The sequence below is a fragment of the Claveliimonas bilis genome (genome assembly GCF_030296775.1).
Classification (GTDB): domain Bacteria; phylum Bacillota; class Clostridia; order Lachnospirales; family Lachnospiraceae; genus Claveliimonas; species Claveliimonas bilis.
Map to the genome: position 1 here is coordinate 2132059 of NZ_AP027742.1, position 57671 is coordinate 2189729.

A 57671-nucleotide genomic window follows, 5' to 3' on the forward strand; every position below is an offset into this window, starting at 1 on the left:
AACCGGGGAAATCGTATTAAGCCGCGTGGTTGTACCGGAATATATCGTGGTGCATGACGGAAGCCCCCGGGACAGTACAGCTCAGAATTATTATGTCAAATATAAGGATTATATCAAAAATGTAGCGTCAAGTGAAATATATGCCACCTGGCCTGCCAATACAATCCGTGCCAATGTTCTTGCCATCATGTCTTTTACTTTAAACAGGGTTTACACGGAGTGGTACCGGAATCAGGGTTTTGACTTCACTATTACTTCCTCCACTGCTTTTGACCACAAATGGATTCCGGAACGGAATATCTACGATACCATTTCCGTTATTGTAGATGAATTGTTTGCCAGCTATCTTTCCCGCCCCAACGTCCGGCAGCCGATCCTGACACAGTACTGTGACGGGCGGCGCGTGCAGTGTCCCAACTGGATGACACAGTGGGGGTCGAAATCGTTGGGAGATCAGGGCTACTCTCCTATTGAAATCCTCCGCTACTATTACGGCGCAGATATGTATATTAACACCGCAGAGGCAATCTCCGGTATCCCATCCTCCTGGCCGGGTTACAATCTGGAGATTGGGTCTTCCGGCAATAAGGTCCGACAGCTTCAGGAACAGCTTAATGTAATTTCAGATGCGTATCCGGCCCTTCCAAAGCTGACTGCCGACGGAATTTACGGACCTGCCACTGCTGAAGCAGTCCGAAAATTCCAGGAAGTGTTTGGGCTTCCCGAAACCGGAATCACTGATTATTCGACCTGGTATAAAATTTCAGAAATTTATGTCGGAGTATCAAGAATCGCTGAACTGACCTAGATGAAATCTCCCACAGCTTCTCACTGTGACTCCGGCAGCCGTCAAAAGAAAAAAGAGTTCCGCAAGCGGAACTCTCGCGCCGAGCGCGGTCGTTTAAGCAGCAGCCTCCACTTCGCGCGAGTGCGCATCCCGCGGAGCGTTTTATTTAATAGGAAAGAAATTTCCTATTAAATAAAATAGCGGCAGAAACTATATCAGTTCCTGCCGTTCAAAATACTTCATTAAAATATCTGCACAATTTTCCAGCCCCAGATCCGATGTATTCAAGATCATATGGTAATTGTTAACATCTCCCCACGCCTTTCCTGTATGTTCATGGTAGTAATCTGCCCTCTCCTGGTCTGTCATCTCTATCTTGTTACTTGCTTCCTCATAGGTCAGATTTTCTTTCCCCATAATTCGCCGGATACGATCCTCCTTATCTGCGCACACATAAATATTAAACGCATTTCTCTGATCTTTCAGGATTTCAGAAGCGCAGCGTCCCAGGATAATGCAGGGCTTTTCTGCCAGTTTCTTTATCACTTCCACTTCGGATTCATAAGTATGCCTGCCAAGCTCTTCCTCTACATTCACCTTGTCATATACCGGAATGCCAAGCCTTTCTGAAAGCTCCTGTGCAATCCTGCTTGCTCCTGTACCGTATCGTCGGCTCATTGTTATTACTAATTTCATACCAATTCCTCCTTTGTAGTCCAGTTTACGCTATGCCTGCTGCCGGGCCCTTCACGCTCTCGCTTCCGGGCTTTCGCATGTATGCTGTCCGCCGTGCCAGCTCGCGCCCTTCCAGGCTCTCGCTCACGGGCTTTCGCCCTATAAAAATGCGAAAACCTCAAATCGCCTGCAAGCAGGCGTTTGCGTTTTCCACATTTTTGCACGGCTCATTGCTTACGTGGACATTATACCACAGCTTCTCCGGGATGTACAATCTGCTTTACCCATTCTTTGCGGATCTCCCAGATATTTCCGCAGACATTGAAAATAGTCCAGTTGTCAATTTCAAACACTCTAAGCCAGCTCTCTTTTATGCGGGCCTCCTCCTGTGGATATTTTCCCGCATACCTGCCCTGGAAGAACTCAAATCCGTTTACAACGCCAATATCTTTCAAGTGCTGTTTATACTCCTGTCTGTCCGTTTCATCTTTGGGAAGGTAGATCCGGTTTAGCACATAATCCCACTTTCCTTCATCGAAATAGATGATCTTCTCCGCCGGCACTTCCAGAACATATACCACTGTTCCTTCAATGGGCTTCAGGCAGTTTTCCCTGCTGATGGAGCACCAGATAGGCGCATGTACGTCTGCCGGTTTTTCCACTCTCCTGGCCGCCTCCTCTGTAAACCAGTCGTAGCTTTCCATAAAAAGAGGCGCAATGTCTCCGAAATGAAGCTCCACGTATACTCTCTGGTTGATGATCCTTCCATCTCTTTCCAGCTGGTACAAAGTTTTGTCATTCTGCCTTGTATAAAGCCTGACCATCTCCCCGCCGGATCCTTTTTTCGCATCTTGATCCACCATTTTCTGCCATTCTCCTTTCTATTTTCTCAAATTTGTTTCACGTGTTCTTATCTGGCTCCGCTTCCGGTATACCAGGCCGCAATTTCTTTTCCCCAAAGAAGACCTGCAGCCATCCCGGCACTTAAAAACGGTCCAAAGGGAATGGACTCTTTCCCGGTAATCCTTCTCGTCAACACAAGGGGCGTCAGCACAATTCCGCACAGCAAAACGGCAATTCCGCCAGCCGCTATCATTCTTATCGCTCCCAAAAAGGCTCCGCCGGCTGCTGCCAGCTTAATATCTCCTCCTCCAAAGGCTCCCGGCCGCACCATCGTTATGGCTGTCATAGGCAGGCTGATACACAAAAGCCCTGCCAGCCTCTCTGGCAGAGCCATCCCACCGCTCCACATATCTGCAGCCGCAAGTAAGATCATTGCTGCCGGTATGCCATCCGGTATTTCCCTTTTTAGCACATCTCCAAAGGGAACCCACAAAAGAAGGCTAAGAAAAACTCCTTCCAGCAATTTCTCTGTCATAAAATTTCAGCAATGCTTTCACAGATCTCACTACTTATCGCCTCTTACGCTTCCACCGTCATTTCATATTCTTCGAATAATTCCTTCACTGCCGCTTCATATGCTTCCAGCTTCTCTGCTTTACGGATACGCTTGAGAGGCTTTTTGGCATCTGCAAAAATCTGTCCCATATAAGCCCACAATTCTTTCATCTTGAAAAGCACCGGCTTAGGCCCCGGCATCTCTTCTTTATAGCCTTCATAAACCTTATCGTGAAATTTCAAAAGCAGCTCTTTTCCCGGCGCTTCTTTATTTTGAAGCCGTAAGATCAGCCCCGGATCCCGAAGGAATCCTCTGCCGATCATAACCTTATCTATCTGCGGATAAGCGCTGGTAAACCGATTTAAGTCTCCAACCGTAAGGATATCCCCGTTGTAGCACACAGGACTTTTCCCCTTTTCGGCAGCATAGCCAAAGGCCTTCATATCCGGACGCCCCTGGTAGAAATCCTGCTGGGTTCTCGGATGAACGATCAGCTCTTCCAGCGGATAACGATTGTATATCTCCAGAAGACGTTCAAACTCGCCAGCATCATCCTTCCCGATCCTTGTCTTTATGGAAATACGCATATCCGGCATCTTTTTATCTCTGTCTGTAAAGACGTCGTCCAAAAATCGCTCCAGCTTGTCCGGTATTGCCAGAAATCCGGAGCCTCTGTACTTTGAGACAACTGTTCTGGACGGACATCCCAGATTGAGATTGACCTCCTTATATCCAAGACTCTCAAGCTGAAGGGCTGTCACCGTAAAATCCCCGGCGTCGTTGGTCATAATCTGGGGAATCAGGAAAATTCCCCGATTATTCTCCGGATCAATATCCTTCTTCTCCCTGGCGCTGAACTTCCCCTTCTGATTGGGTGCAATAAAAGCGGTAAAGTATTTGTCCACACCAGGAAAACAGGCATCAAAAGCCTTCCGGTGAATGGGTCCTGTAATCCCTTCCATAGGCGCAAAGTAGTATTTCATGTTCTCCCTCTCTTACGTCACTTTGTCTTACTACTTTAGCATGATTCCAAATAAAAGTCCAGCGACGCCAAAACAGGGAAAGCTCCTAAGCTTTCCCTGCCTGTTATTCTCTGACACGCGGGAATACGATTTCCACCCGGAACAGATCTGCTTCTGTGGAGATTTTCAGTGTGCCGTGCATCAGCTCTGTAAAAGATTTGGCTATGGGCAGTCCCAGCCCGGAGCCTTCTGTATTTCTTGACACATCTCCTCTGACGAAGCGGTCTGTGATCTCATCTGCGTTGAAATTCAGCTCTGCGGCCGAGACGTTTTTCATCCGTACAGACACATTGTCCTGCTCTTCTTTCACCTCAATAAATACGCGGGTATTAGGGAGGGCATACTTGGAAATGTTGACGATCAGATTTTCAAAGATCCGGTACGCCTTTTCACTGTCCAGCTCCACAATAACCTTCTCTTCGGGCACATCCCATTTCACTTCCAGTCCCGCTGCCTTTAAATTCCTGTCGTACTCCAGCTCTATCTGCTTCAGAAGTCCTGTGATGTCCAGTTTCATAAAGTGCAATGTCACATTATGGCTGGTTGCCTTGCTGATCTCAAACAAATCCTCAATGAGCACTTTCAGTCGCTGCGATTTCTTCTCCAGTATCCCGATATATTCCTTTCTCTTCTCTTCATCTTTTTCATTTTTCAGAAGATCCACATAAGTGATGATGGCTGTGAGCGGCGTCTTTAAGTCATGGGATACATTTGTAACCAGGTCGGTTTTCATCCTCTCACTTTTCATCTCTTCTTCTACTGCCCTGCGGAATCCTGCCTGGATCTTCCTAAGCTCATCCTGCACCGGATTAAATATTCCTGCATCTTCGCTGATCTCGGTATCCAGATCCCCTGCCGCCAGACGGGAAGTTGTTCTCAATACACTTTTATACTGCTCCTGCACCTGGTCCAGATATTTTCTGAGGAAAAGGAACAAAATGATAGAATAGGCGATCAGTACGCCGATACCAAATACCCAGAAGAAGGTAATGATAAAAAGCACGACAAAATTCATGATCACCACTTTCAGAATCATCTTGTTTGTCTTATCTGTAAAATCAAAGTGAAGCAGAAGGTCATACTGACGGCGGAGAAACTCTTTAAACCTCTGCCATACTCCTCCCGCTGTATTCTTTGCTCCCCGGACACTGCGGGTACCTCCCCGTTTCACCCACAGGATAAAACGTATGGTCCACACCCTCTGACGCCAGTATTCTTTTCCCATGGCGAACATAGGACGAAGGCAGGTTACAAGCCAGAATACAATGCCAAAGCTAAACGCCCACACAAAGAAATTCAAAAGATAGGAAACTGCCGTATTGACAGGGGCCTCTGCCGGAGATACGATCAGGATCAGTTCATGATTCATAGTTTTCCAGATCATGCGCGCCTGATAAAACAGCGTAGAAAAGAATATGACCGCCACCAGCAAAACGATCTCCAGGGGAGCCCGGAAAAGGGCCGGCCCGTCTGTCCTTTTCCAGAACGGCAGCAAAATCGCCGCTGCTGCTGTTATCCCAACAAAAAGCAGAAAAATCCAGAAAAAACCATCACTTTCCAAAACCCAGTATACATCCGCCGACTCTTCATCACCCATCCGACCGGTATACAAATATTCCGTCAGATTTTCTTCCGTCATTCCGTACCGCACCGTCACATTCTCCGGATTGGAAATCTTCCGGAATCCATTATAGTCAAAATCATACTCCAGGTCTTCCTGCGCACTGATCAAAGCCTGCTCCATCCCATAGGCCGTTTCCCTATCCAGCCTGCTGCCGGATACCCCGATAGAACTTACCTGCCCGTGGCTGTCAAACACAAATTCCACTTTAAGCGCATAACGTCCGTCCTGCCCGCTCTCCAGCGCTTCCTGTACATCCTGTTGGCTTTCCAGAAGGATGTTCCCCTCCTCGTCCGTAATGCTGTAATCCGTATACCGCTCCAGAAGGCGAAATTCATTATACGCATTTTCCTCCAGGACATCCGCTTGGGAAGTTTCCTTTGAGAGCTGATTATAAAGGACATAGTTCCCTTCTGCCAGGGAAGTAAATTCATCTACGTACAGCCCAAGTTCATTGCTGCTCTCATTCCTGTCTTCCTGTGCACTGTTCCGGATAGACGGATAGAGAAGGATCATTCCTGCCGAACAAATGCAGAGAACAAGGATCACTGCCAGCCATACAATTTTAGGATTGTTTTTCAATTTTGTATCCAACACCCCACACCACCTTTAAATATTTCGGATTTTTCGGATCCAGCTCTATTTTTTCGCGGATATTTCTGACATGGACCATAACCGTATCCGTTCCCACTGCCTTTTCCTGCCAGACTCTTTCATAAATTTCTTCCGCCGAAAATACTCTTCCGGGATTTTTCGCAAGGAGAAGCAGGATCTTATATTCAATAGGCGTCAGCTTCACCGGTTTTCCATCCACTGTCACTTCCACTGTCTCCTCATTGATCTCCAGTCCGCCGATCACGTGGACGTTTTCCTTCACTTCCAGCTTCTCCATAAATTTCCGGTACCGCCGAAGCTGTGAGTTTACTCTCGCCATAAGCTCCATAGGCGTAAAAGGCTTTGTCACATAATCATCTGCCCCGAGATTCAGTCCGGTGATCTTATCGACTTCCTCTGATTTGGCTGAAAGCATAATGACGGGGAAATCATACTTTTCCCGAAGTTTCATTGTCATCTGGATGCCGTCCATCCGGGGCATCATAATATCCACGATCGCCAGATGGATCTCTTCTTGTTCCAGTACCTTTAAGCCTTCCACTCCGTCTGCAGCCCGAAACACCTCATAACCCTGGCTCCTCAAATATATTTCTACGCCTTCCCGTATTTCTTTGTCATCTTCCACAATTAAGATATGATTTGCTTCCATGGTTCCCTCCTGCTAAATATTCTCCTGTATTCCTTCCTGAGTATAGCACTTTTGCCTCACTCATAAAACCACATTTCCTTGCCCTTCCCGATGCCGGAAGCGGCGGGATATTCTTTCTTCTCACAACGCCGTAATTGTGCGCAAATACAGACACTCTCGAGAAAGGCAGCGGAATCGCATATTCATCCCAGCGCCACCAAAGGCGGATACAGGCAGAATATTCCAGGGTAAATCCTGTAAATTCTTTTTGCATCTGTTCTGAAAAATAGAAAGCTAGTTTCTTCGGTTCGTGCCTGGGTCCCAAAGGACCGTCCAATGCCGCCGCGATGGACTCTTCCTCTTTTGCAAGATCTTTCTGTATCGATTTCAACGTATGATAGGAAGCCTTTCCGTCGGGCACTCTGACTGCTTTTCCGCCGCAGCTTTCCACCATATTCTGAATATAATCCCCCCGGCGGTCCGCAGTGACGATCACATTGACCGGTCCTGCACTTAAGGCCAGTTCTTCCAGTATAAGATTCATACAGAAACTGTCCTCATGCCAGAAGCCGAAAATCTGTCCTTCGCGTCCCACTTCGTTTTCTTCCCACTGAATACGCATGGTTCGTTTAAGTAATTTTAAATAACCTTGAAAAAGATACTGCAGCATGTTCCCTTTCACCCGCTGTCTCCTCCTTCCATTTTGCCTCTATACAATTAGTATAGATCTGCTCCTCTCTTGCAGCCAGAGCCAGATTCCGGTAACCGGATACGCTCTTTTTGGCCTCCTCCCTCATCTTTCCCCTGCCGGGACCTTCCAGAGCCTTCCAGATCTTCATACACCACTCCTGTACATCCTCTTTCGCCAGATATCCGTTGCATCCGTCTTCTATCGTGTCTTCCACTCCATTTGCCCGGATGGCTATCACCGGACATCCGCTTGCCAGCGCTTCCTGGATCACAATACCCTGAGTCTCTGACTTTGAAGAAAATAAGAAGAGATCGCTTGCCTGCAGATAAGCTGGAAGTTCTTCATTGGGAATATTTCCGGTAAATGTTACACAATCCTCCAGTCCCCATTTGGCTGCTGTCTTCTCCAGTCCCCCTTTCAGACTTCCCTCTCCGATAAGAAGGAGCCGGAAAGACTCCATGCCTTCTTCTTTCAGTTTTTTCATCCCTTTTAATAAGAAGAACAGATTCTTCTCTTCCTCCAGCCTGGAAACTGTACAGAAGAGATACTTCTTATCCTTTCCATACTGTTTCCTGACTGCAATCGCCGCCTCTTTGTGTTCCTCAAAGAACCCCTCGTCCAGGCCTGTGGGAAATACTTCCACCAAAGAAGAGGTTCCATTCAGCAGGATGTCTCTTTTCATTCCTTTTGTCGGTGCAAGTACGGTATCACACCGGTTGGTAAACCATCTCATATACCAGGGGATCACCCTCTCTCTGGCCGCGCGGATCAGGAGTCTTCGGATTGCTCCTGCCTTTTCTTCTTCCCGGAATACCGGAAGATAATGAAGATAATCCTCATAACGTGTATGGTACGTATAGATAATGGGAATATGGTATTTTCTTCCGAGATACAAAGCCATATTTCCCATATAAACCGGCTGATGCACATGGATGCAGTCAAACTTCTCCCTTCGGAAGGCACTCTCTGTCTCAGGGTTGAATAATCTGGGATATACCATCCCATTGGCCATCCGTCTTTTCCGGATCCGGCAGCGGATCACTCCCTCTTCTTCCTCTGTATCTCCATAATCCGGTGCAAAGATCATCACCTCATGCCCCAGTTCTCTTAAAGCCTTAGCCTGCCGTTCAATGGAAATCGGCACGCCTCCCACAAAAGGTTTGTAATTGTTTGTCAGCATAGCAATTCTCATTGTCTTTCCCTCCTCCAGCTATCAGATACGAATTGCGGCTTCTCCGAAGAAATATCCGGCTCCTACAAATACCAGATTCCACAAAAAGATTCCAAGCGTAGAGCTTATAGTATATTTTATGAAATCCATTTTCACCATACCGGCCGGTATAGAGATCAGTGTGCGCACCATCGGCAGAAGTTTGCTCACAAACACGCCGATACACCCTTTTTCCCGCAGCATCTCTATCTTTCCTTCAATGACCGGCTTTTGTTTTGGAAATTTCCTGAAATAAAAACCCAGCACCTTCTCTCCCCCGGCCCTTCCAAGAAAATAAAGCGCCCAGCTTCCTGTAAGACCTGCCGCCACTGTCAGTATCATAACCATGAAAAAACTGATCTCTCCCTGAGATGCCCATATTCCGGCCAGCGGCATAATGACTCCCGCCGGAAATCCCGGCAGATTCAGGTATTCCAAAAGCACGATGAGATAAATAAAAAAAGCTCCGTATTCGAGAAAATATTGTGTTAATGTCTGGATATTCATAGAAGCGCCCTCCTTGTTATTTTTAGGATACCCCAAAAATCTAAAGGAGGACGCTATAAGAATCGAAAGATTTTCTAAAGAAAATTTAATGTTTTATGATGTTTTATTGTAAGGTCCTGATCATCATGACCGTCTCATAAGGCCGCAGCTCATTTGCTTTCATACTGCTGTCGTAATTGCTAAGAAGCACTTCGGCTTCCTTCCACTCTTCCGGCCAAGTACACTGCGCCGGACGGTCCGTAAAGTTGGCCCATACCAAAAGCTCTGACTCTTCGTCGGTTCTTGTGTAGGCAAAAATCTGCTCATCTTCCTCAAGAAGCAACGAGAATACGCCGTCTGCAAAGACAGGATATTCTTTTCGCAGTCTGATAAGCTTCTGATAATAGCGAAAAACAGAATCCGGATCCGCCATTTCCCTGGCAGCGTTGATCTCCCGATAATTGGGATTGACTGCAATCCAGGGAGTTCCTTTTGTGAAACCTGCATGTCTGCTCTCATCCCACTGCATCGGTGTACGGGCGTTATCCCGGCCTTTTGCATAGATAGAGGCCATCACTTCCTCTTCGGAATATCCCTCTTCCATCCGCTCCTCATACATGTGAAGCGTTTCAATATCTTTATACTGGCTGATATCATCAAAATGCACGTTGGTCATTCCAAGTTCTTCTCCCTGATAAATATAGGGAGTTCCCTGCATTCCATGCAGCACAGATGCCAGCATCTTGGCGGATTCCACCCGGTATTTTCCGTCATTTCCCCATCTGGAGACAATGCGGGGAAGATCATGGTTGTTCCAGAACAGGCTGTTCCATCCTTGTCCTGCCAATTCTGTCTGCCATTTTGCAAGAGTCTTTTTCAGCTTCACAAAGGGAAGAGGGCTAAGATCCCACTTCGTCTTTCCCTCCTGCTGGTCAAGACCGATGTGTTCAAACTGAAATACCATAGAAAATTCACTGCCGTCAGGATTGCTGTAAAGCTTCGCCCTCTCGGTATCTGCACCCCATGCCTCTCCTACTGTGATCAGATCGCCCTTCTGGAACGTCTCCTTGCTTAACTCCCGGATAAATTCATGAAGCCTCGGGCCGTTATTTGTAATTTTCAGATCCGGCTCCTTGGCGATCTGGTCGATCACATCCAGCCGGAAGCCCCCGACGCCCTTATCCATCCACCACAGGATCATATCGTAAATCTCGCGGCGCACCTTGGGATTTTCCCAGTTAAGGTCCGGCTGTTTTACGGAAAATTGATGAAAATAATACTGTCCAAGCTCCGGCACCCATTCCCATGCCGGTCCTCCAAACACAGATTCCATATCATTGGGAAGTTTGCTCTCTTTTCCATCTCTCCACACATAGTAATCGTGGTAAGGATTGTCTTTACTTTTCCTTGCTTCCCTAAACCAGCGGTGCTCATCTGAGGTATGATTCAGGACAAGATCCATAATAATGCGTATTCCGCATTCTTTTGCCTTCTGAATCAGTTCTTCCATGTCATCCAGCGTCCCGAACATGGGATCGATATCCTGGTAATCCGAGATATCATAGCCATTGTCGTCCTGGGGAGAGCGGCATACAGGGGAGAGCCACAGGGCGCCAACTCCCAGCTCTTCCAGGTAAGGCAGCCTTTGTATGATCCCCCTGATGTCGCCAATTCCGTCGCCGTTACTGTCCTGGAAGCTACGGGGATAGATCTGGTAAACTACTGTATCCTTCCACCATTTTTTCTCTGTCTTAACCATTTGCAGCTCCTCCTTCTATCGTTTCTTCTTTCTTCGGATCAGAGTTCCGTTTTTTTCTAAAATACCGTCTTTGTATTTTCTGGAAAAAAGGATTTCTCCTTCCGGTCTTACTTTCATCTCATTTTCCGAACAGTTCAAGAGAACCTCCAGCTCATTCTGGTTTTCGTCCAACTTAATGTACTCCACACATCTCTCATTTTCATATTCCCCCGGAAAGTGGAAATAGAGGCTCCTGCAGGCGTCCTCTTCTTTCCTCATCCGGATCAAAGATTTTACAGACCGGATCTTTTCCTGATTTTTGGGAGTCTCAAGCTCATCCCATGGCATACATCTTCTGCAGTCCGGATCGTGTCCGCCCTCCATGGCGATCTCTGTACCATAATAGATACAGGGACTTCCCGGCATGGTAAAGAGCACGGCAAGCTGCTGGTAAAACATATCCAGATCGTGAAAACGGTTCATCAGCCGCTCCGTATCATGCGAATCCAGAAGGTTGAACATGACATTGTTATTCTGCTGCATATACATGGTATAGCAGCGGTTTATCATATACTCAAACTCCTCTTTTTTCATCCCTTTGTCCAGGAAAAAGTCATGGATCCCGCTCATCAGCGGATAATTCATCACAGAGTCATACTCGTCCCCCATCAGCCATTGGCTTGCATCATGCCAGATCTCTCCCAGAAGATAAATATCCTCTTTGCATCTCTTTAAATGTTCCCGAATCTTTTTCAGAAAACGGTGGGACACTTCATTTCCCACGTCAAACCGGATCCCGTCAATATCATAATCTGTGATCCACCCTTCACACACGCCGCAGAAGTAATCGATCACTTCTTCATTGTTGGTATTGATCTTCGGCATCTGATCGGCGAAAGCAAAGGAATAAAATCTGCCGTCCCTTGTATCCGCACGCTTTTTGAGAAGCGGCCAGGTCTGCACCATAAACCAGTCGGCGTAAGGAGATTTCTGTCCTTTCTCCAGCACATCCTGCCATGGAGCAAACTTAGGACCACAGTGGTTAAACACTGCGTCCACCATGATCCGAATACCAAGACTATGAGCCTCCTTTACTAATTTCGCAAATGTTTCTTTATCTCCGAAATGAGGATCGATCTTTGTGTAGTCTGTAGTGTCGTATTTGTGATTGGACTCGGCCTCCATGATAGGATTCAAATAGATACCAGTAATTCCCAAATCCGCAAGATAGGGAAGCTTTTGCCTGATTCCCTCCAGGTTGCCGCCAAACCTCTCCTCATTGGTGACCTTGCCTTTTCTCCAGGGAACGAAATCCTCTTTTCTTTCCCCTTCTATTTCCCCGCGGCAGAACCGATCCGGAAAGATCTGATACCATATCGTATCGTTAACCCACCCCGGGGTGCAGTTTACATCCGCCGGATTCATCCATGGAACGGTAAAGCACTGGATCATCCGCCCCTCCATGTCTATCTGGTCTTTTGTCAGAAAACCGTCTTCACAGTAATACCAGATCTCCGTTTCCGTATGGAGTTCAAAATAATACTTGCATCTTTTGTAAGGCGGCTGAAGGGTTGTGGTCCACCAGATCTGATGGCGGAGCCGTTTCTTAAATACGATCTCCTCCCTTGTTCCCGTCCACTTCTCATTTCCTCCCAGGATTCCTGCTTCAAAGGGATCCCCGTGATGAATGAACACCCGTCTGACGTCATAGCCGGTCTTAAGGTTTACCACCAGCTCATTTTCATTGAGCGCATAGCTCATCTGTTCCGATGTTTTATGATAAACTCCTGTAAATTCCATTGCTGTCCCTTTCTATTTCCGATCTGTCATTTCCTTTCTCAGAGATCTTAAGTCTTCCACGGCCTCATGGAAATCCGGAAGGCGCCATTCCCAGTTTGGAGAGCCGACTGTTCCCGGTGTATTCATATGGCCTTCTTCTCCAAGTCCCAGAATATCCTGCATTGGAACAATGGCGTACTCCGCCTTATTTTTTAAAGTATAATGGAGCAGTCTCTCCTTTACGGATCCCTGGCTGCATCCCTGCCTTTTTAAGAATTTTCTTACTTTGCGTTTTTGGGCAGTGTTTAAATTACCGTACCATTCCATGAGGGTATCATTGTCGTGAGTTCCCGTGTAAATGATCATATTTTCCGTATCATGGAAGCTGTCGTATGCATATTTTCCTTTCGTCTCAATGGAGAACATGAGGATCTTCATACCCTTTAAATGATAGTGTTCCTTCAGCGTCAGAACTTCCGGGCGCAGATCTCCCAAATCCTCAGCCACCAGCTCCACATCCGGCAGCTTTTCGGTCAGGATATCAAGCACCTCATATCCCGGTGCCTCGATCCATTCTCCCTCGACAGCTGTGGGGCAGGTAGACGGGATCTTCCAATATGTGTCAAAAGCCCGGAAATGGTCAATACGCACAATATCAAAAAGCTTTCCGCTGTAACCGATCCGGTCCTGCCAGAACCGATACTCATGCTCCTTCATATAGTCCCAGTCATAGATAGGATTTCCCCATCTTTGTCCTGTCGCGCTGAAATAATCCGGCGGCACTCCCGCAATGAAAATGGGCCGTCCGTCGGTATCAAGAAGGAAATTATCTTTCCCGCCCCATACGTCCACAGAGTCTACCCCCACATAGAAAGGCACATCTCCCATGATCCGGACGCCGCTGTCATTGGCTGCCTTCTTTACCTTCATCCACTGTCTGAAGAACTGATACTGAAGAAAAACGTGGAAAGCAGCTTCCTCTCTTTCTTCCTCCGTAAGCTGCCGCCGGGTTTCCGGCCAGTTTTTGTCCTCTTCTTTCCACTCGTTCCAGCATGTTCCGCCGTTTGCCGCTTTCAGTGCGCGGAATACACTGTATTCCTTCACCCATTCCTGATCTGCAAACTGGCGGTAGTCTGCTTCCTGATCCAGTTTCTGTTCCCGGAACCTTTCAAAAGCTTCTTTCAGGTAAGGAATCTTAAAGGAACGGACTGCATCATAGTCCACCCTTTTCTCTTTCTCCCGGAAGCTCTCCGGAAGGCTTGTCAAAAGCCCTTCCTCCTTCAGAATATCCAGGCTGATATACAGCTCATCCCCCGCATAGGAGGAATAAGGCTGGTACGGAGAATTTCCGTACCCAACCGGATTCAGAGGAAGGATCTGCCATATCTTTATGCCGTTTTCTTTCATCATATCGATCCACTGATATGCACTGCTTCCCAGCTCCCCAATCCCTGTCCGGGAGGGAAGGGAAGATACCGGCATCAATATTCCTGTCTGTCTCATTGCTTTCTATCCCCCTGCTGCCTATGATAAATGCCAGATGTCTCTGTCATACTCCGCGATGGTCCTGTCAGAAGAGAAGAATCCCGCCTTGGCAATATTTACCAGCATCTTCTTTGCCCAGCTCTTTTCATCTTCATAGTCTTCCAGCATCTGTTCCTTTGTGCGGATATAATCCTTCACATCCAGAAGTGTCATGAACCAGTCTTTTCCTACGATTTCCTTATACAGACGTCCCAGGTTCACCGGATCTCCGATACGGATCAGATCCTTGCTGATAATGAAGTCTACCAGCTCTTCCACCATAGGATCATTTTCGTAAATGTCTTTGGAACAGTAAGATGCATTTGCATACAGATCAATGACTTTCTCGGACTTCTCACCGAAAATGTAAATATTGTCATCGCCTACCAGCTCATGGATCTCTACATTGGCGCCGTCTTCTGTTCCAAGTGTCACTGCTCCGTTCAGCATGAATTTCATATTTCCTGTTCCGGATGCTTCTTTGGAGGCAAGAGAGATCTGCTCGGAAATATCACATGCAGGGATCAGCTTCTCTGCTTTCGTTACATTATAATTTTCCACCATCACAATGCGCAGATATTTCCTTACCTCGGGATCTTTCTCAATCAGTTCCTGAAGGCAGAGGATCAGATGGATGATATCCTTTGCGATCGTATAGGCAGGAGCCGCTTTTGCGCCGAAAATCATTGTGACCGGGCGTTTCGGAAGATTGCCTTTCTTGATCTCTTTGTATTTATAAATAGCATAAAGAGCGTTCATCTGCTGTCTCTTGTACTCATGGAGACGTTTGATCTGGATATCAAAGACAGAGTTCTCGTCAATCTCAATGCCCTGTGTCATCTTCAGGTAATTTTTCAGCTCAATTTTAGCCTCTTTTTTGATCTCCTTCAACTGTGCCAGCACTTTCTCATCATTCTGATATTCCAGAAGCTTTTCCAGCTGGGAAGCGTCTTTTACAAATCCTTCTCCGATCAGCTCTTTCAAATAGTCTGCCAGTCTGTGATTGCAGTGGAGCAGCCATCTGCGGAAAGTAATACCGTTGGTCTTATTGTTGAACTTCTCCGGATAAATGTCATAAAACGGCTTCAGCTCAGATTCCTTGAGGATCTCTGTGTGAAGAGCGGCAACTCCATTTACAGCATAGCCGTAATGGATATCAATGTGAGCCATGTGTACACGGTTCTGCTCATCAATAATGTAGACTCTCTCATCGTGGAAGTCTCTTCTGACTCTTGCATCCAGGTCACGGATGATCGGCATAAGCTGGGGCACTACCTGCTCCAGGTAGGCAACCGGCCATTTCTCCAGAGCCTCTGCCAGGATCGTATGATTCGTATAGGCACATGTCTTTCTCACCACATCTACGGCTGTGTCCATATTAAAGCCTTTCTCACTTGTGAGAATACGGATCAGTTCCGGGATCACCATAGTCGGATGAGTGTCATTGATCTGGATGCACACATGTTCATGCAGATGATAAAGGTTTACGCCTCTTTCTTCCGCTTCACGGATAATGAGCTGTGCAGCATTGCTCACCATAAAATACTGCTGGTAGATCCTAAGAAGGTGCCCCGCCTCATCACTGTCGTCCGGATAGAGGAACAGGGTCAGATTCTTCCGGATATCTGTCTTGTCAAACTGGATTCCATCATGAATCAGCCCTTCATCTACGGTATCCAGGTCAAAGAGATGCAGTTTATTGCATCCGCTTTCATAGCCCGGCACATCAATGTCATACATAGTAGACGTCAATGTGAAATCTTTAAAAGGAACCTGGAAATGGCGGTCTGTCTTGGTCAGCCAGCTGTTTTCCGTAATCCATGGGTTTTTATCCTCCCACTGCTTATGATCTGCAAATTTCTGCAGGAAGAGACCTTCGTGGTAGTTAAGGCCCACTCCGTCCCCTGCAAGTCCCAGTGTTGCAATGGAATCAAGGAAGCAGGCCGCAAGCCGGCCAAGTCCTCCATTTCCAAGAGAAGGCTCCGGTTCCATCTCCTCGATCTCTGTGATATCATGCCCGTACTTTTTCAGTACCTCCCTTGTCTCCTCGAAAAGTCCCAGATTGATCAGATTATTGGACAAAAGCTTTCCGATGAGAAATTCCGCTGAAATATAGTACAGCTTTCTGTCTCCGGTATTAGCCTTCATGCCTTTCATTTTATCTTTTGTCACACAAAGAAGCGCTGTGTAAATCTCTTCCTTTGATGCTTCTTTGATTCCTTTATGAAATTTTTCCTGCAACATCATTTCCAATGCCTGTTCCATGTTTGTATCTCCTTTCTATCTATCACATTTCTGTGATCCACTTTCATCATATTCTTTATCATATACTATTTTTCCAGATTTTCATATACCCGAAGTATTTCTCCCACACTCCAGGCCTTCCATCAGGCGGACTTTTTCCGTCTCTCCTGCTCCGCCTTCAGATTGTCCGGCACAGCCGCTAAGTCCGGTCGCCAGAAGTCCGGCAGTAAGCAGCAGCGCCAACCCTCTCTTCTTCATTACTTCATCTCCATTTCCTTAAAAGTTTCGTATTGTTTCGTTATGTGTTAATCATACCTTCTCTTTCTATTTTAGTCAATAATTCATCTGTACAAATTTTAAGATTTATCTATTTTTCATAGTTTTTTTCTCATTTTTTTGTATAGTTTTTCTACTTACTCATATTTCCTTTTCGAAAATATACGAAACTTTCTTTTGTTTTACCTAAAATCCGTTGATTTTCTATCTTTACTTAGCTATAATATGAACAGATATTTTCCAAAAGAAAGGGCGGTCCTTATATGGCTACAATACAGGATATTGCTGATAAACTGGGGATTTCCAAGGGTACTGTCTCCAAAGCGCTCAATGGGGCAACTGACATCAGCGAAACTTTACAAAAAAATGTACTTGAAACAGCTGTAGAATTGGGATATACAAAAATACGGCGTCCCGGAGGGGTACGCCGACTTTGTATTCTGATTGAAAATATGGATTATGAGAACCCTCACGATTTTGGGTATGAGATTATCTTAGGATTCCGGCAGATGGCGGAACCGGCCGGCTATTCAGTAGACATTATTCCGGTAACGGAAAAACTGCAGAAATCTTATTCTTATGATACGTTTATGCTGAAGCATGACTATCTTGGCTCCTTCATCCTGGGCTTTTCTTTAAGCGACCCCTGGATGAAAGACTTCCACACAAGCCACACTGCCACCGTCCTTTACGACAACTATATTATGGCAAATCCCCATATCGGATATGTAGGGATCGACAATGGCGAGGGGATGGAGCTGGCTGTCTCTCACTTAAAACAAAAGGGGCATAAAAAAATCGGCTATCTAAGCCACGCCCTTGGCTCGCACATTATGCAGGTCCGCCACAAAGCTTTCTTTTCGGCACTTCGCCAAAATGGCCTGAAAAGCGATCCTACCTATGCCGGGAGCTCCTACTATATTACCCAGTGCATGGAGAAACATCTTCCCCGGCTTTTAAATCTCGGGGTTACCGCCATCATATGCAGCCACGATCTTATTGCCAATGCTGCTATGATCCAGTGCCAGCAGATGGGATACCGCATTCCGGACGATATTAGTATCATCGGATTTGACGATCTTCCCATCTGCGCCTACACCGCCCCTCCTCTCACAACCGTGCGCCAGGAACGGATCCAGCTTGGCAAAAGCGGATACTATGCACTGGAAAGCCTGATGAATGGAATTGCTATCGGAACTCTTCTCCTCCATGCAAGTCTGATTGTCAGAAATTCCACCGGCCCTGCCAAAGTGCCGCTTGATGCTAACACACCTGATCTTAACAGTACAGTTCATTCCTCTTTCTGACAGAGCAGGCCTTTTCGATCTTCTGTGCAACGGCAGCTGCTGCCGCTGCATTTATTTTTCTTGCCCCGGCAGGGCATACAACCACACAGCGCATACAGGAAATGCACTTTTTCTCATCTGCTTCCTGTACATGATTGAGAGAAATTGCCTCTGCAGGACATTTCTTCGCACAGATTCCGCATTGGTTGCATCCATCCTCTGCTTTCGGCACCATAGGCACAGGGGCAGATTCTTTGTAAGGACGGTTCCCCGGCACTTTAAAGTCTGATATTTTTCTCTTTTCTTGCTCCCATATTTGCCCTTTACTCTGCTCTTCTTGAAACTTCTTCCAGATTTTTTCTGCAAATTCCTTCAATTCCTGTTCATCTTCTCTGTCCGGTCTGCCTGTCGCATATTGATGCATAATAGAATGCTCTGCAATGGCAGCTACTGCCGCTATAACCTCAAATCCGCATTCTTCCGCCAGATCCTCAAGCTCTGTCAAAGTATCTTCATAGGCTCTGTTGCCGTACACACAGACAATCACACACCTTGCCCCATTTCCTTTGATCTGACGGAACCGTTTTGCTGCAAGCGCTGGAACACGTCCGCCATAGGACGGCACCGCAATAAGCGTCAGCTCTTCTTTTTCCACGGAAATACTTCCAAAATCCACAGAAGGATCTGTCAGATCGACCGCCTCTCTTTTCAGATTCCATTCTCCTGCAAGAAGATCCGCTACTTTTTTCGTTCCTCCTGTAGGGCTGAAAATTATTTGTCTTCCCTTCATTTTTACTCTTCCTTTCCTTCTTCGCAATTTGTTTCATTCAAAATAAAATCAGAAATTTTTATCTCGCACATTTCTTCTGTTCTGCATGCAGAAAAGTACTTTTCCTCCAAAGGAATCCATTTTTCCCGAAAATCTCTGACCTTTTCTCTATTCCGTTTTTCAATCCTCTGTATCTGCAAAGCCGGATCAATTGTCATAAAAACATGGAGGTCATAATAGTTCCACAAAGCAGGATGACAGCTATAAGATCCTTCCACGACCGTCAGCCGTCCCGGTTCTATGCATTTTGCCTTTCCAAACGTCTGCAGATGACAGTCGTAAGGTCTGTAAAAACATTTTTCACCTTTTATCAGCGGTTCCATAACCTCTTCCCGAAAACGTTCATAGTCCACATTTCCGCCCGGACACTCTAATCGTTCTCGCGTCCTTTGTTCCGGACGCAGAAAAAAGTCATCCATATGAATCACACTGCAGCCTTCTTTTCGCTGCAGCCCGGCCGCAAATGTAGTCTTTCCGGCCGCACACCTGCCATCTATCCCCACCAGGACATGATCCTTGCATTTCAGCAGATCTTTTGTTCCCGAGAGCACTTTGCTCATCCAGTCCATCCGCATTTTCCTCCCACACAGTTTCATTATAGCGTTCCTTTATCTGGGAGGAAGAAAGACTTCATATCCGCCTTCTCCAATGTCAGCAGTTTCACTTTTTTCTCAATCCCGCCTGCATATCCCGTCAGGCTTCCGTCGCTTCCCACAACCCGGTGGCAGGGAACAAGAATGGAAATTCTGTTATGTCCCACAGCGCCGCCTACCGCCTGGGCTGACATGCTCTTTTTTCCTCTTTTTTCAGCAAGCTTTCCTGCAATCTCCCCATAAGTCATGGTCTGTCCATATGGAATAGAACAGAGGATCTTCCACACTTCCTTCTGGAAATCCGTCCCAATAAAACGAAGAGGCACTGTGAAGTCAGGCTCCTTCCCGGAAAAGTAAATATCAAGCCACTCCTTCGTTTTCTCAAAGACCGGAATTTCTTTTTCTTCCCTTTCTTTATCCAGATGAAGGGCAAAATATTTCTGTCCCTCAAACCACAATCCTGTCAGGCAGTTTTGATCTGCCGCCAGAAGAATATCACCCAGCGGCGATCTGTAATGACTGATGTACTGCATATGCTCCCTCCATTTCCTGTCATTTCCTTTTTGGCGCATAGTCCTTCATACCAGGTATAGCGCCTCCTGCTACAGCCCAGAGGTAAAGGCTTGCAACGCTGCAGCAGGGACTGAATCGTCTGCGGTATTTTTCAAATAGCTTCCTATCTATTTTTCTGTGATGATAGACCATTCGCAGCCCCCTTAGGATCGCCAGATCATCATAGCTGAAAATATCAGGACGCTGGAGACAGAATAGGAGGATCATTTCTGCTGTCCACACACCGATCCCTTTCAGAGATGCCAGCCGCCTGACTGCCTCCTCATCGGACATGTGAGAAATACTGTCCAGATCAAATTCCCCGCTCTCTACCTTTTTGGCAAAATCTTTGATATATTCCGCTTTACGGAATGTGATCCCAAAAGACTGCAGAGCGGAAACATCCGCCGCCGCAATGCTTTCTGCATTAACACTGCCAAGTCCATCCTGCATTCGTTTCCAGATCGTCTCCTGGGCTTTTGTGGAAATCTGCTGTCCGATAATATGATGAACGACAGATGAAAATAAATCCGTATCCACTTTACGCTCAACGGGGCCGATCTTATCTATGATCTCACCTAGAATTTTGTCTCTGCTTTTCAGGTATTCCACTTCGGTTTTACCATACGAGAAATACACCGGTGTTCCTCCTTTTCTCCTGCATTTTCTTATTATTAATAATACTATCATTTTTCTTTCTTCTCAACACTTTATAAGTTTTGCCCGGTCATCCGAATCTTCATTTATTTGACTAATGCACCGGAACATACTATAATATTTTTATTACAGATGTAAGATTCAAGGGAGGAATGATTATGTCTGCTTTACCACAGATCTCTGAAGCTGAGTTTGAAGTTATGAAGGTTATATGGAAATTTGCTCCCATCAGCACAAATGAAATAACAGATCGCCTATTGAAGACTACTTCGTGGAGTGCGAAAACAATCCAGACTCTTATAAAACGTCTTGTGACAAAAGGCGCTTTGACTTATGAAAAACAGGGGCGTGTATTTGTTTATACTCCTCTCGTAGAAGAAAACGAATATATCAATCAGCAGAGCAATTCGTTCCTGAACCGTTTCTATGATGGAAACATCAGCGCAATGCTTTCATCATATTTGGAAAACAATCAACTGTCAGAAACAGAACTCCGCAATTTACGTTCCATCCTTTCCAAAGACTCTGATTAAGGAGAAGGATTTATATGACTGACTTCATCATACATTTTTTCATCTGCAATTTATTGATCAGCGGTATGATCGGGATCTTATTCTTATGTAAAAAAGAACAACCATTCCGATTGCTCTTTTTCTTTCTAAACTCTATCCTTACTGTATCTGATTCCCCATACAATATAGGAAAACCAGCTGTGTCTATTTCAGTGCATTTCCGTCTTTAAAGGCATTTCCGACTCTCTCTCCCAGCCTGTAATATCCGTAATGCACTGTATCGTAAGTAATGGGACTGAACTTTTCCAGACTCAATTCCCCATCCTCCCCAAGAACCTTTTCATCAATGCTCACATTGACAATCTTTCCAAAAATTTTGGACCCGCCGATCACATCCGTCAGCTCACATTCCAATGTAAGAGGAAGTTCATTGATCACCGGCGCATTGACAAACTCACTTTTTGTGGTTGTAAATCCTGCTTTCTCCATCTTATTCTCTTCCTTATTTGCAGAAACCATCCCCACGTAGTCACAGGCAGCCATATGTTCCACATCTCCCACGCTGACAGTGAACGCCTTATTCCGGAGAAGATTATCCGTTGTTATGATACCTCCTGAAACTTGGAAACGCACTCTGCGCTTCGTTTTTTGATTTACTGCATTGCATCCTGATGATTCGCCTTTACGATCTCTGTAAGGCGGACATGTTCGTTGTGATATCGGGCCGCCGGGTTCTTTTCCGGGATTGTCAAACGGATGGCGTTTTCCGGACAGTGGTGGATGCATGCCATACACATCTGACAATTTTTCATTATGTGGACTGCCCTCTGTTTTTTCAGTTCAATACATCCCGCCGGACAGACCCGTGTACAGATTCCGCAGCCGATGCATTCCTCTGTCACCTGATAAATGTGTTTCCACTGCTCTGTCGGGACGGACTTTTGATATTCCAGATATTTCTGATGCCACAGCCGGTCTTCTTCTGTGGCCGGCTGTATCCAATGTATACGCTTCTTAATGTCTGAACATATCCGGCTTAGATGTTTCTCAATCTGTTTTCCATGCTCAGATGCGATCTGCTCTTCCATATCAAAAGATGGCAGAAAATTATCTATCATCTTCAGAGTGTTTATATAGTCTGCCCTTTTCCCGCATCGTTTCAGTTCCTGCTGTGCCAGCTCTGCAGCGCCGCCATGTATATTTCCATAAGTCAGGATCAGAAAAAAGTACTCTGTCTGAAATTCTGCCTTTTTTAAAAATCCTTTTACCATAGCAGGCATTTCATGTCCATACACAGGACAGACAATCCCAATCTCCTCTGCCCTCCAGCTCTGCTCTTTCCTGTGAATTGCCTGGGGAATGCTTATCAACTCTCCTCCAATCTGTTTCGCTGCATAGAGACTGTTTCCTGTTCCGGTAAAATAGAAGATCATCTTCCAGGAACCTCCCGTTGCTTTAATCGTGAACTTTCAGACTATGAAGCATTTTAGTAAATGCAGGATCATCGTGGTTGACAATCTCACTGTGACCCAAATCCAGTTCGGCGATCTTTGCCATGTCCTCGTCACTTAATTTAAAATCCCATATAGCTATATTCTGCTCCATACGGTCCTTATGCACAGACTTCGGAATTACCACTACGCCTCTTTGCACATTCCAGCGAAGAGCTACCTGAGCAGCGCTCTTTCCATACTTTTCGCCAATCTTAGAGAGCACCGGATGGGTAAAAATCCCATGATTTCCTTCTGCAAAAGGTCCCCATGCCTCCGGAATCACGCCATACTCATTCATCAGGGCAAGTGCATTTTCCTGTTGGAAGAAAGGATGCAGTTCCACCTGATTTACTGCCGGGATCACGTCCACAGTCTCACACAGATCCGCAAGGCGTGCCGGATAGAAGTTGCAAACGCCGATAGCCTTTAATGTGCCTTCTTTATACGCCTCTTCCATTGCCCGGTATGCTCCTACATAATCACCCATGGGCTGATGGATCAGATACAGATCAAGATAGTCAAGTCCCAATTTGTCAAGAGATGTCCGGATAGCTTTCTTTGCCTCTTCATAACCTGCATCCTGTACCCAGAGCTTTGTGGTAATGAACAGCTCTTCTCTCGGCACGCCGCACTTTGCAATGGCTTCCCCGACTGCCTCCTCATTCATGTATGCAGCTGCTGTATCGATCAGACGGTAGCCGCTTGCGATGGCATCAAGAACCGCCTGCTCACACTGCGCCGGATCCGGCACCTGAAATACTCCAAATCCTTCCTTAGGCATCTTTACTCCATTATTTAATGTTACATATTCCATGATCATATCCTCCTTTTTCTTTCCGAATGTGGTATACCCATAACCTGTTTACAATGTAAATTATAAAAAGTATTTCAGAAAAAGTACAATATCAATCCCGCATTGTGCTATACTATATATGAATACTGAAAATGAGGTGACACCGATATGATCGAACACGAACATCTAAGACATCTTGAGGCTTTTGCCCGATACGGCACACTTTCGAAAGCTGCTGAAGAACTGCATATTTCCCAGCCCACTCTGACTCGTTCCATGCAGAAACTGGAAGATGAAATTGGCGTACCGCTGTTTTTACGCACAAAGAACCATCTGGAATTCAATGCCAACGGAGAGTTGGCTGCAGATTATGCAAGGCGAATACTAGAGCAAACTGACAGTATGGTAGAAAGGGTTCGGGCACTGGATCGTGCCGGGCGTACGATCTCCATTGGCTCCTGCGCTCCTATGCCTATGCTCACAGCGGTCCGGAATGCAACACATCTGTATCCTGAGATGACCATTTCTTCTGAATGCCGGGATTGTGAACCTTTAATCGAGGGACTCCGTTCTGAACTCTATCAGATTATTATCCTGCCCTATCGTCCGGAAGATAAAGATCTGTATATACAGAAAACAGAAACGGAAACTCTTTTTTTCGCCGTCCCTTCCGGGCATCGATTTGCTGGCAGCAATGGAATCTATATGAAAGAAATGGATGGAGAAAATATGCTTCTGTATTCAGATATAGGATTCTGGCATAGTCTGCCGCGGGAAAAAATGCCGCATTCCCGCTTTCTGGTGCAGACCGACCGATTCGCCTTTGAAGAGCTGATGTCTTCCTCCATCCTTCCATGTTTTGTATCCGATATAGCTCTTGCGGATAACTGGAACTCTGCAGACCGTGTTCTTGTCCCGATACTTGATCCGGAGGCAAAGGTTACTTATCATATGGTATGCCTGAAAAAAACTCTTTCGAAAGTTCGGAAATTATTTTTATCTGTAATCTGACCTGCGGCTTACATCCATCCAGTCCATAATTTCCTGCAGCCTGTCTTTTAATACACTTTGCGCTGCCCGTGCCGCATCACTGCCAAGGAGTAAACGGAAAAGCATCTTTCCTCTTAAATATGTTTACATACATTCCATCAGAATATCGTATATTTCATCACGGCTAAGTTCTCTCGGCCCGCACTTGATTACGTTGCATGTATCTGCTACATTGCGTAAGATTTCCGGAGTAATCTCTACTTTAGACTTCAGTTCGCTCATCTTTGTTGGAAGACCGCATGCTTTAATAAAGTCTGCCAGAGCCGCCACACCTGCCCGGGCTGTATCTGCACCAAATACTTCTTTAGCAAACTTTTCAAACTTCTCTTCAGCATCTTCTACAACATGACGGTAGTAAGCGGGATGAATCACTGCAAGACCCTGTCCGTGATTGCAGTCGGTATATGCGCCAAGTTGATGCTCCAGCTGATGTGCCTGGAAATCCGTCACTCTTCCCACTTTCAAAATCCCGTTCTCTGCCATAGCAGAGTCCCACATCAGATTCCCTCTCGCCTGTATATCGTCTACATTTCCCATCAGTCGTTTCATATTCACAACTGTATTTTTCATGATTGCAAGCGCCACATCATCAGAAACATTGTCCTGATCGGAATTTCCGAAATAAGTTTCCATCGCATGACTCAATGTATCAAACGCCCCGGAAATCACCTGCATTCTCGGAACGGACGCAGTGTATAAAGGATCGAGGATTGCAAATCTGGGAGCTGCCGCTGCCATCCCCGCTTTGATCACCTTCTCTTCGTTGGTAATGACCGCACCTCCGTTCATTTCTGCTCCTGTTCCGGATGCTGTAACAATTGCCCCCATTGGCAGGACATCTGTCGGAAACTGATGGTCTGTCATCTCCATCTCCCATAAATCTTTTTCCGTCTTTGCCTGCGCTGCTACAATCTTACAGCAGTCGATCACGGAACCGCCTCCCACTGCAAGAATGAAATCAATCTTGTTTTCTTTTGCAAGTTTCGCACCTTCCGTAAAACGGGAAATATCATTAACTTAAAGATATTTCACTATGAATTTACAGCAATTCCTCTTCGGGTTTCAATTCGCTCCGGAACGCAAAAAAGCCCTTGAAAATACCCGTTTTACGGGATTTTCAAGGGCTTCACGCACCTTTTATTTTAGAAAATTACATTCCCATGCGACTGTTGCTAACCTCACCTTCGCCTTTCATGCTCGGTTCGCTAAGCAACGCTGCATAGCTTCCAACTACAGTTCATCTGCGTCCTTCGGACTTGATTCACTTAGTTTCCAGCCATCTGTTTTGCAACTTCTGCTGCGAAATCCTCTTCCTTCTTCTCGATTCCTTCTCCGGTCTCGAAACGAACGAATTTCTTAACAGTCATGTTAGCGCCGTTCTCTTTTGCAACCTTCTCTACATATTTTGCAACTGTAAGGTCGCCGTCCTGAACATATACCTGGTCTAACAGACAGATCTCTTTCATCTCTTTGTTGAGACGTCCGATAATCATTTTCTCAATGATGTTCTCCGGTTTGTTCGGATTCTCCAGTTTAGCCTGTGCAAGCAGGATCTCTTTCTCATGATCAATGTATTCCTGTGAAACTTCCTCACGGGATACATACTTCGGAGACATAGCTGCAACCTGCATAGCTACATTCTTCAGGCATGTCTTGATCTCATCGTTTACGACATCTGTTTCCGCCTCTACGAGAACACCGATACGTCCGCCGCCATGGATATATGCTACGACACATCCGTCAGATACGATCTTTTCAAATCTTCTGATGCTTAAGTTCTCTCCGATAACAGAAATTTTCTCTGTCAGAACATCTTTTACTGTCTTGGAAGCGTCTTCGTTCCATGCCTCTGCCATGAATGCATCCATATCTTTGGACTCTGATGCAATTGCCTGATCAACAACAGCTTTTACAAATGCCTGGAAATCAGCATTCTTTGCAACGAAGTCTGTCTCTGAATTCACTTCAACAATTGCTGCTGTTTTGTCATCTTTTACTTCTGCCATTACAATACCTTCAGCGGCAATTCTTCCGGCTTTCTTCACTGCCTTTGCCTCACCGTTCTTTCTCAGGTATTCGATCGCCTCATCCATATTTCCATTTGTTTCATTAAGAGCTTTCTTGCAGTCCATCATTCCGGCGCCTGTCAGTTCTCTTAATTCTTTTACCATACTAGCTGTAACTGCCATTTTTCATTCCTCCGTCGAAATCTTATTTATACAAGGGGTTTTAATTAAGCTTCCACTGTTTCTGCAGCTTCTTCAGCCTGCTCTTCGTAAGCTTCTTCACCTTCTGCATATTCTTCTTCGTAACCTGTTTCTCCCTGATTTGCCTCGATAACAGCATCTGCCATCTTGGAAACGATCAGTTTTACTGCACGAATTGCATCGTCATTTCCCGGAATTACATAATCCAGCTCTTCCGGATCACAGTTTGTATCTGCAATACCGATAAGCGGAATGCCAAGTGTATGTGCTTCCTGAACGCAGATTCTTTCTTTCTTCGGGTCAACGATGAAAATTGCATCCGGCAGTCTCTTCATTTCTTTGATTCCGCCAAGGTTTTTCTCCAGTTTCTCCCACTCTTTCTTCAGCTGGATAACTTCCTTCTTCGGCAGTACGTCAAATGTTCCGTCTTCCGCCATTGCTTCGATTTCTTTCAGACGGTTTACTCTGCTCTTGATTGTCTTGAAGTTTGTGAGCATTCCGCCCAGCCATCTCTCATTTACATAGAACATACCGCAGCGCTCTGCTTCTGTTTTGATAGCGTCCTGTGCCTGTTTCTTTGTTCCTACAAACAGGATTGTTCCGCCTTCTGCTGCGATATCGGAAATTGCCTGATATGCTTCATCTACTTTTCCTACAGATTTCTGAAGGTCAATGATATAGATACCATTTCTCTCTGTGTAGATGTACGGAGCCATCTTAGGGTTCCATCTTCTTGTCTGATGTCCGAAATGAACACCTGCCTCTAAAAGTTGCTTCATTGAAATAACACTCATGTTTCTTTCCTCCATTTGGTTTTGTTACTTCCGCACATTGCATTTCCCGTAAGACCGGCCTTTCATCCTGTAATCCATCAAAAAGGCTTAGGCACCTTTACAGGCAGACATATGCGTGTTTTTTTGCGACTTGAATATAATACCATAAAAAAGTGCCGGATGCAAGCATTTTTCTGGCTTTCCGGCACTTTCATGATCATTTTTCTCTCTTCATTGATATTTTACTACAGAACTCTTCTGACACTGCGGATCTGCCTGTAAGTGCAGTCACTCCACTCTACGATACCTACTCCGGGAGCTGATGCATGGATGATCCCCCCGGTTCCATTGTAGATGCCTACATGTCCGTAATACACCAGAAGGTCTCCCGCCTGTGCCTGTGAAAGCGGTACTTCCACTCCCGCATAAGCCTGTGAACTGTCCGTCCTTCCAAGACTGACTCCGAACTTTGCATAAATCTGCTGGGTAAACCCGGAACAGTCAATTCCATTTGTCAGGCTGTTGCCTCCCAGTACATAAGGATTTCCGAGAAATTGTCTTGCATACGCCACAACTGCCGCTCCGTCTGTCCCCTGCGGCGGCACAATCGATGCATTTCCTCCGCCTGATGAACTTCCGGATCCTCCTCCGTTTGATCCGCTGTTGCTGTTTTCGTTTCCGGCGGAATTATTTCCCTGCTGGGACTGGTTGCTATTTTCTTCAGCCTCCTGGGCCGCTGCTGCCTGTGCTGCTTCCTGCTGACGTTTTTCCTCTTCTGCTTTCTGGGCTGCCACCGCCTCCTGGATGCTGGCATCCAGCTGGGCAATCTCTGACTGTTTCCCATCTATCATCGTATTAAGGGAAGTCTTGTCCTCTTCCAACTGTACCTGCATTTTTTCCAGAGACTCTGCCTCTTCCTGCAGTGTGGCGGACAGCTCTTCTATCTTCTTTGTTGTAGCTTCACATTCCGCCTGCTTTTCTTTATCATACTCATGTACATTTTGTATGTATTCTGCTTTATTGATCAAATCCGAAAAATTTTCCGCGGAGAGAAGGATCTCCAATTCATTTCCATTTCCCGCTTCATACATATACTGGATTCGTTTTTTCATATCTGCAAATTGCTTTTGCTGCTGCACAATAGCTTCTTCCAGATCGACATTGGCCTTTTCAATCTCTTCCTGCTTTTTTGAAAGATCACTTTCCAGTGTGTTGATCTTGTCAAGAATGCTTGTCAACTGACTCTGCAGAGATGTCACTTCCCCTTCCACAGCTGCTTTATTATCTTTCAGATCATCTATGGATGGTTCTGCAAAAACAGGACATACTACCATGGAGCTGACCAGCATCGCCGTGACAGTTGCCTGTACTATTTTTTTCTTCATACTCTCCCACCTTATCTCTATCTGTATGCTGTTAACTTCTGTCTGTTTCGCGCTCTTTTGCGGAAGCGCCATTACCTTGATTTATATTTATACACAATAAGAATACAACAATTTTTCTGCAATTTCAACAAATTTTCCAAGAAATAAAAACAAGAAGGCAATTCTTTTTACTGCCTTCCTGCTTTCAGCTTTATGTTCACCGGATTACCAGCATCTCCTGTACCACGGAGATCCGTAAACACTGGCAATTTTTACAACATCTCCCGGTTTCGGAGCATGTATCATTTTCCCTCCGCCAATGTAAATTCCTACATGGCTTCCATAACACACAATGTCTCCCGGCTGCGGATCCGTTACTGCCACTCCGCATCCACCCTGTGCATAAGAAGTTCTCGGAAGAGAAATTCCCGCAACAGAATGGCAGTACTGCACAAGCCCGGAACAATCCAGGGCAGATCCCGGAGTGGAACCGCCATATACATAAGAAACTCCCAACTGGCTGTAAGCCGCATTTACAATTGCCTGTGCCACAGAAGTATTTCCCGAAGAGGAGGAACTTCCTGACGAGGAACTGCTTCCCGATGAGGAACCGCTTCCCGACGAAGAGCTGCCGCCCGACTCTGTACCGCCGGATGTATTTTCAGAGGATGTGCTGTTGTCAGACTCATCCTGCTGTGAACTGTCACTTTCGCCGGATTCCTCCTGTCCTGCTGCCGCTGCTGCCTCGGCCTCTCTTTGCGCCGCTTCCTGTGCCGCCGCCTCAGCTGCTGCTGCAATCTGCTCGTCAAAGTCAGCAATCTCTGCTTTCTTCTCTGTCAGAGTCGCATTCAGGTTTTCTTCCTCCTGCTCATATTGTTCCTGCATATCCTGCTGCTTTTTCTGCTCTGTCTCCAGAGTTTCCTTCAGATCTTTTATTTCTGCTTCTGTTTGTTCCAGTTCTTCCAGCTTTTGCCGGTCATATGTATGAACATTCTGAATATATTCCGCTTTGTTAACCAGATCTGAAAAGTCTTTTGCCGATATAAGGGTTTCCAGAGAACTTAACTCTCCGCTTTCATACATATATTTGATCCTAAGTTTCATAGAATCATATTGTTCTTCTGCTTTTTTCTCGGCTTCCTCCAAATCTTCCTCGGCCTGTATGATCTTCTCTCCGGTCTTGATCAGCTGTTCTTCCATTGATCCGATCTTGGTAATAAGCTCTGTCAACTGTTCCTGCAAGGACTCTGCCTCTTCTGTAGCTGCCTCTTTTTTCTCTTCCAGCTCTGCAGCCGACGGTGCAGCAAGTACCGATGTCGTGGCTAAAGAACTGGCTAATGCTGTCATCAGCAGTGTTCTTCCTATTCTGTTCATCTTAATTCTGTCCCTTTTCAATTATCTGCTATGTCTGTTTCCTGTTGCTGTGTTTCCCCTCCCATACATTTAATATAAATTAAAATTTATATTTTTGCAATACTTTTTTAATTTTTGTAATATTTCCGTAATATTTAAGCTGACGGCTGAACCGGTTTCTCATCAATGCGCTGTATCAGCACAAATATACTGGACGCCGCTGCTGCACATACAACCGTAATAATACCGATCCTCATAGGCTGCTGCATCATCCATTCATAGGCAGCCGTTTCTGTAGCTGCAATTGAAACAAGATTCATTACCATATGCCCCAATACCGGAGCTTTGACAGATCCGTATTTTTCATATAAGTAACAGAGCACCATTCCCATGAAAAAAGCATAGATCATCTGAACCATATTTCCATGAATAACGGCAAAGATCAAAGATGCGGAAACTGCCGAGCGGATAAATCCTGCTCTTTGGCGCATCCTCCTGAACATCACCCCGCGGAATACCAGTTCCTCAGCTGCAGGTACCAAAAGGCCCAGACAAATCACCTGTACGGGCAGGGATGCACTGTAAAGGGCATCTGTAGTCTGCTGATATGATGCACTCATCGACTGAAGATTTCCGATTATGATCAGATTATTTACACCCACACACAAGACAGCCGAAATGCCGATCACACCTGCATACTGCCACAAAGAAGCTTTTTTGTTCGGCACGATTCCAAGAAATTTTTCATTCTTACGGTCCCTGTGAAACAAAAACAACATAATAGGAATCACAAGCAATGCGCTGATCCCCTCCAGCAGTGTGGTATACTGCATCAGCTGCTCTGTTATTGTCAAAGTCATATCCGTCATGGCATCCTGATTCTGCATTGCCCCCACTGCTTCATCATAGTGGTTGGACATGTAAAAAAAGCTGTATATTCCCGCTGCCGCCATACTGACAACCATACTGACGACTAATTTGATCACCAGAGGCACAAACACATACCATGCACCGGTTTTATATACTTTCGGCATTGACGGTATGGGCGTCTTCTCCTGTTCGTCTTTCTTTTGTTCCTGCCCCGGTTCAACGGACCCGGGATCTGTTCCGGGATTTTCCCATGGATTGCTCATATATATTTCTGTTCCTCACTTTCCAAATCTAAATATGTAACAGTACATAAAACTCCTGATTTTCTTATTCTACTTCTCATTTACAAAAGTTTCAATTAAAAAAGTATAAACTCTCTGCCGACTGATTCCGCTTCCTTTTCTTTACTTTCCTGTCTCCAGGCCATATAATAGTAAATATAATTTTCAGGAAAGGAGTTTTATAATATGGAAGATCAGAAACAGCGTGTCTATGACGCACTGAATAAACTCGGTATTAAATATGAAGTCGTTGAACATGAACCTGTTCATACTATGGAGGACATGGACCGCCTCGGCCTTCCGGAAAAGGGTACTCTGTGCAAAAATCTTTTTCTTCGGGATTCCAAAGGCAAACGTCACTTCCTTGTCACCTGCGATGAAAAGAAAAAAGTAGATCTCAAGTCTCTTGGACGCGCGCTTGGAGCCGGCAATCTAAGCTTCGCCTCAGAGGAACGCCTGGAACAGTATCTTGGCTTAAAACAGGGAAGCGTTTCCCCCTTCGGACTTATGAATGACACAGATCATGAGGTGGAATTTTTTATCGACAAGGATCTTTCCCGCTGTAAAAGTCTCGGGATCCATCCTCTGGAAAACACTGCTACCGTTTTCCTTTCTTTCAAAGACCTGGACAAATTTCTGTGGGATCTCGATGTAGATGTCATAAAAATCAAATTATAATGGAACGGCAAAAGGACATGGATTTTGCATCCCATGTCCTTTCCTTTTATTTATTCTTCAGATATTCCTCAATAAGGCATTGCTTCCCTTTCAGGCTTCCCTGAACCATCTCCGGTTTGCCGCCGCCTCTGCCGTCAAACCTTTCGTTCAGCTCTTTTCCGAACGGACGGACATCCTCTTTCCTGCTTCCGATCACATAGCGATACCCTTCCTCTGATGTTCCGGCAAACACAGCCGCTATTTTTGCCCCTCTGTCAAGCAAAGCATTCATCAGCTCCCTTGGCCCGTTTCCTTCCAGCCCGCTGTCAAATATCCAGGTCACGCCTTCTCTTATTGCTGTTTCAGCTGCCTGGTATCTCAAAAGCTTCTGCTGGAGGAGCAATGTTCTATTTTTCCAGCCATCCCGCTCCGCCTTCAGCTTTTCCACAGCTTTTGCTGTCTCATTTTCCTTCTCACACAACAGATTTCCTATGGCTTTTACATTTGCCTGTTTGATCCGGTAGTCTCTAAGCGCCCGGAACCCACACAGCATGGTAATCCTCTCTCCGCCTTTGTAGTTCATCCTCCCTACCAGCTTGATCAGTCCGATCTCCCCTGTTCTCTTTACGTGAGGGGCGCAGCATGCACAGACATCAAATCCCGGAATTTCTATAATCCTTACCTGGCCTTCGATCTCTATTTTGCTTCTGTATTCCATAAAGGAAAGCTCTTCCCTGGAGGGGTAAAGTGTCTCTACTTTCAGATTCAGGGCAACTGCCCTGTTGGCTTCCCACTCAATTTCCTCCAGCTCTTCCGGCGTGATAGGACCGTTAAAATCCATAGTACAGTAATCATTTCCCAGGTGAAAGCCTACGTTATCATACCCGAAGCGGGCGTGTACAAGCCCGGAAATGATGTGTTCTCCCGTATGCTGCTGCATCTTTTCAAAACGCTCTTCCCAGCTGATTTTCCCGTGAACAGTTTTTCCTACTTCCAAAGGACGATCCGTTATGTGATGGACAGTTCCCTGTTTTTCCTTCACATCCCAGACCTCTGCCTCATCCAGCCATCCGGTATCAGCATATTGCCCTCCGCCTTCCGGGAAAAATGCGGTCCTCTCTAAAATAACACGATAGCCCTTTTTATCCTTTTCACAGGAAAGCACTTTCGCATCAAATTCTTTCATGTGACTGTCCTGATAAAAAAGCTTCTCTGTCTGCCCAATCTCCATTTCCTGTCTACATCCTTTCCGGCGCTTCAAATCCAAGTATATCGATACATGCCTCCAGTACTCTCTTTGTCAGGATCAGAACTGCAATATAACTCTCCTGTACTTTTTCATCCTCCTCTGCCAGGATCTTCGTTTCATGGTAGAAACGATTGAATGCATTTGCCAGGTCATAAATATACGCACAGATCTTATGAGGCGCTGTTTCCTCATAAGCGGTCTCCATGACAGCATTGTATTTGGCAATTTCCAGCATAAGCGCCTTTTCACTGTCACTGTGAGCTCCGCTGACAGAAAGATCTTCCAGATGTTTTCCCATTTCTTCATATTTATGAAGAATGGATTTGATCCGTACAATAGTATAAAGAATATAGGGACCTGTATTTCCTTCAAATGATGTAAAGCGGTCCACATCAAATACATAATCCTTGCTGGCCTGATTAGACAGATCTCCATATTTAATAGCAGACATTCCCACAATTCCGGCAGTCTCCTTTGCTTCCTCTTCGCCCACTGTCCGGTTATCCGTGATCTTGTGGTACATCTCCTCGTTAATTTCACGGATCAGGTTCTCCAGGCGCATTACACCGCCCTCTCTTGTTTTAAAGGGCTTTCCGTCCTTTCCGTTCATTGTACCAAATCCAAGGAAACGAAGCCTTGTCTTTTCCGGTACGATCCCGGTTTTTTTCGCTGCCCGGAATACCTGTGTAAAATGAAGTTCCTGGCGCTTATCCACTACATAGATCACCTGATCCGGATGATAGTCTTCCTCTCTCTGGACTAAAGTAGCAAGATCTGTCGTCCCGTACAAAGAGGCCCCGTCTGATTTCTGGATCATACATGGAGGAATTTCTTTCGTATCTGTCTCTTCTTTTACATCAATGACAAGGGCTCCGTCATCTACCCTTGCAAACCCCTCTTTTTTCAGCCGTTCGATCATGTCCGGAATATAGGCCTGCGCATCCGCCTCTCCCTTCCACAGATCAAACTCCACATTTAAATTGGCATAATTCTTCTTCAGATCCGCCACGGAAACCTGCATGATATGCTTCCAGATAGCGGTATATCCCTTGTGTCCGTTCTGAAGCAAATAGGTAGCATGCAATGCTTCTTCCCTGTATTCTTCATGCTCTTTAGCATAGGCGCTTGCAGTCGGATAAATCTCTTCCAGCTCTCCGATGGTAAATGGCGCCTCACTGGGATATTCTCCTTCAAAAGACTCATCAAAATACGGAAGATCAGGCTGGCGTTTCTTTAACTCTGTAATTATAAGTCCCATCTGATAGCCCCAGTCTCCCATGTGTATATCTCCAAGAACCTTATGCCCCATTGCTCTGCAGATTCTCTTGACACTTTCTCCAATGATCGCGGATCGGAGATGCCCTACATGGAGAGGCTTTGCCACATTAGGTCCGCCGTAATCTATAACGATCATTTCCGGATTCTCTGTCTTTTCCAGACCAAGCGTTTCCTCTCCCGCCATATCATTCAAATAAGATGCAAGGTATCTGTCATCAATCTTCAGGTTAATAAAACCCGGAGCAACTGCTTCTGCTTCTGCAATGCAGCCCTGTCTCCCGATCTGAGACACCACATCTTTTGCAATCATTATCGGCGCTTTTTTATAAACCTTGGCTCCCGCCATAGCCCCATTACACTGGTATTCACACAGATCCGGACGGTTTGACAGCGTTACCTTTGCATAGGATCTGTCATAGCCCGCTTCTTCAAAAGCCTCTTCCATTTCTGCGGTTATCTTATCTAAAAGCTTTTTCATCTTTTTTCCTCCATTCCTGTTCCACAATACCCTTTGATCATTCTACAGTCTACCATAATTCCCCCTTTCCCTCAATATCTCTCTTTTGACAAACTGGATTTTCCTTGCCATTTCCGCGAAACTATGCTACCCTCGAATAACCAATAATAAAAGAAAGAAGGAATGTTATGATCATTGGTTCTCATGTTGGAATGAGCGGAAAGGATATGCTCCTTGGCTCTGCAAAAGAAGCAGTCACCTACGGAGCTGATACATTTATGTTTTACACCGGGGCGCCTCAAAACACAAAACGAAAAGACATCAGCGAGTTGAATATCGACCCGGCCTGGAAATATATGGAGGAACACGGGATCAGACAGATCCTTGTCCATGCCCCTTACATTATCAATCTTGCAAATACTGTCAAACCGGAAACCTATGAACTTGCAGAAGAATTTCTTGCCCTGGAGATTGACCGTACTGCCGCCTGCAAAAGCTCCACTCTGATCCTCCATCCCGGAGCTCATGTGGGGGCAGGAGTATCCGCTGGAATCGCTCAGATCATCCGCGGCCTAAACCACATCCTTACCAGGGAAACAACCGTCAATGTCGCACTGGAAACAATGGCCGGAAAGGGGACTGAAATCGGACGAAGCTTTGAAGAAATCGCCCGCATTTATGACGGCGTTGTGTATAACGACAAGCTGCGTGTATGCTTTGACACCTGCCACACCAATGACAGTGGATATGATGTTAAAAATAACTTTGACGGTGTGATCGATGAATTTGACCGCATTCTGGGCAAAGATCAGATTGCGGTCTTCCATATCAATGACAGCAAGAATCCGATGGGCGCCCGCAAAGACCGCCACGCCAATATTGGTTTTGGCACCATTGGCTTTGATGCCCTTCACACCATTGTGCATCACCCTGATTTTGAAAATGTTCCCAAGATTCTCGAAACTCCCTATATCCCCTCTTCCGAAAATTCAAAAAAGTCTTTCCCTCCTTATCGGGAAGAAATACAGATGTTAAGATGCGGACAGTTCAATTCCCGTCTTCAGGAAGAAATCGCCGGCAAATAAGCCGGCTTTTCTTTTTCTCTTGACAATTTTATATTTATGTATTATTGTATTATATAGCTAATACATTTGTTGGATATCAAATCGTACAATAGAAACGAGGTGACATGCATGCCATGGGAATTAGATAATGACCGCCCGATCTATCTGCAGCTTATGGAACGGATACAAAGGGATATCATTTCCGGAGTCTACAAACCCGGCGATAAACTTCCGTCTGTAAGAGATCTCGCCGTGGAGGCCGCGGTAAATCCAAACACAATGCAAAAAGCTCTTTCCGAACTGGAGAGAAGCGGCCTGGTTTACGCCCAGAGAACCAGCGGCCGGTTTATAACGGAGGATGAAGCTATGCTGAAAAAAATGAAACAGGAACAGGCTGCCAGCCATATCCATGAATTTTTTGAAAAAATGCGCAGTCTCGGATTCCAGGATGAAGAGACGCTTGCTCTACTTCAGGAAGCTATAAAGGGGGAACACTGACTATGAAGCCGATATTAGAATGCAAAGGGCTTACCAAACAATATAACAACCATGTCAACGCCCTTACGAATCTGAATCTGGTTCTGGAACGGGGGCAGATCATCGGGCTTTTGGGACCGAACGGAAGTGGAAAGACCACTTTGATCAAACTGATCAATGATCTTTTGATTCCTACAGAAGGACAGGTTCTGATCGATGGAATGGCGCCCGGCGTTGAGACAAAGAAGATCGTATCCTATCTCCCGGAGCGGACCTATCTGGATCCCTCAATGAAGATCAAGGATATCATTTCCTATTTTTCAGATTTTTACGAAAACTTTGTCACTGACCGCGCTTACCATATGATGACAGATCTGGAGATCGACGTCAACTCCCGTATGCGCGCTCTCTCCAAGGGAACAAAAGAAAAGGTTCAGCTGGCCCTGGTAATGAGCCGTGACGCCCAGCTGTATGTTCTGGATGAACCGATTGGTGGAGTGGACCCTGCTGCCAGGGACTATATTCTTCAGACCATATTGACAAATTACAACGAAAACGCGACCATCCTGATCTCCACCCATCTGATCACAGACATTGAAAACATCCTGGACCGGGTTCTCTTTCTAAAGCAGGGGCAGGTTGTACTCAATGCAGCGGTAGATGAAATACGAATGGATCAGGGTAAATCTGTAGATGCGTTATTCCGGGAGGTGTTCAGATGTTAGGCAAACTGATTCGGTATGATCTGAAATCTACAACCAGATTTCTGATCGTCATTCATATTTTTCTGATTATATTTTCCATACTGGGACGCATATTCCTGACCGGAAGATTTCCTTATGAAGCTGATGATATAAGCGAATTGCTTATTGCTTTGACCTTTACTGTATATATCATCCTGTTTGCGGGCGCTTCATTTGGTACCCTTCTCGTTATAGCAGTAAGATTTTACAAAAATTTATTCTCCGATGAGGGATATCTCACCAATACCCTTCCCGTCACCAAAGGGATGCACTTATTGTCAAAGACACTCTCTGGAACTATATGGTGCGCTATTGATGCTTTCATCCTGTACCTGTGCGCTTTTATCCTGATCGCTATCCCGCCTGTTACCGAAGCTCTCAGCGCTCATTGGGGAGAATTTATCCGGCTTTTGGGATTTTCCAGCCAGAGCAGCTTTCATTTCTTTTTGCTGTATATGGTAGTACTTACCTTCATCGGCGCGGTTGTCAATGTGGTCAGTATCCAGTCAGCCGTCATATTGGGGCAGCTTTTTAACGGTCACAAGGTATTGGGAGCTGTTGTTTCCTATTTTGTCCTTACCACCATCTCCTCGATTGCGGCTACCATACTGATGGGGATTTACGGTCTGCTTACTGATAACCTTATAATAGGTACTGTCGGCAACTCTGACTTTACCTTTGCTTCCTATATGACAAATATATTAAATCTTTCCTTTGCCCTGGAAATTGTATTTGCCATCATACTTTATATTATTTCTTATATTATTATGAAAAAGAAAATCAATTTAAGCTAACCTTGCAGAGAAGGGATATTTGCACAAAAAGGCATATGACTTCTGCAGTATAATCTGCAGCTCGTCATATGCCTTTTTCTTTTTCCTAAAAAAACACTTGAATCAACACCATATAAAGCACAGTGCCTACTCCGATACTTAAAAGGTTATTTCTCTTCCAGGCATGAAGCGCCGCTGTCACAAAGACAGCAGCCGCTTCCGGAATCCCATGGGGCGCTTCTGCCACAGGTGTCGCCCGCAGGCAGTATACCACAAGCATACCGATCACTGCCGGTGTCAGCACTCTTCCAAGATAACGCACCACTTCCGGTATCTCTTTCCCCTTTGGAAATATCAAAAACGGAACGACTCTTGTAGCAAAAGTAGTGGCCGCCACAAGGAAAATAATTACAAATGATACTCCTGCACTTAACGGCATTTTGCCACCTCCTTCTCATCCAGCTTCCTTCGTCCTGCAAAAAGGATCATGATAATAAGAAGCATGGAAGGGAGCACAAAACTGTCGGCTCCGAATATCTGCAGGCAGAGAAACGCTGCCGCCACGCCTATTGTTTCCGGAATCCTGTTTTTGGCATCCATCCACTGTTCCACAAAGATCACCACAAACAGCGCTGTCATGGCAAAGTCGATCCCTTCCGAATTGAAGGGCAGAAAACTTCCTGCAAGTCCTCCAATGGCAGAACCGATTACCCAGTAGGACTGATTCATAATAGAAATCGCAAATAGAAATTTTTCTTCTTCTACTCCTTCCGGTATTTTTGTTGTACATAAAAGGGAATAGGTTTCATCAGTCAGACCGAAGATCATATACCACCTTTTTTTCCCCATCTGATTAAATTTGTCAAGCAGTGATATCCCATAAAATATGTGTCTGATATTTACCATTAAAGTCATGAATATCACTTGTACAAAAGAAATACCCGGCGTAAAAAAATTTACTGCCAGATATTGCCCGGAGCCTGCATATACAAGCAGGCTCATCAATATTGCCCATAAAAAGGAATACCCTTTCTCCGCATACATAACGCCAAAGGCAATCCCAATAAAAAGATATCCCGTCAAAACAGGAATCGTATAAGGAAACGCCTTTCTGAATGCATGTTTGTAACCTGTCATCCCTTATTCCTTTCCTTTATCCGTTGTATATCCTATTTCTTACTTCTCTACCGTGAGGAGGCCTGTTCCAGATCTGTCAGCACCTCTGCAAGCATAGCATCCGATGCAACCGCACCGGCATAATCCTGCTGCACTCCCGCCATAAACTGCTGTACGTCATTATGGGATGCAACCTCTTCTGCTTCTTGTAGGATCTCATCCTCCGCCCCTTCGGAGAGGATCTGCCACTTTCCCTTCTCTTTTCTCAGATACAGTGTTTCCATCCCCGGCACCTCTGTATAAATGTCTTTTATCTTCATAGTATATTTCACAAAGGCAATATAGCAATCCTCATATCTTGCCTTTTTCAGATAGATTGTAAGATTGTTATACCCTTCTGCGAAGCCGTTTTCACTTGTCTTTTGTTCATAATAATCATGGACGGCCTGTTCGATTGCTGTATCCGTATTTTCTTTCAGTGGATTTTCTTCGATCAGCTCCCAGCCTTTGTTTTCTTTCTTCTGAATGTCTTCCTGCAGCTCTGCTGCCGTATCCTTTGTCTCCTGGCTTTTCGCTTTCTCTTTGGTAAGATTGAATCCCGCTGCAGCCAGCACTAACAATATCAGACATCCCGCTGCAATCTTAAGGAGCCTGCCCTTTTTTGCTGTACTGCCGCTGCTTTTCAGTCTTCCCTTCATTTCTACCTCCACTTCTTATTCTGTATGCAGTCTGGCACTAAAAATAATACTCGCTATTTTTTTGAAAGTCAATCTTGTAATTTTGTTCCATTTGTGCTATTATACTACTTGTCTCTGTAGCTCAGTGGATAGAGCACTGCCCTCCGGAGGCAGGTGCGCCAGTTCGACTCTGGTCAGAGACGTAAAGAGCAGTCAGTTTATACCGACTGCTCTTTTTTAATTTGCCAGGAACTCTTTGTTCTTCTTATTCTTTTTCCGGCAGCATGAGTTTCTCCTTCTCCCGGCAATAAAAATAGACCCTGTCAGACAGCACATCCTCTCTGTCAAGCTGCGTCTGATTCATCTCTCTGACGATCAGATCCAGTTCTTCCCAGGAGGGCGCCATACTGACCGGCAGAATGATCACTTCATGGATACTGCTTGGCATTATATAAAAGTCTTTGCCCAGATATTCCCCGATACGCTTCAGACAGGAAGGATAGAGTATGGCTGCTGCGCCAAAATTCCGGCTGCTGTTTGTCAGGATATGGACATCCTCTTCGCCCTGCTCCCATTCTTCCGGGCCTTCCTCCCCTGCCATTTCATATATAACAGTCTGCATAGGCGCAAATTCAGCCGGAAGAAGTCTTGGTGTATTTTGACATGCCTCCCGGTAAACGTCTTCCTTTTTCACATTCCACAGGCGAAGGTGCTCTTCCCCCACAGGCATGAAAGCCGTTTTATCTTCACCATCCAGATTCAGCATTACAAAAAAGATAACAGCCAGATCCAAAAAGGGAACATAGGGGATTCCTCTAAGGTAGTCCTGGTTTTTTCGACAGTTCACTACCCGGTAAATAATCCTCGACCTGACATTTTCATATTCTGTCAGAAATCCTCCCTCCCATCTGTGCGTCACTTTCACATGCTGGTACAGTTCTTTAATCTGACACCCGATTTCTTCCAGAGTATATCCTCTTTGATATCTCTCGAAATATCCCTCCAAATATATCGTCGGAGAAATATTAAGCCCTGGCTCACGGATCACAATACCCTTGCGCTCTCTCCCGTTATTTTTGATCACTGTACGGATACAGATATCCCATTCTTCCGGCAAAGCCTCCCGAAGCCTTTTTTCCAACAGTTCCACGAATTTTTCATATGACATAAAGCTCCTTTCTCCATCAGATGCTTTTGTCTTTTTGCAGATCCAGGCAGATAGATATTATGGTAACTTACATTATAAAAAAGCCCCGCACAAAATGCAAGGCTTTTTCTTTTCTTATTAAAATTCAGATGAATCTGTCTCTGTATACACTTCTCATTATACTCTGGACAAATATTCTCCTGTACGTGTGTCGATCTTCAGAACATCGTCCTGATTTACAAACAGCGGAACCATGATCTGTGCTCCAGTTTCTACGATAGCCGGCTTTGTAGCACCTGTTGCTGTATCTCCCTTCACACCAGGTTCTGTCTCTGTAACTCGCAGCTCTACAGTGATAGGCGGTTCAATAGCAAACACATTTCCCTGATGAGAAATCACTTTTACCGTCTCGTTCTCTTTTACGAATTTCAGAGAATCTCCGACCACATCCGCATTTACTGCCAGCTGGTCATATGTCTCCATATCCATAAAGTTATACAGATCACCGTCTGTATACAAGTACTGCATATCTTTTCTGTCAATATGAGCTGTCTCAAATTTTTCTGTCGGACGGAATGTCTTTTCTACCACGCCGCCGTTTATGATATTTTTTAATTTTGTGCGCACGAAAGCAGCGCCTTTACCAGGTTTTACATGCTGGAAATCCAGGATCTGATAAATATTCCCTTCAATTTCTACAGTCAAACCATTTTTGAAATCACCTGCTGAAACCATTATAATCCTCCTTAAATCGTGCCTTCCCCCGGCACATGGCATTCTTATTCACTTTTACCATTTTATAATAGTTTACTGCTTTTTTCAACCTTTTTTTCCTTTTCCAGGCTTTTCTTATAAAAATGCAGTACAATATTTTCCAGATAGCGCTTCAGAACAATCTGGATTTCTTCCTTAGGATGAATAGGACGTACCAGGATACTGGGAATGCCTGTGCGTTTGGCGCCCCACACATCCGTAAAGAGCTGGTCGCCTATAAACACCGTATCCGACACATCTGTCCCCATAATCTCCATAGCTTTCTTATAATTCTTTGTGGACGGCTTGTGGGCATTATATACATAATCCACCTGAATGGGTTCATTAAAAGTCCTTACCCTTTTTTCCTGATTATTGGAAATCAGACAACAGGAAAACCCGATTTCTTTCAGACGTTTAAAAAGCCGGATGGCCCGTTCATCCGCCGGGGCGCCATGAGGTACAAGTGTATTATCAATATCGAATATCAATCCCCTTATTCCATTTTTATATAATTTTTCAAAGTCTATCACATATGTGGACGCCACATACCGGTCCGGGAAAAATTTTTCAAACATTATTCTTCTTCCATTTCTGTTAATTTCTGGATCATTTCCTCGCATACCTGCAAAACACTTTTTCCGTCTGTATTGACAACAATATCTGCCGCTGCTTCATATTTTTCACGGCGCTGCTCCATCAATTCGGAAATTCCAGCCACATTCTTTCTTCCGTTCAAAACCGGACGGTCGTTGCTGTCCTTTACCCGCTCATAGATTGTCTCCGGGCTCGCTGTCAGAAGAACCACCCTTCCGTTTTTCTTCATCTCTTTTACGTTTCTTTCTCTTAAGGCAGCTCCCCCTCCACAGGAAACTACGGTATTCTTCCTGCTCTGCATCTCCACCAGAAGATCTGTCTCCAGTTCCCGGAAATACTCTTCTCCATATGTAGCGAAAATATCCGGAATGCTCATTTCCTCTCTCTCTGAAATCACCTGATCCATCTCCACAATATTCATGGCGAACATTGTGCTCAAGTAATCGGAAACTGTTGTTTTGCCTGCTCCCATAAATCCAATCAATATAATATTGTAATCGAACAGTTTTCGAGCCTGTATCCTTTTACTGTTGCGGTTGATCCGACGGAACACATCGTAAATTTCTTCTTTATATTTGTTATCATCCAGTTTTTCTTTCAGTCTTGCTTTCTGCTTTTCCTCCTGCTGCGGCTGAAGAATCGGCATGCCGTATTTCTCTTTATATGCCATAATCTTCTCCACAATGGAATTTCTCTCCACAAGAGCGTCAATGATTTTATCATCACAAAGCGCCAGCTGTTCACGATACATCTCTAAATCATTCATTACACCTTTTCTCCTTTTCCGTTCAAGTCTCTGATCTACTGCTTAGGCCCATGGCTGAATCGTTACTTATTATAACAAAACACTTTTTATTTTTCAATCCATAGACAGATTCTATCATCAAAGGCATAAACATGAATTTGTTTTTGTTTTAACAATATTTTATAATATGATCAAACAAAGGTTTATAAAACGGAGGTAAACGTAAATGAAGAACAACTTCAAACATATCTTTAGTCCTCTTAAAGTAAGAGGAATGGTCATGCCAAACCGTGTTGCAATGATGCCTATGGGAAGCGACTTCGCAGGACATACCGGAGAGCTCACCGACGAACACATCAAATACTATGAACTCAGAGCCCGCGGCGGCACAGGACTTATCATTGTAGAAAATGTATGTGTAAAATATCCGGAAGGATCCAATGGAACTACACAGCTTCGTATTGATAAAGACTGCTATATCCCCCGTCTTTTCAATCTCACAGAAGCCTGTCACAGATATGGCGCCTGCATAGGCGTGCAGCTGAACCATGCAGGAGCATCCGCTATGTCTTCCAGAATAGGTATGCAGCCTGTCTCCGCTTCCACCCTTCCTTCCAAACCAGGCGGAGAGCTCCCCCGCCCTCTTACCAGGGAAGAGTTGGAAAGCATTGCCAAAGATTACGGCACTGCTGCCAGGCGCGCAGTAAACGCAGGATTTGACATGGTAGAGATCCATGCGGGACATTCTTATCTCATCAGCCAGTTTTTATCTCCTACTATGAATGACCGCACGGATGAATTTGGCGGATGCGCCGAGAACCGAGCCCGCTTCTGCCGTATGGTTATTGACGAGGTGCGAAAGGCTGTCGGTCCTATGATTCCTATTTCTCTTCGTCTCAGCGTGGACGAGCTTGTAGAAGGCGGAAACACAGTAGATGATTGTCTGGAATATCTGGAATTTTTAAATGATGAGGTTGATATTTTCGATACCTCCTCCGCTTTAAACCCATCCATCCAGTATCAGATCGACGCAAACTATCTGGAGGACGGCTGGCGTTCCTATATGGCGAAAGCAGTGCGGGACAAATTCCACAAACCGACTATCGCTATCGGAAATATCCGGAATCCGCAGGTTGCAGAAGACATCCTGGCACGGGGAGATTCTGACATCATCGGCATCGGCCGCGGACTCATCGCTGATCCTGACTGGTGCAACAAGGCAAGATACGGCGATGTAGAGGATATCCGCAAATGTATCTCCTGCAACATCGGCTGTGTAGGAAACCGTATCGGCGGAAACAAACCACTGCGCTGCACCATCAATCCGGATCTTATCAATGGAGAAGCCTACAAAAAACAGCAGGTAAGGAAACCTTGCAACGTAGTTGTAGTAGGAGCCGGAACAGCCGGACTTGAGGCAGCATGTACAGCAGCGGAAGTGGGCTGCAGCGTTACTTTACTTGAAAAACAGGATCATATCGGAGGCCTGTCCGTAGAAATTTCCAAAATCCCTGCAAAGAAAAGACTGGCCGACTTCCCGACCTATCTGAAACACCGGGCGGAAAAACTGAAAAACCTTACAATTAAAACCGGCGTAGACACAACGGTAGATATGATCAAATCCTATCATCCGGATCTTGTCGTGAACGCAACCGGATCTGTTCCTCTTCTGCCTCCGATCGACGGGCTTCATGAAAACCTCGGCAAGGAAGGCTCCGGCGTATACGGAATCAAGGATCTGATGGGAAATGTAGAAGCATTTGACAAAGATATGACCGGAAAGACTGTCATCGTCATCGGCGGGGGTGCAGTAGGACTGGATGTTGTAGAATTTTTCGCTCCCCGCGGAGCAAAGACAACCATCATTGAAATGCTTCCAACGATCGGAAACGGGCTGGACGCTTCTTCTACTTCCAGCATGAAAGAATGCATGGAAAAACATCAGGTAACACAGCTTGTCAACACTGCTCTTCAGAAAGTAAATCCTCACTCCTTCATTGTGAAAAGAGATGGAAAGGAGGAGGAACTTCCCTTTGATTATGGTTTTGTATGCCTCGGCATGAAAGCTTATGCGCCTCTGTGGGATGAGATTGTAGAAGGATTCGACGGAGAAGACACCGAGATCCTCAACATCGGAGACTCTGTCCGTGCAAGACGCATCATCGACGGTACCGACGCCGGCCGCCACATGGTACTTGCCACATTAGACAGACTGCACTACCTGTAAGATTTGCATTTTTCATTCATCTGTATTACAATAGATCCATAATATTTTGACAGTGCTGCCTTGTCTGTAGGGCAGCGCTGCCATTATAGAAAAAGATATGAAAGAAAGGACCTTATCCCATGCCCAAAACATTAAATGAAGTTACAAAAGACGTCCAGCAGGTTCTCGCCTTAAACGATGACGGGAAAAGCATCAGCGAAATTTCTTCTCTGCTCGAACTGGACGAAACCTATATTTACAATATCCTGATTTCCAGACAGAGCTATGGCGAAGATCCGCAGACAGTTGCCAGAATGGTTATCATGGAAAATCCTATGTGAACTTAGGGAACAGATCTTCAAGCCTTCTGTAAATCTCCTGATAAAGTCTGAAATATTCCATATATCTTTTGTGATGAGCAGTACAGTACGTATCTGCTTTTTTTCTTTTTATCATTTGACTGACTGCTTCAGGGCAAAAAGAAGCAGGGACAATATCTTTTTCAGATACTATCCCCGCTTCTATCCTTCTTTCAGCGCTTGACGCTGTCTTTTACCTTCTTTTCCTCTTCTGCTGATTCAGCACTATTTATCTTCCAGCACTTTCGCGGTAAATTCCTCTACTTTCATGCTTCCAATGTCGCCTTCGTCTCTCTTACGGACTGACACTGCTTTCTCTTCTACCTCTTTCTCACCAACAATCAGCATGTATGGAACTTTTTCCATCTGAGCGCTGCGGATCTTGTATCCCAGCTTCTCATTTCTGTCATCAGTCTCTACGCGGATTCCCGCTGCTTTCAAAGAATCAGAAACTTCTTTTGCATAGTCTGCAAATTTCTCTGATACCGGAAGGATTTTCACCTGTACAGGCGCAAGCCAGGTCGGGAATTTCCCTGCATAATGTTCGATCAGGATACCGATGAAACGCTCAATGGATCCAAAGGCTACTCTGTGGATCATGATCGGACGGTGTTTCTCCCCGTCTGCTCCTGTATACTCCAGTTCAAATCTCTGTGGCATCTGGAAGTCGAGCTGAATTGTTCCGCACTGCCATGTCCTTCCGATAGAATCTTCCAGATGGAAGTCGATCTTCGGTCCATAGAACGCACCGTCTCCTTCATTTACCACATAATCAAGACCAAGATCTTCCAGTGCTCCACGGAGAGCATCTGTTGCCATCTCCCAGTCTGCGTCGCTTCCCATACTGTCTTCCGGTCTTGTAGAAAGCTCTACATGATATTTAAATCCGAATTTGGAATATACCTCATCAATCAGTCTTGCAACGCCTTTGATCTCGTCCTGGATTTGATCTTCTGTCATGAAAATATGGGCATCGTCCTGTGTGAAGCAGCGCACACGCATCAGGCCGTGAAGCTGTCCGGATTTTTCATGACGGTGAACCAATCCCAGCTCACCAACCCGCATCGGGAGATCTTTATAAGAACGCGGCTCTACTTTATATACCAGCATTCCGCCCGGGCAGTTCATTGGTTTTACTGCATAATCTTCCTCGTCAATGACTGTGGTATACATGTTGTCTTTGTAGTGATCCCAGTGTCCTGAATTTTCCCACAGATGACGGCTTAAAATGATAGGAGTGGAAATCTCCACATATCCTTCTCTTGTATGGAGTTCTCTCCAGTAATCGATCAGAAGGTTTTTAAGAACCATTCCTTTCGGAAGGAAGAATGGAAATCCCGGACCCTCCTCCATGATGGCAAACAGTCCAAGCTCTTTTCCAAGCTTTCTGTGGTCTCTCTTTTTTGCCTCTTCCATACGTTTCAGGTATTCGTCCAGCTCCGCTGCTTTCGGGAAGGATGTACCGTAAATTCTTGTCAGCATCTGATTGTGCTCATCACCATGCCAGTATGCTCCTGCCACACTCTGGAGCTTAAATGCTTTCACAACACTTGTGTTGGAAACATGAGGTCCTGCACACAGGTCTACGAATTCTCCCTGTCTGTAGAGGCTGATCTCTTCTCCTTCCGGCAGCTCTTCTATCAGTTCCACCTTATAAGGTTCATTTCTCTCCTCCATCAGTTTGAGAGCTTCTTCTCTGCTGACGCTGCTTCTCTCAAGAGGAAGGGCTTCCTTTACAATCTTTCTCATTTCCTTTTCTACATCTGCCAGATTTTCAGATGTAAACGGAAAACTAAATTCAAAATCATAGTAAAATCCGTCCTTGATGGCCGGCCCGATAGCACATTTCGTATCAGGATAGAGCCGTTTTACCGCCTGTGCCAGAATATGGGATGTAGTGTGACGAAACGCCTCCTGCCCGATCTCATCCGTAAATGCCATTTCCTGAACAGATCCGTCTTTCATGCTTACTTTCATATCTTTTCTCCTTTCTTTTTCAAAACCCTGCATTGAAGAACAAAGAGTTCCGCAAGAGGAACTCTCGCGCCGAGCGCGGTCGCTTTAACGGCAACTTCCACTTCGCGCGAGTGCGCATCCCGCGGAGCGTTTTATTCGATAGGGAACGGAGTTCCTATTGAATAAAAAAGCACCCCTGCCCGACAGCTTATGCTGCCTGTTGCAAGGGTGCGGTCTTTCGCACGGTTCCACCTTCATTTTTCACTTTGGTCTAAAAAACCTGTCCCCTTAACGCGGAGTTACGATGCTGCATACTGAAAGCTTCTGCTTCGTTGGGCAGCACAGCTCGGGAATGGTTTTCTGTCATCTTCTGCTATAAGAGGCTTCCACCAACTGCCCCTCTCTCTGGATAGTTCACATGCATACTCTTTTCCGTCTCTGCTTTTATCTTTTTAATTTTCACTGACTGACCAGCTATTTTTTATTATAACCATCTACATAGAAAAGTCAATCTTTTTCGCTTTTTCCATACAAAATCGAATGTCTTTTTCCTGCAAAGCCGAAGGAACACAACGACAAAACGCCTCTTATTCCTTATCGCGCCTTTTATGTACTGCATCAGACATTCCCGCAATTTCCTGATAACGAAAACAGGATTCCTGATGATCATTGATCATCCCGCAGGCCTGCAGATGAGAGTAAACTGTAATGGAGCCCATGTATTTCATCCCCCTTTTCTTCAGGTCAGCGCTCACCCTGTCAGATAATCCGTTTCTTGCAGGTATCTTGCCATCTTTATGTCCGGTGTAGAGATAGGTCTTTCCATCCGTAAAATGCCAGATATAGGCGCTGAAAGATCCCCATTCTTCTCTGATCTTCTGAAAACAGCGGGCATTATGTATAACAGCCTCAATTTTTCTTCTGGAGCGGATCATTCCTTCCGTGTTCATAATCCGCTCGATATCCTTTTCTTCATATTCTGCTACTTTTTCAAAATCAAATCCCTCAAAACATTTCCGGAAGATTTCCCTCTTCTGTATCATCATGTTCCAGTTGAGGCCGCACTGCATGACTTCCATCATAAGAAATTCAAACTGTTTTTGATCATCATGAAGCGGGACTCCCCACTCTTCATCATGATAACGGATCATTTTATCATTACATGTACACCATGGGCATCGGTTCATTCAGCATCCCCCTCTCAGGTCCGGTCTATAGCCGCCTGTACATCTTCCTTAAAATTACTCCAGGCATCTTCATTCTCCACAAAATACTTTGGACAGATCTTTCCTGTCACATCATAATGGCGTATGACATCCTCTGCGTCCAGCTGAAACTTCATACACAGCCAGGCACACAGCTGCACCAGGGAGTTGTAGGTTTCATCTGTAAACTCTCCTGTCTCATCCGGATGACAGCATTCAATGGAGACCGTATCTATATTTCTGGAATTAGAAGCATAGGCCACTTCCCATGTCGGAACGCACTGTACAACCTCCCCATCCAATCCTACAATAAAATTACTGCTGGCCTGAGTCTCATGGCTGTCTTTTAATCCCTCAAAATAATCCCTGTTTTCCATTGCTGTAGAACCGGGATTGGCTGTATAATGCACTACAATTCCTGTAATCCTATTTGTCTCTGCCCCCGGCCGGGAATATGGATTTACTGTCAGCAGCTCCACATCTATATCCGGCTTGCTGGCGTCGATCTCATCGCTTTGAAACTCTATGTACCCTCTGCCAAGCCATTCCGGTTTCAGAACTCTTATCCCGATCAAAGCGACCAGAAGGACAGCCAGGAAGATCATTCCTCTCTTCCAGTATTTTTTCATCTGCCTTTGATGCTGTGCTTTTGTCTTTCTCCTTTTTATATTTCTCGTTGTATTCATCTTCTCTTTCCCACACTTTTGCCATACTGTATATTCATTCTATCATATGCTGCGAAAAGAAATCTGAAGACTTACTTATCTTTTCCTGAAATTTTAAGAAACAACAGAAAAGCAATATCTTGTTTCTGTCTCATAAATTTCTCCTGCTGAAACAACAGGACTTGCAAACTGCTCTTTATTTACTGCATCCGGGAAATACTGTGTCTCAAAACACACTGCGCTTCTTCTTCCATATGTATGACCGTTTTTCCCGTGGTCATCTTCCAGAAAATTCGCTGTATACACCTGCATTCCCGGAAGATCCGTATAAACTTCCATTTTGATCCCGCTTTGCCCTGAAAGGAGTTCTGCCGCTTTCCTAAGCCCGCTTCCATTCAGTACCCAGTTATGATCATATCCGCCTCCCAACTTTAACGCCTCATAGCTGCTGTCTATCTCCTCTCCGAGTAACTTTCCTGTCCGGAAGTCCATAGGAGTTCCTGCTACCGGGATAATCTCTCCTGTCGGAATGGAAGCTTTATCTGCCGGAGTATAGGTATCAGCATTTATCCACACTTTCTGCTCCAACACCGTCCCTGTTCCCTCTCCATCCAGATTAAAATAACTGTGATTCGTCAGATTCAAAATGGTATCTGCTGCGGGTACTGCATGATAATGGATATTTACTCCGTTGTCCTCTGTCAGAGTGTACGTCACTTCGATATCCACGGCTCCCGGATACCCCTGATCCATATCCGGACTGTGAAGCAGGAAGATCACATGGCTGTCATCTGCCTCTTTCACCTGCCATATCCGCTTATTATAAAAATCCATCCCACTATGGAGGTTATTGTCATGATCGTTTTTTTCCAGCCGATATGTTTTTCCGTTCAAAGTGAAGCAGGCCCCTCCAATACGATTGGCGCTTCTTCCCACTATAGCCCCGAAAAATTTGTCTCCATTTTCATATCCTTGCGGATTGTCATACCCCAATACCACATCCCGTTTTTCTCCGTTTTTATCCGGCACAAATACATTGACCAAAACCGCGCCGTAATCACTGACCCGGATTTCCATACCGTTTTTGTTCTTCAGAGTAAAAAGGGATATCTCCCGTCCGTCTGATAATTTTCCAAATATCTCTTTCATAGTTTCTTTCTCCTCTCATACACCGACACTTCTATCAATTATTATAGCGAAAAAGAAAAGAAGGAACAATGCAAATTTCTCTGCCCTTGCTCCTTCTTATATATTTCTATTGATACGCCGTTTCCGCTAAACTCTCTTTACTCGTCTACACTGTAGTTCGGCGCTTCCTTTGTGATATGAATATCATGAGGATGGCTTTCTTTCAAAGATGCAGCGGAAATCTTAATAAATCTTGCATTCTTCTTCAGATCTTCAATAGTCGGAGTTCCGCAGTATCCCATACCGGAACGCAGACCGCCCATAAGCTGGAACACTGTATCTTCCACTGTTCCCTTATATGCCACACGGCCTTCCACGCCCTCCGGCACAAGCTTTTTCGCATCAGACTGGAAGTAGCGGTCTTTGCTTCCGTTTTCCATAGCAGCAATGGAACCCATACCTCTGTACACTTTGTATTTTCTTCCCTGGAACAATTCGAATGTTCCCGGGCTTTCGTCACATCCCGCAAAAATGCTTCCCATCATACATACATTGGCTCCTGCCGCAATAGCCTTTGTCATATCTCCGGAATACTTGATTCCACCATCTGCAATAATCGGAATACCGTATTTGTCCGCCACTTCATAGCAGTCCATTACCGCTGTAATCTGCGGTACACCAATTCCTGCAACAACACGGGTTGTACAGATAGATCCCGGTCCGATTCCCACCTTCACAGCATCCACTCCGGCTTTGATCAAAGCCTCTGTGGCCTCTCCGGTCGCTACATTTCCTGCGATCACCTGAAGATCCGGGAACTTTGATTTCACCATATCAACCGTACGCAGAACGTTTGCAGAGTGTCCGTGAGCGGAGTCCATAACGATCACATCCACCTTTGCATTTACCAGCTCCTGGGCTCTCTCCAGACAGTTTGCCGTAATACCGATCGCTGCGCCGCACAGAAGGCGTCCCTGCCCGTCCTTTGCAGACAACGGATATTTAATCTGTTTCTCAATGTCCTTAATGGTAATCAGACCTTTTAAATTAAAGTTTTCATCAACGATAGGAAGTTTTTCTTTTCTTGCCTTAGCCAGGATCTTTTTCGCCTCTTCCAGGGTAATTCCCTCCGGTGCTGTGATCAGGCCTTCTGCAGTCATGGATTCTTTGATCTTCTTTGTAAAATCCTCCTCGAATTTCAGATCACGGTTGGTAATGATACCTACCAGCTTTTTCCCTTCCGTGATCGGCACACCGGAAATACGGAACTTAGCCATCAGCTCATTTGCATCTGCCAGTGTATTTTCAGGAGAAAGATAAAACGGGTCTGTGATAACGCCATTCTCTGAACGTTTTACCTTGTCCACTTCTTCTGCCTGCTGCTCAATGGACATATTTTTATGGATGACACCGATCCCTCCCTGTCTTGCCATAGCAATCGCCATACGGTGTTCTGTTACAGTGTCCATCCCTGCACTCATCATAGGAATATTCAGTCTGATCTTCTTTGTCAGATCAGTCGATAAGTCTACCTGATTTGGAATCACCTCTGAATAACCCGGTACCAATAGTACGTCATCAAATGTAATTCCTTCTCCAATAATTTTTCCCATCGTTGAAATCCTCTCTTTCTTTATCCATCTTATGTTTATGTGCTATCATACATAATACTGTGGTTCTTTGTCAACAGGTTTCCACATATTCTTTTTCATTATTTTCGAATCACTTTCCTGGGGGCCAGAAGGTAAACTCCTTCTATCAGCTCCTCTTTCGGCTCAAAAAGAACTTTTGTGATCTCTCCTGAACGACTGATCACAAGTATATATCTATTCCGGGACTCCGGATTTCCGCTGCTGTAATCATAGAACTTAGACTCTCTGAAATCCTTCAGTTGGAAAGCATTTTCCGGCGCCAGAATCTCCATATCTTTTACATTTGCAGAAAACATGTGTTTTCTCTTTTCTTTGTGCATGATCTTATCAATATCGAGATCACCATTGATATAGATATATTCATATTCCACATCCAATTTTCTGAACAGAAACACATCCACAACGATCATAATAACCGGAAGGAGCATAAGAAGCGGAAATAAAAAAGCGGCAAAAAATGAAATTACCGTCAGGGCAATCAGCACTGTCTTTTTCATAATGTCCTTCCCGTCTGTACGTTTCTTTATCAGCTGTTCTGTATAAAAATCACTCATTGTTTTTTCCTCCGCTTTGTATTGATATGTACCCTCTCTTTGTAAGGGAATCTATCTCTTACAAAGAGAGGGTACATATATTGTATCACAAATGGACAAAAAAAGAAAACTCCCCTTACAGAGAGTTTTCTTTTTTTATTCTTTTTTTATATTCCGCACTGCGAGGAATTACATCATGCCCATTCCACCGCCGCCTGCCGGCATAGCAGGAGTTTCTTCTTTAATATTTGCCACAACAGATTCTGTTGTCAGAAGTGTAGATGCAACGCTGGTTGCATTCTGCAGAGCGCTTCTTGTAACTTTTGCAGGATCCAGGATTCCGGCTTTTACCATATCTACATACTGTTCTGTATATGCATCAAATCCCTGTCCCGGCTCTGATTCTCTGACTTTATTGATGATAACCGCACCTTCCAGGCCTGCATTTGCAACAATGTGGAATAATGGAGCTTCCAGAGCTTTCAGTACAACATTTGCTCCTGTCTTCTCGTCGCCTTCCAGAGTATCAGCAAGTTTTGCCACTTCCTTGGAAGCGTGGATATATGCAGATCCGCCTCCGGCAATAATTCCTTCCTCGACTGCCGCTCTTGTAGCTGCAAGAGCATCTTCCATACGAAGTTTTGCTTCTTTCATTTCTGTCTCTGTTGCTGCTCCGACACGGATTACTGCCACACCGCCTGCCAGTTTTGCAAGTCTTTCCTGAAGTTTTTCTCTGTCGAAGTCAGAAGTGGTCTCCTCGATCTGCTTTTTGATCTGTGCAACACGGGCTGCAATTGCTTCTTTATCTCCAAGTCCATCTACAATAACTGTATTTTCTTTCTGAACTTTTACAGATTTTGCACGTCCCAGCTGATCCATTGTTGTCTCTTTCAGATCCAGCCCAAGTTCATCGGAAATTACCTGTCCGCCTGTCAGGATTGCAATGTCTTCCAGCATTGCTTTTCTTCTGTCACCATATCCCGGAGCTTTTACCGCTGCCACATTAAATGTTCCACGCAGTTTGTTGACAATAAGAGTTGTCAGAGCTTCACCTTCTACATCTTCAGCAATAATGAGAAGTCTTGCTCCTGCCTGTACGATCTGCTCAAGAAGAGGAAGGATCTCCTGGATATTGGAAATCTTCTTATCTGTGATCAGAATATACGGATCTTCCAGATTTGCTTCCATTTTATCCATATCTGTTGCCATATAAGCAGATACATATCCGCGGTCAAACTGCATACCTTCTACCAGATCCAGCTCTGTCTGCATAGTCTTGGATTCCTCGATAGTGATAACACCGTCGTTGGAAACTTTCTCCATTGCCTCTGCGACCATTTCACCTACTTCATCGTCGCTTGCGGAAATTGCTGCAACTCTTGCAATCTGATCTCTTCCTGTTACTTTGCTGCTCATTTTCTGGATCGCTTCTACTGCTGTCTCTGTTGCTTTCTTCATTCCTTTTCTCAAAACGATCGGATTTGCTCCTGCTGCCAGGTTCTTCATTCCTTCATGGACCATAGCCTGTGCAAGCACAGTTGCTGTTGTTGTTCCGTCTCCGGCAACATCGTTTGTCTTAGATGCAACTTCACGGATCAGCTGCGCTCCCATGTTTTCAAAAGCATCCTCAAGCTCAATTTCTTTTGCGATCGTTACACCGTCGTTTGTAATAAGCGGAGCTCCGAAAGATTTGTCAAGGACTACATTTCTTCCTTTTGGTCCAAGTGTCACTCTGACTGTATCGGCCAGCTGATTTACTCCTGATTCCAGAGCTGCTCTGGCATCTGCTCCGTATTTGATTTCCTTTGCCATGATAACATTCCTCCTAGTTCTTCTATTTTCAATGTCTATGATCTGTAATCTATCTTAGCTTATTTGTATCTCTATTCAATCACTGCAAGAATATCGCTCTGTCTTACAATGATGTATGTTTCTTCATCAGCTTCTACTTCTGTACCAGCATACTTGGAATAGATAACCTGCTGTCCTTCTTTCACATGCATTTCTACTTCTTTGCCGTCTACAACTCCACCCGGTCCTACTGCGATAACTTCTGCCTGCTGCGGTTTTTCCTTATTCTGTCCCGGCAGAACAATTCCGGATTTTGTTGTTTCTTCAGCAACTAACTGTTTCAATACAACTCTGTCTCCCAATGGTACTAATTTCATGAATGGTTCCTCCTTTAAGCTATCTATTTTGTTAGCACTCATAAAAAGAGAGTGCTAAAAAACTCTAGTTATAAAATAGCACTCTCCTTTTCGTTTGTCAACACACTTTCTGTTAGTTTAGATTATTTTTATAAAATCCATTTTCAATGCCAAATACAAGCTGGCTTCCATTTTTATCAAGAAATCTTTCCTTTACTCTCCCCTGGCATACCAGCTCCTCTTCAGCCATAAGGGTACAGCTGTATTCTGCATCCAGCGATATCCTTGTAATATCTTCTCCGTTCATAACCAGATATATGCGTTCCCCTTCCTCATCATACCTGCTGACTGTGCATGTGTACTCTGTCCTGTCCAGGGGTTCGTCTTCCAGGAATACACTGGTCATCTTCAGCACTGCGCTGCATTTTTCAAACATAAAGTCCTCCTTCTCAAAAGAAGGGTATCAGTTCCCCGATACCCTTTGCTTTGTGCTGTCCTGATTTTTATTTGTTTCTTTCTTCTTTGATCTTTTCCAGTTCTGTGAAAACATAATCATTCACTACTTTAATGTAAGTACCTTTCATTCCGGAAGATCTTGATTCGATTACTCCGGCGCTTTCAAATTTCCGGAGCGCATTTACAATGACTGATCTGGTAATTCCCACCCGGTCTGCAATTTTGCTTGCCACAAGAATCCCTTCTGTTCCTTCCAGTTCATCAAAAATATGAATGATCGCTTCCAGCTCCGAGAAGGACAATGTGCTGATGGCTGACTGTACAATGTGTTCTTTTCTTGTCTCCTCTGCATTTTCTTCGTTTACAGAACGAAGCATTTCCAAGCCTACTACTGTTGTTCCATACTCACTTAAAATAATATCATCAATTTCATAGCCGGCATTCTGTTTGTAGATAAATAATGTTCCAAGCCTCTCTCCAGCAATATCAATGGGAGTGATGATCGCCTGATATCCTTTTGCTGCCTCCGGGGAAAATCCCAGAGTTTCCAAATTTACATTTTCCTTAGTAGACAGGATATTCAAAAGCCTCTCATTGAGCATCTCATCAATGTGGCAGCCCACTTCACCTTTGATCAATTCTGTGATCACACCTACACCACTGCATCTGCTGACTCCAAGAACTTTTCCTTTTTTACTGATTACCAATACATTGGAATCCAATATTTCTGTCAACACTTCACAGATGTCATTGAAAACTACTTTGCTGGAGTTATTGTTGTGCAGTAATTTATTGATTTTTCTTGTTTTATCTAATAATTGTACACTCATAAGCATCCTCCATCCTTTGAACATTATATTATCATACAATTCTGGAAATTACAATGATTATGCGAAATTTTCTTAATTATCTTTTGCTTTTTTTGCTTCTACATATCCGCATTTTTCATTCATACAGACAAGTTTACTTCCCTTTTCTACCATGTAACCGCCGCATTTTGAACATTTCTGCTCTGACGGCTTCTGCCAGGACATAAAATCACAATCCGGATTATCTTCACATCCGTAATATTTTCTTCCTTTTTTCGTTTTTCTAAGGACAATATCTTTCCCGCATTTGGGACATTTCACTCCGATTTTTTCCAGATAGGGCTTCGTATTGCGGCACTCCGGAAATCCGGGGCAGGCAAGAAATCTTCCGTGAGGTCCATACTTGATCACCATATTCCGTCCGCATTCTTCACAGATCACATCTGTGACTTCATCTTCAATCTTGACGCTTTCCTGCTCTTTTTCTGCAATCTTTACCGCTTCTTCCAGATCAGGGTAAAAATTTTCAATTACTGTTTTCCATGCGACTTTTCCTTCTGCAACTTTATCAAGAAGGCCTTCCATGTTTGCCGTAAAATTCACATCTACAATGGCCGGAAAGGACTGCTTCATAATATTGTTCACTACCTCTCCGATCTCCGTCAGGTAAAGATTCCTGTTTTCCTTTGCTACATATCTTCTGGCTATAATTGTAGAAATCGTGGGGGCATAAGTACTGGGGCGCCCGATTCCAAGCTCTTCCAGTGTCTTTACAAGGGAAGCTTCCGTATAATGTGCCGGCGGCTGGGTAAAATGCTGTTTTGTGTCAAATTTTTCCCAATTCAGGACAGAATCTTTATCCAGTCCCTTCAAGAGCACATTGGTTTCTTCTTTTTCCTCATCTGCTTCTGTGTAAACTGTGCGGAATCCTTCAAAAACAATCTTAGAAGCCGCAACCTGAAAACGGTAATCTCCCGCCGCAATTCTGACAGATGTTGTCTCATATTTTGCCGGTTTCATCCTGCTGGCGACAAATCTCTTCCAGATCAACTGATACAGGCGGAACTGATCTCTGCTCAAAGATTCTTTCATAGCAGCCGGAGTTCTTGTTACATCTGTAGGACGAATAGCCTCATGGGCATCCTGTATGTTCTTTCCATTTTCCTTTCCCGCTGCACCGGAAGCGACAAATTCACTTCCGTAATTTCCCGAGATGTACTCCCTTACACTGGCTTCCGCCTCATCGGAAACACGGGTGGAGTCTGTACGCAGATAAGTGATAAGACCCACTGTTCCGTTTCCTTTAATATCGATTCCTTCATAAAGCTGCTGTGCAATACGCATCGTTTTCTGCGTAGCAAAGTTCAGCACTTTCGATGCCTCCTGCTGCATGGTACTGGTAGTGAAAGGCACCGGAGCTTTTTTGTAGCGCTCTCCTTTTTTGATATCTGCCACCTGATAGTCTGCTCCCTCCAGCTCTTTTACTATCTGGTTCAGCTCGCTTTCAGAACGAA

Annotated in this window: 58 protein-coding genes, 1 tRNA gene and 1 other annotated feature (2 of these 60 only partly in view); of the genes, 12 read left to right on the forward strand and 47 right to left on the reverse strand. The window is 45.0% G+C overall.

Features of this window, described 5'->3' with window-relative positions:
* A protein-coding gene (locus R2J37_RS10400; RefSeq protein ID WP_316264895.1) for a peptidoglycan-binding protein crosses the window boundary here: on the forward strand, positions 1-808 show its 3' portion. It extends 458 nt beyond the left edge of the window; the window shows 808 of its 1266 coding nt (coding positions 459-1266); its start codon lies off the left edge, out of view; its stop codon occupies positions 806-808.
* Between the two features lie 189 nt (positions 809-997).
* Here the strand turns inward: R2J37_RS10400 and R2J37_RS10405 are convergent, their stop codons facing one another.
* From R2J37_RS10405 to R2J37_RS10470, 14 genes are all read right to left on the reverse strand, one after another.
* Entirely contained in the window at positions 998-1483 is a 486-nt protein-coding gene (locus tag R2J37_RS10405) for a cytidylate kinase-like family protein (RefSeq protein ID WP_230105775.1), read from the reverse strand.
* Positions 1484-1707: 224 nt separating this feature from the next.
* Entirely contained in the window at positions 1708-2325 is a 618-nt protein-coding gene (locus R2J37_RS10410) for a DUF3841 domain-containing protein (RefSeq protein ID WP_230105774.1), read from the reverse strand.
* Between the two features lie 47 nt (positions 2326-2372).
* The gene (locus R2J37_RS10415) at positions 2373-2840 is read right to left on the reverse strand and encodes a prepilin peptidase (protein ID WP_316264898.1); all 468 of its coding nucleotides are present in this window, start codon (positions 2838-2840) and stop codon (positions 2373-2375) included.
* 44 nt (positions 2841-2884) lie between these two features.
* Positions 2885-3844: a tRNA-dihydrouridine synthase family protein gene (locus R2J37_RS10420; RefSeq protein WP_316264900.1), complete on the reverse strand. Its 960-nt coding sequence runs from the start codon at positions 3842-3844 to the stop codon at positions 2885-2887.
* A gap of 103 nt (positions 3845-3947) precedes the next feature.
* Positions 3948-6101 carry a sensor histidine kinase gene (locus R2J37_RS10425; protein ID WP_316264902.1) on the reverse strand — a complete coding sequence of 718 codons (2154 nt, stop codon included), beginning with the start codon at positions 6099-6101 and terminating at the stop codon, positions 3948-3950.
* Entirely contained in the window at positions 6070-6768 is a 699-nt protein-coding gene (locus R2J37_RS10430; RefSeq protein ID WP_316264904.1) for a response regulator transcription factor, read from the reverse strand. The genes R2J37_RS10425 and R2J37_RS10430 overlap by 32 nt, the downstream gene beginning before the upstream one ends.
* On the reverse strand, positions 6734-7429 hold the full coding sequence (locus R2J37_RS10435; RefSeq protein WP_316264906.1) for a DUF374 domain-containing protein: 696 nt from the start codon (positions 7427-7429) through the stop codon (positions 6734-6736). Before R2J37_RS10435 ends, R2J37_RS10430 begins: the two co-directional genes overlap by 35 nt.
* Positions 7377-8630 (reverse strand): glycosyltransferase, encoded by a 1254-nt coding sequence (locus R2J37_RS10440; protein ID WP_316264907.1) that lies wholly within the window; start codon positions 8628-8630, stop codon positions 7377-7379. The genes R2J37_RS10435 and R2J37_RS10440 overlap by 53 nt, the downstream gene beginning before the upstream one ends.
* A 21-nt stretch (positions 8631-8651) precedes the next feature.
* Positions 8652-9155: a DedA family protein gene (locus tag R2J37_RS10445; protein ID WP_230105767.1), complete on the reverse strand. Its 504-nt coding sequence runs from the start codon at positions 9153-9155 to the stop codon at positions 8652-8654.
* Positions 9156-9258: 103 nt separating this feature from the next.
* On the reverse strand, positions 9259-10893 hold the full coding sequence (locus tag R2J37_RS10450; RefSeq protein WP_316264909.1) for a glycoside hydrolase family 13 protein: 1635 nt from the start codon (positions 10891-10893) through the stop codon (positions 9259-9261).
* Between the two features lie 15 nt (positions 10894-10908).
* Positions 10909-12672 (reverse strand): glycoside hydrolase family 13 protein, encoded by a 1764-nt coding sequence (locus tag R2J37_RS10455; protein ID WP_316264910.1) that lies wholly within the window; start codon positions 12670-12672, stop codon positions 10909-10911.
* A gap of 12 nt (positions 12673-12684) precedes the next feature.
* Positions 12685-14154, reverse strand: a complete 1470-nt coding sequence (malQ, locus tag R2J37_RS10460) for a 4-alpha-glucanotransferase (protein ID WP_316264912.1) — start codon at positions 14152-14154, stop codon at positions 12685-12687.
* A gap of 21 nt (positions 14155-14175) precedes the next feature.
* Positions 14176-16440, reverse strand: coding sequence for a glycogen/starch/alpha-glucan phosphorylase (locus tag R2J37_RS10465; RefSeq protein ID WP_316264913.1), 2265 nt, complete (start codon positions 16438-16440; stop codon positions 14176-14178).
* Positions 16441-16521: 81 nt separating this feature from the next.
* Positions 16522-16677 (reverse strand): hypothetical protein, encoded by a 156-nt coding sequence (locus R2J37_RS10470; protein WP_316264915.1) that lies wholly within the window; start codon positions 16675-16677, stop codon positions 16522-16524.
* A gap of 281 nt (positions 16678-16958) precedes the next feature.
* On the opposite strand from R2J37_RS10470, the gene R2J37_RS10475 reads away from it, so the two are divergent.
* Positions 16959-18002: a LacI family DNA-binding transcriptional regulator gene (locus R2J37_RS10475; RefSeq protein ID WP_316264917.1), complete on the forward strand. Its 1044-nt coding sequence runs from the start codon at positions 16959-16961 to the stop codon at positions 18000-18002.
* Here the strand turns inward: R2J37_RS10475 and R2J37_RS10480 are convergent.
* Genes R2J37_RS10480 through R2J37_RS10495 form a run of 4 tightly spaced genes read right to left on the reverse strand, consistent with a single transcriptional unit; the run spans position 17974 to position 20645 of the window.
* Positions 17974-18771, reverse strand: coding sequence for an EFR1 family ferrodoxin (locus tag R2J37_RS10480; RefSeq protein WP_230105756.1), 798 nt, complete (start codon positions 18769-18771; stop codon positions 17974-17976). The genes R2J37_RS10475 and R2J37_RS10480 overlap by 29 nt on opposite strands.
* A gap of 2 nt (positions 18772-18773) precedes the next feature.
* A complete protein-coding gene (locus R2J37_RS10485) occupies positions 18774-19379 on the reverse strand; it encodes a uridine kinase family protein (RefSeq protein ID WP_316264918.1) in 606 nt (201 codons plus the stop codon).
* 26 nt (positions 19380-19405) lie between these two features.
* Positions 19406-19936 (reverse strand): methylated-DNA--[protein]-cysteine S-methyltransferase, encoded by a 531-nt coding sequence (locus tag R2J37_RS10490; RefSeq protein WP_316264919.1) that lies wholly within the window; start codon positions 19934-19936, stop codon positions 19406-19408.
* 19 nt (positions 19937-19955) lie between these two features.
* The gene (locus tag R2J37_RS10495) at positions 19956-20645 is read right to left on the reverse strand and encodes a DNA-3-methyladenine glycosylase family protein (protein ID WP_276535517.1); all 690 of its coding nucleotides are present in this window, start codon (positions 20643-20645) and stop codon (positions 19956-19958) included.
* 125 nt (positions 20646-20770) lie between these two features.
* On the opposite strand from R2J37_RS10495, the gene R2J37_RS10500 reads away from it, so the two are divergent.
* Positions 20771-21145: a BlaI/MecI/CopY family transcriptional regulator gene (locus tag R2J37_RS10500; protein WP_316264920.1), complete on the forward strand. Its 375-nt coding sequence runs from the start codon at positions 20771-20773 to the stop codon at positions 21143-21145.
* A 183-nt stretch (positions 21146-21328) separates the two neighbouring features.
* On the opposite strand, the gene R2J37_RS10505 is transcribed toward R2J37_RS10500, so the two are convergent.
* From R2J37_RS10505 to R2J37_RS10515, 3 genes are read right to left on the reverse strand one after another with little or no spacing between them, the layout of a single operon-like run.
* Positions 21329-21757 (reverse strand): flavin reductase family protein, encoded by a 429-nt coding sequence (locus tag R2J37_RS10505; protein ID WP_316264921.1) that lies wholly within the window; start codon positions 21755-21757, stop codon positions 21329-21331.
* 20 nt (positions 21758-21777) lie between these two features.
* Entirely contained in the window at positions 21778-22557 is a 780-nt protein-coding gene (locus R2J37_RS10510) for an EFR1 family ferrodoxin (protein ID WP_316264923.1), read from the reverse strand.
* Between the two features lie 22 nt (positions 22558-22579).
* Entirely contained in the window at positions 22580-23431 is an 852-nt protein-coding gene (locus tag R2J37_RS10515; RefSeq protein ID WP_316264925.1) for an aldo/keto reductase, read from the reverse strand.
* Positions 23432-23578: 147 nt separating this feature from the next.
* Between R2J37_RS10515 and R2J37_RS10520 the strand changes: the two genes are divergently transcribed.
* Positions 23579-24421 (forward strand): LysR family transcriptional regulator, encoded by an 843-nt coding sequence (locus R2J37_RS10520; protein WP_316264926.1) that lies wholly within the window; start codon positions 23579-23581, stop codon positions 24419-24421.
* Between the two features lie 123 nt (positions 24422-24544).
* On the opposite strand, the gene R2J37_RS10525 is transcribed toward R2J37_RS10520, so the two are convergent.
* From R2J37_RS10525 to R2J37_RS10550, 6 genes are all read right to left on the reverse strand, one after another.
* Entirely contained in the window at positions 24545-25405 is an 861-nt protein-coding gene (locus R2J37_RS10525; protein WP_316264928.1) for an iron-containing alcohol dehydrogenase, read from the reverse strand.
* A gap of 320 nt (positions 25406-25725) precedes the next feature.
* On the reverse strand, positions 25726-26649 hold the full coding sequence (tsf, locus tag R2J37_RS10530) for a translation elongation factor Ts (RefSeq protein ID WP_256193823.1): 924 nt from the start codon (positions 26647-26649) through the stop codon (positions 25726-25728).
* Positions 26650-26693: 44 nt separating this feature from the next.
* The gene (rpsB, locus tag R2J37_RS10535) at positions 26694-27461 is read right to left on the reverse strand and encodes a 30S ribosomal protein S2 (protein WP_230105741.1); all 768 of its coding nucleotides are present in this window, start codon (positions 27459-27461) and stop codon (positions 26694-26696) included.
* 224 nt (positions 27462-27685) lie between these two features.
* Positions 27686-28825: a C40 family peptidase gene (locus R2J37_RS10540; RefSeq protein ID WP_230105740.1), complete on the reverse strand. Its 1140-nt coding sequence runs from the start codon at positions 28823-28825 to the stop codon at positions 27686-27688.
* A 204-nt stretch (positions 28826-29029) separates the two neighbouring features.
* A complete protein-coding gene (locus R2J37_RS10545) occupies positions 29030-30178 on the reverse strand; it encodes a C40 family peptidase (RefSeq protein WP_316264932.1) in 1149 nt (382 codons plus the stop codon).
* Positions 30179-30312: 134 nt separating this feature from the next.
* Positions 30313-31290 (reverse strand): CPBP family intramembrane glutamic endopeptidase, encoded by a 978-nt coding sequence (locus R2J37_RS10550; protein WP_316264934.1) that lies wholly within the window; start codon positions 31288-31290, stop codon positions 30313-30315.
* A 204-nt stretch (positions 31291-31494) separates the two neighbouring features.
* On the opposite strand from R2J37_RS10550, the gene R2J37_RS10555 reads away from it, so the two are divergent.
* On the forward strand, positions 31495-31986 hold the full coding sequence (locus tag R2J37_RS10555) for a prolyl-tRNA synthetase associated domain-containing protein (RefSeq protein ID WP_316264936.1): 492 nt from the start codon (positions 31495-31497) through the stop codon (positions 31984-31986).
* Between the two features lie 46 nt (positions 31987-32032).
* Here R2J37_RS10555 and R2J37_RS10560 read toward each other — a convergent pair whose 3' ends face one another.
* Positions 32033-33196, reverse strand: a complete 1164-nt coding sequence (locus R2J37_RS10560) for an alanyl-tRNA editing protein (RefSeq protein ID WP_316264938.1) — start codon at positions 33194-33196, stop codon at positions 32033-32035.
* A 7-nt stretch (positions 33197-33203) separates the two neighbouring features.
* Positions 33204-34970, reverse strand: a complete 1767-nt coding sequence (gene argS / locus R2J37_RS10565; protein ID WP_230105735.1) for an arginine--tRNA ligase — start codon at positions 34968-34970, stop codon at positions 33204-33206.
* Positions 34971-35137: 167 nt separating this feature from the next.
* Here argS and R2J37_RS10570 point away from each other — a divergent pair, with 167 nt between their 5' ends.
* From R2J37_RS10570 to R2J37_RS10585, 4 genes are all read left to right on the forward strand, one after another.
* A complete protein-coding gene (locus R2J37_RS10570) occupies positions 35138-36034 on the forward strand; it encodes a deoxyribonuclease IV (protein WP_256193814.1) in 897 nt (298 codons plus the stop codon).
* 108 nt (positions 36035-36142) lie between these two features.
* Positions 36143-36511 (forward strand): GntR family transcriptional regulator, encoded by a 369-nt coding sequence (locus R2J37_RS10575; RefSeq protein WP_230105733.1) that lies wholly within the window; start codon positions 36143-36145, stop codon positions 36509-36511.
* Between the two features lie 2 nt (positions 36512-36513).
* Entirely contained in the window at positions 36514-37215 is a 702-nt protein-coding gene (locus R2J37_RS10580; protein ID WP_256193812.1) for an ABC transporter ATP-binding protein, read from the forward strand.
* Positions 37209-38027, forward strand: coding sequence for a hypothetical protein (locus R2J37_RS10585; protein ID WP_256193810.1), 819 nt, complete (start codon positions 37209-37211; stop codon positions 38025-38027). The genes R2J37_RS10580 and R2J37_RS10585 overlap by 7 nt, the downstream gene beginning before the upstream one ends.
* An 85-nt stretch (positions 38028-38112) precedes the next feature.
* On the opposite strand, the gene R2J37_RS10590 is transcribed toward R2J37_RS10585, so the two are convergent.
* From R2J37_RS10590 to R2J37_RS10600, 3 genes are read right to left on the reverse strand one after another with little or no spacing between them, the layout of a single operon-like run.
* Positions 38113-38445, reverse strand: coding sequence for a branched-chain amino acid transporter permease (locus tag R2J37_RS10590; RefSeq protein WP_230105730.1), 333 nt, complete (start codon positions 38443-38445; stop codon positions 38113-38115).
* On the reverse strand, positions 38436-39143 hold the full coding sequence (locus tag R2J37_RS10595) for an AzlC family ABC transporter permease (protein ID WP_230105729.1): 708 nt from the start codon (positions 39141-39143) through the stop codon (positions 38436-38438). Before R2J37_RS10595 ends, R2J37_RS10590 begins: the two co-directional genes overlap by 10 nt.
* Before the next feature lie 47 nt (positions 39144-39190).
* Positions 39191-39820 carry a hypothetical protein gene (locus R2J37_RS10600; RefSeq protein WP_316264942.1) on the reverse strand — a complete coding sequence of 210 codons (630 nt, stop codon included), beginning with the start codon at positions 39818-39820 and terminating at the stop codon, positions 39191-39193.
* Positions 39821-39930: 110 nt separating this feature from the next.
* Here R2J37_RS10600 and R2J37_RS10605 point away from each other — a divergent pair.
* Positions 39931-40002: transfer RNA gene (locus R2J37_RS10605), tRNA-Arg, on the forward strand.
* Positions 40003-40064: 62 nt separating this feature from the next.
* On the opposite strand, the gene R2J37_RS10610 is transcribed toward R2J37_RS10605, so the two are convergent.
* From R2J37_RS10610 to R2J37_RS10625, 4 genes are all read right to left on the reverse strand, one after another.
* Entirely contained in the window at positions 40065-40967 is a 903-nt protein-coding gene (locus tag R2J37_RS10610; protein ID WP_316264943.1) for a DUF5688 family protein, read from the reverse strand.
* Between the two features lie 156 nt (positions 40968-41123).
* On the reverse strand, positions 41124-41681 hold the full coding sequence (gene efp, locus R2J37_RS10615; protein WP_230105726.1) for an elongation factor P: 558 nt from the start codon (positions 41679-41681) through the stop codon (positions 41124-41126).
* A 62-nt stretch (positions 41682-41743) separates the two neighbouring features.
* Positions 41744-42277: a YqeG family HAD IIIA-type phosphatase gene (locus R2J37_RS10620; protein ID WP_230105725.1), complete on the reverse strand. Its 534-nt coding sequence runs from the start codon at positions 42275-42277 to the stop codon at positions 41744-41746.
* Positions 42277-43062, reverse strand: coding sequence for a shikimate kinase (locus R2J37_RS10625; RefSeq protein WP_256193804.1), 786 nt, complete (start codon positions 43060-43062; stop codon positions 42277-42279). The genes R2J37_RS10620 and R2J37_RS10625 overlap by 1 nt, the downstream gene beginning before the upstream one ends.
* A 205-nt stretch (positions 43063-43267) precedes the next feature.
* Here R2J37_RS10625 and R2J37_RS10630 point away from each other — a divergent pair, with 205 nt between their 5' ends.
* Both R2J37_RS10630 and R2J37_RS10635 read left to right on the forward strand, forming a co-directional pair.
* Positions 43268-45268, forward strand: coding sequence for an NAD(P)/FAD-dependent oxidoreductase (locus tag R2J37_RS10630; RefSeq protein WP_316264946.1), 2001 nt, complete (start codon positions 43268-43270; stop codon positions 45266-45268).
* A 119-nt stretch (positions 45269-45387) separates the two neighbouring features.
* A complete protein-coding gene (locus R2J37_RS10635) occupies positions 45388-45588 on the forward strand; it encodes a hypothetical protein (RefSeq protein WP_230105722.1) in 201 nt (66 codons plus the stop codon).
* A gap of 243 nt (positions 45589-45831) precedes the next feature.
* Here the strand turns inward: R2J37_RS10635 and thrS are convergent, their stop codons facing one another.
* From thrS to topA, 11 genes are all read right to left on the reverse strand, one after another.
* Positions 45832-47583, reverse strand: a complete 1752-nt coding sequence (thrS, locus tag R2J37_RS10640; protein WP_276535516.1) for a threonine--tRNA ligase — start codon at positions 47581-47583, stop codon at positions 45832-45834.
* A 200-nt stretch (positions 47584-47783) separates the two neighbouring features.
* Positions 47784-48010 (reverse strand) — a binding site (T-box leader).
* A gap of 139 nt (positions 48011-48149) precedes the next feature.
* Positions 48150-48749, reverse strand: a complete 600-nt coding sequence (locus R2J37_RS10645; RefSeq protein WP_316264948.1) for a DNA-3-methyladenine glycosylase I — start codon at positions 48747-48749, stop codon at positions 48150-48152.
* Between the two features lie 14 nt (positions 48750-48763).
* Positions 48764-49453, reverse strand: coding sequence for a peptidoglycan recognition protein family protein (locus R2J37_RS10650; RefSeq protein ID WP_230105719.1), 690 nt, complete (start codon positions 49451-49453; stop codon positions 48764-48766).
* A gap of 93 nt (positions 49454-49546) precedes the next feature.
* The gene (locus tag R2J37_RS10655; protein ID WP_256193781.1) at positions 49547-50581 is read right to left on the reverse strand and encodes an aldose epimerase family protein; all 1035 of its coding nucleotides are present in this window, start codon (positions 50579-50581) and stop codon (positions 49547-49549) included.
* Between the two features lie 137 nt (positions 50582-50718).
* Positions 50719-52173 (reverse strand): IMP dehydrogenase, encoded by a 1455-nt coding sequence (gene guaB, locus R2J37_RS10660; RefSeq protein ID WP_230105717.1) that lies wholly within the window; start codon positions 52171-52173, stop codon positions 50719-50721.
* A gap of 98 nt (positions 52174-52271) precedes the next feature.
* Entirely contained in the window at positions 52272-52766 is a 495-nt protein-coding gene (locus R2J37_RS10665; protein WP_230105716.1) for a DUF6106 family protein, read from the reverse strand.
* A gap of 168 nt (positions 52767-52934) precedes the next feature.
* Positions 52935-54557: a chaperonin GroEL gene (groL, locus tag R2J37_RS10670; protein ID WP_230105715.1), complete on the reverse strand. Its 1623-nt coding sequence runs from the start codon at positions 54555-54557 to the stop codon at positions 52935-52937.
* A gap of 71 nt (positions 54558-54628) precedes the next feature.
* The gene (locus tag R2J37_RS10675; RefSeq protein ID WP_230105714.1) at positions 54629-54913 is read right to left on the reverse strand and encodes a co-chaperone GroES; all 285 of its coding nucleotides are present in this window, start codon (positions 54911-54913) and stop codon (positions 54629-54631) included.
* A 112-nt stretch (positions 54914-55025) separates the two neighbouring features.
* Positions 55026-55328 (reverse strand): hypothetical protein, encoded by a 303-nt coding sequence (locus R2J37_RS10680; RefSeq protein WP_230105713.1) that lies wholly within the window; start codon positions 55326-55328, stop codon positions 55026-55028.
* Between the two features lie 67 nt (positions 55329-55395).
* On the reverse strand, positions 55396-56178 hold the full coding sequence (gene codY / locus R2J37_RS10685; RefSeq protein ID WP_316264954.1) for a GTP-sensing pleiotropic transcriptional regulator CodY: 783 nt from the start codon (positions 56176-56178) through the stop codon (positions 55396-55398).
* Positions 56179-56250: 72 nt separating this feature from the next.
* Positions 56251-57671, reverse strand: the 3' portion of a protein-coding gene (gene topA, locus R2J37_RS10690) for a type I DNA topoisomerase (RefSeq protein WP_316264956.1). It continues 658 nt past the right edge of the window; 1421 of the gene's 2079 nt are visible here — the last part of the coding sequence; its start codon lies off the right edge, out of view; it ends in the stop codon at positions 56251-56253.

Coding starts and splice junctions, on each gene's coding strand:
- R2J37_RS10405 (WP_230105775.1), bottom strand. CDS start 1,483: ATGAAATTAGTAATAACAATGAGCCGACGATACGGTACAGGAGCAAGC.
- R2J37_RS10410 (WP_230105774.1), bottom strand. CDS start 2,325: ATGGTGGATCAAGATGCGAAAAAAGGATCCGGCGGGGAGATGGTCAGG.
- R2J37_RS10415 (WP_316264898.1), bottom strand. CDS start 2,840: ATGACAGAGAAATTGCTGGAAGGAGTTTTTCTTAGCCTTCTTTTGTGG.
- R2J37_RS10420 (WP_316264900.1), bottom strand. CDS start 3,844: ATGAAATACTACTTTGCGCCTATGGAAGGGATTACAGGACCCATTCAC.
- R2J37_RS10430 (WP_316264904.1), bottom strand. CDS start 6,768: ATGGAAGCAAATCATATCTTAATTGTGGAAGATGACAAAGAAATACGG.
- R2J37_RS10440 (WP_316264907.1), bottom strand. CDS start 8,630: ATGAGAATTGCTATGCTGACAAACAATTACAAACCTTTTGTGGGAGGC.
- R2J37_RS10445 (WP_230105767.1), bottom strand. CDS start 9,155: ATGAATATCCAGACATTAACACAATATTTTCTCGAATACGGAGCTTTT.
- R2J37_RS10450 (WP_316264909.1), bottom strand. CDS start 10,893: ATGGTTAAGACAGAGAAAAAATGGTGGAAGGATACAGTAGTTTACCAG.
- R2J37_RS10455 (WP_316264910.1), bottom strand. CDS start 12,672: ATGGAATTTACAGGAGTTTATCATAAAACATCGGAACAGATGAGCTAT.
- malQ (WP_316264912.1), bottom strand. CDS start 14,154: ATGAGACAGACAGGAATATTGATGCCGGTATCTTCCCTTCCCTCCCGG.
- R2J37_RS10465 (WP_316264913.1), bottom strand. CDS start 16,440: ATGGAACAGGCATTGGAAATGATGTTGCAGGAAAAATTTCATAAAGGA.
- R2J37_RS10470 (WP_316264915.1), bottom strand. CDS start 16,677: ATGAAGAAGAGAGGGTTGGCGCTGCTGCTTACTGCCGGACTTCTGGCG.
- R2J37_RS10475 (WP_316264917.1), top strand. CDS start 16,959: ATGGCTACAATACAGGATATTGCTGATAAACTGGGGATTTCCAAGGGT.
- R2J37_RS10480 (WP_230105756.1), bottom strand. CDS start 18,771: ATGAAGGGAAGACAAATAATTTTCAGCCCTACAGGAGGAACGAAAAAA.
- R2J37_RS10485 (WP_316264918.1), bottom strand. CDS start 19,379: ATGGACTGGATGAGCAAAGTGCTCTCGGGAACAAAAGATCTGCTGAAA.
- R2J37_RS10490 (WP_316264919.1), bottom strand. CDS start 19,936: ATGCAGTACATCAGTCATTACAGATCGCCGCTGGGTGATATTCTTCTG.
- R2J37_RS10495 (WP_276535517.1), bottom strand. CDS start 20,645: ATGATAGTATTATTAATAATAAGAAAATGCAGGAGAAAAGGAGGAACA.
- R2J37_RS10500 (WP_316264920.1), top strand. CDS start 20,771: ATGTCTGCTTTACCACAGATCTCTGAAGCTGAGTTTGAAGTTATGAAG.
- R2J37_RS10510 (WP_316264923.1), bottom strand. CDS start 22,557: ATGATCTTCTATTTTACCGGAACAGGAAACAGTCTCTATGCAGCGAAA.
- R2J37_RS10515 (WP_316264925.1), bottom strand. CDS start 23,431: ATGGAATATGTAACATTAAATAATGGAGTAAAGATGCCTAAGGAAGGA.
- R2J37_RS10520 (WP_316264926.1), top strand. CDS start 23,579: ATGATCGAACACGAACATCTAAGACATCTTGAGGCTTTTGCCCGATAC.
- tsf (WP_256193823.1), bottom strand. CDS start 26,649: ATGGCAGTTACAGCTAGTATGGTAAAAGAATTAAGAGAACTGACAGGC.
- rpsB (WP_230105741.1), bottom strand. CDS start 27,461: ATGAGTGTTATTTCAATGAAGCAACTTTTAGAGGCAGGTGTTCATTTC.
- R2J37_RS10540 (WP_230105740.1), bottom strand. CDS start 28,825: ATGAAGAAAAAAATAGTACAGGCAACTGTCACGGCGATGCTGGTCAGC.
- R2J37_RS10545 (WP_316264932.1), bottom strand. CDS start 30,178: ATGAACAGAATAGGAAGAACACTGCTGATGACAGCATTAGCCAGTTCT.
- R2J37_RS10550 (WP_316264934.1), bottom strand. CDS start 31,290: ATGAGCAATCCATGGGAAAATCCCGGAACAGATCCCGGGTCCGTTGAA.
- R2J37_RS10555 (WP_316264936.1), top strand. CDS start 31,495: ATGGAAGATCAGAAACAGCGTGTCTATGACGCACTGAATAAACTCGGT.
- R2J37_RS10560 (WP_316264938.1), bottom strand. CDS start 33,196: ATGGAGATTGGGCAGACAGAGAAGCTTTTTTATCAGGACAGTCACATG.
- argS (WP_230105735.1), bottom strand. CDS start 34,970: ATGAAAAAGCTTTTAGATAAGATAACCGCAGAAATGGAAGAGGCTTTT.
- R2J37_RS10570 (WP_256193814.1), top strand. CDS start 35,138: ATGATCATTGGTTCTCATGTTGGAATGAGCGGAAAGGATATGCTCCTT.
- R2J37_RS10575 (WP_230105733.1), top strand. CDS start 36,143: ATGCCATGGGAATTAGATAATGACCGCCCGATCTATCTGCAGCTTATG.
- R2J37_RS10580 (WP_256193812.1), top strand. CDS start 36,514: ATGAAGCCGATATTAGAATGCAAAGGGCTTACCAAACAATATAACAAC.
- R2J37_RS10585 (WP_256193810.1), top strand. CDS start 37,209: ATGTTAGGCAAACTGATTCGGTATGATCTGAAATCTACAACCAGATTT.
- R2J37_RS10590 (WP_230105730.1), bottom strand. CDS start 38,445: ATGCCGTTAAGTGCAGGAGTATCATTTGTAATTATTTTCCTTGTGGCG.
- R2J37_RS10595 (WP_230105729.1), bottom strand. CDS start 39,143: ATGACAGGTTACAAACATGCATTCAGAAAGGCGTTTCCTTATACGATT.
- R2J37_RS10600 (WP_316264942.1), bottom strand. CDS start 39,820: ATGAAGGGAAGACTGAAAAGCAGCGGCAGTACAGCAAAAAAGGGCAGG.
- R2J37_RS10610 (WP_316264943.1), bottom strand. CDS start 40,967: ATGTCATATGAAAAATTCGTGGAACTGTTGGAAAAAAGGCTTCGGGAG.
- efp (WP_230105726.1), bottom strand. CDS start 41,681: ATGGTTTCAGCAGGTGATTTCAAAAATGGTTTGACTGTAGAAATTGAA.
- R2J37_RS10620 (WP_230105725.1), bottom strand. CDS start 42,277: ATGTTTGAAAAATTTTTCCCGGACCGGTATGTGGCGTCCACATATGTG.
- R2J37_RS10625 (WP_256193804.1), bottom strand. CDS start 43,062: ATGAATGATTTAGAGATGTATCGTGAACAGCTGGCGCTTTGTGATGAT.
- R2J37_RS10630 (WP_316264946.1), top strand. CDS start 43,268: ATGAAGAACAACTTCAAACATATCTTTAGTCCTCTTAAAGTAAGAGGA.
- R2J37_RS10635 (WP_230105722.1), top strand. CDS start 45,388: ATGCCCAAAACATTAAATGAAGTTACAAAAGACGTCCAGCAGGTTCTC.
- thrS (WP_276535516.1), bottom strand. CDS start 47,583: ATGAAAGTAAGCATGAAAGACGGATCTGTTCAGGAAATGGCATTTACG.
- R2J37_RS10645 (WP_316264948.1), bottom strand. CDS start 48,749: ATGAACCGATGCCCATGGTGTACATGTAATGATAAAATGATCCGTTAT.
- R2J37_RS10650 (WP_230105719.1), bottom strand. CDS start 49,453: ATGAATACAACGAGAAATATAAAAAGGAGAAAGACAAAAGCACAGCAT.
- R2J37_RS10655 (WP_256193781.1), bottom strand. CDS start 50,581: ATGAAAGAGATATTTGGAAAATTATCAGACGGACGGGAGATATCCCTT.
- guaB (WP_230105717.1), bottom strand. CDS start 52,173: ATGGGAAAAATTATTGGAGAAGGAATTACATTTGATGACGTACTATTG.
- R2J37_RS10665 (WP_230105716.1), bottom strand. CDS start 52,766: ATGAGTGATTTTTATACAGAACAGCTGATAAAGAAACGTACAGACGGG.
- groL (WP_230105715.1), bottom strand. CDS start 54,557: ATGGCAAAGGAAATCAAATACGGAGCAGATGCCAGAGCAGCTCTGGAA.
- R2J37_RS10675 (WP_230105714.1), bottom strand. CDS start 54,913: ATGAAATTAGTACCATTGGGAGACAGAGTTGTATTGAAACAGTTAGTT.
- R2J37_RS10680 (WP_230105713.1), bottom strand. CDS start 55,328: ATGTTTGAAAAATGCAGCGCAGTGCTGAAGATGACCAGTGTATTCCTG.
- codY (WP_316264954.1), bottom strand. CDS start 56,178: ATGAGTGTACAATTATTAGATAAAACAAGAAAAATCAATAAATTACTG.